We start from the raw sequence: 55,401 nt of genomic DNA on the forward strand, positions 1-55,401 counted from the left end.
CGCCCTCACCCGCATCGTCCGCAGCTTTCTCGACTCCGGGCAGGCACCCAGCGAAGGCGGCGAACGACCCCACATCAACGTCTTCGTCGACGCCGACGACCTCGCCGCCACCACCGACCAACACCATCACCATGAACGCGGCCACCGGGGGCGTCGCCGCGGACCGGCCTGGATGCCCTGGTTGGGGCCCATCTCACTCGACCTGGCCGCCCAGATCTCGTGCGACGCCGACATCACCCCCATCACCATGAACGCCGACGGCAATCCCATCGACGTCGGACGCACCACCCGCCTCATCCCCCGCAAGCTCCGCCGCGCCCTGAACGCACGCGACTGCGGATGCGCCTTCCCCGGCTGCGGACGACCCGCCGCCTGGACCGAAGGCCACCATATTCAGCACTGGTCCAACGGCGGACCCACCAACCTGTCAAACCTGGTGCTGCTCTGCCGCTTCCACCACACCACCATCCACCGCGGCGACTGGACCGTGGCGATAGGCGATGACGGACATCCTTGGTTCACCCCACCCACCTGGATCGACCCGCGGCGACAACCCGTGCCGGCACACAACCGGCGCAACCAACTCACCTTCGCCGCCTGAAAGGCGAAACCACCAGGCACCGCCCGACCACCCGGAAACGGGATGCGTCGGCGCGGTGCCCTGTGCCATGCAGCCACACCCCTGCTTCACGTGAACCGTGCCCGCCACGGCGGTCAGGAACTCGCGCCCAACAAAAAAGATCTCCCGGCCCTGTCACACTCCCGCCGCCCCGTTCGTCAGTGAGGTGTAGACGCCAACCGAAAGAGAGCAGCAACCATGACGAACACCACCTCCATCTCGCGGATGCCCAACCCCGGCGATTTCGTGCCGGAGCTGAAGGACATCAGCGCCGCCCTGTTCCGTGCCACGGGAAACCAGTCGGTCCCCCGCGCCACGATGAGCCTGGTCCACCTGCGCGCCGGGCAGATCGTCGGCAACACCTACCTGACCATCCTGAACACCGGATTCCTCCGTAAGGCCGGCGAGTCCGAGGAGCGCATCACGGCCGTGTCGTCCTGGCAGGACGCCCCGTACTTCACCGACGCCGAGCGAGCAGCACTGGCCCTCGTGGAGGCGGTCCTCCAGCCCGCCCCGCAGGGCAAGGAGCGCGTCAGTGACGAGCTGTATGCGGAGGCGGCCAGGCACTACGACGAGAAGGCACTGGCCACCCTCACCATCGCGATCGGCCAGATCAACTTCTTCATCGCCTTGGCCCTGATCGGCAAGCCTCAGCCGGTCGCCTCGCTGGCGGACGAGCAGTGGGACTGACCTGACCCCCGCTCACCCCGCTGACGAAACTACATCCGATCAGGAGACGCGCTCTGGTCGCGTGACCGTTCCCGGAACGCGCCGACGAACATCCATCCGGCGTAGAGGAACAGCCCGCCGACCACAACCGTGATCATCAGCGCGCGCTGCTTGCCGGTGATGAGGCTGTTGACGTAGCCCATGTAGGGCACGCTGTACCAGACCTTGCCTCGAACCTGCTCGGGAACAACCGGATTGGTGTCCGGTGATGGGTTCGCGTCACCCTGGGTGACGAAGGTGGTTTCGCCCTGCGAGTTCTTGCGCACCATGGTGATGCGATGGGTGACCACCTCGGGCTTCCCCGATTCCTTCTGGAAGGTGATCGCGTCGCCTGCCGTCAGTGCGGTCGGGTCATGAGGCTTCACCACGATCAGGGTTCCGGGCGGATAGGTGGGCACCATCGAGCCCGTGAGCACGGTGTAGGGCGTCGACCCGGTGAGCCGCGGGATGACGATCGTCAGCGCGAGGATCGCCACCAGCACAAGGAGCAGCAGCCACGAGACGATGCTCTTGACCCAACCCCACGCGCTGGTGTCCGGACCGGCGTCCTGCACCGCATGGCTCATCGGGATTCGGCCGCGAACGTGAACGTCGCGGTGGTGCTCGCGCTCGGAGCCGCGGCGGCCCCCACCGTGCCCCGCAGGCACAGCACCTCACTCGCACCCGGCTGCACCGTGCGCCACTCCGGCGCGGCCGGAGCCTGCGCACCGATCATCGCGCCGGCGTAGAGCTGCGTCGCGCCCGCAGGGGCACCCTGCGCGGGACACGCGGACTCGGAGCCCACCGTCGAGACCGCAAGCTCCAGCGGCACAGCGGCATTGGACTGTGCGGCATTCTGCAGCCGGTACTTCATCAGCACGTTGCCCGAGTTGTAAATGGTCACCGGCGCCTGGGCGTACGCGCCCGGCATCAAGTTCGCCCCCGCCAGGGCGGAGAACGGGTAGTTCGTGGTACCACCCTGTCCCACAGACAGATCCAGGATGCCCGAATGGATCGAGCCGGCGTCCACGGCCACGGACTTACTCCACAGCGCGCCGGTCTGCTGGGCCGACATCAGCGCCACTCCGACGACCGCGGCGCCACCGATCGCCAACCAACGAGTCTTGTTCGACATGGTGCCTACACCTGCTTCAGAGTGACGTTGAAGTTGGACAGATCGATCTGGGCGGTCTGTGCCGTGACTCCCGGGGTTCCCTGCGCGAAGTCGAAGGTCACCTTGACGTCGACGACCTTTCCGTTTTGCGCGGGCGTGATCACGGCACCCCCGGCGCCCGACGGGAGCGGTGCCCCGTTGACGGTCGCGGTGACGGCGGTCGTCATCGCGGCCTTGAGCGCCGGGTCGCCGGTGATGGTGGCGCCGTCGACGGCGAGGTTCGCCCGAAGGTTGGTGCCCTGTGCGGTGACCGTGAAACTAGCTGTATAGGTGACGACGTCACCCGGCACCGCTCGGAAACCGGTGATGGAGACGGCGCCGTTCTGGTCTTTCCAGTTCGGCGTGCCGCTCTGAGTGAGGGCGAGCGCACCGGCACCCACCCCACCGCCGCCGATGCTGGCCCCCGAGTTCCACGCCGCCAGAGTGCCTGCACCGCCGGCCAGCAGGACGGTCGCGGCCCCAGCCGCGATCGCGCCCTTCATCTTGTTGTTCATCTGATGATCAGCTTTCGTCGGAACCCCGTCGGGGGTTGGATAATTCGGCGCCGAAGCGGGCTGCTACTTGACGAGTTCCGCGATTGCGGCCGGCACGTCGCCGGTCTTCGGGTCGACCTTCGTCTTCGTCCAGCCCGACGAACCGTCGACCACGTACAGCGCATCGGCGTCGATGATCCACAGCCGATCGGTCCCGTCCTGCCACTTCACCATCGCGTTCGCACCCGCCGGGGTGCTGAACACCTCGGCGCCCGAGGCATCGGTCACCACCGCGTTCGAACCGGACACTCCGGCCTTGTACGTTCCCGACGGCGACGGATTGCTCAGATTCAGACCGCCGAGCTTCGGCGAGGACTCCTGTACCACAGCGGCTTCCGCCGCGGCGGGGGGTTCGGTCGTCGTGGTCGGCGCGGTCGTCGTAGTCGTCGGCACGGTCGTCGTAGTCGTCGGCACGGTCGTCGTAGTCGTCGGCACGGTCGTCGTAGTCGTGGTCGGCGGCACAGTCGTCGTAGTCGTCGGTGCAGTCGTCGTGGTCGGTGCAGTCGTCGACGGTGCGGTCGTCGTGGTCGGTGCAGTCGTCGACGGTGCGGTCGTCGCGGTCGTCGGCGCGGCGGTCGTCGTCGACGGCGCCGTCGTCGTTGTCTCGGGCGCAGCCGCTCGGGCCATCATCGCCTCGGCCCCACCGGGAGCCATCAGCGCCTGAGGTCCGCTGGAGAGATTGCCGTCACACTTGATGTTCCAGAGCGTGTAGGCCCAGATCTTCTCGCCGACCCAGCCGGTACCGACCTGCCCGTTCCGCACGGCCTTCACCTCGATATGGGACGAGGAGGCCGTCTCGTACACGTTGTTGTACGCGTTCACATCGATGTAGACCTGGTCACCCTTGTTCGGCGGAATCGTGGGATTCCAGCTGCCGCCCCACGCGTCATACAACTTGATGTCGTAGGTGTATCCCGGGCCGAGATGCTCCCACTTCATTCGGACGTAGCTGCTGTTGCTCTCGCAGCCCAACCACTTCGGAGCGGGCAGGAAGTCGACCGCCGACCCGAACGAGCTCGTGGCGGCCGACGTCTTGGCCCATGCGGCACTGGTGCCTGCGACCTGAGTCATGCCGAGCACCGCCAGCGACGCGGCACCAAGGGCCATCAGCGACCGAGCCGGCACCGCGAAACGCTGTGTCGGAGAGACGGTTCCGGCCTGCGTCTCCGGACTCGGCTGTGACACCTGATCCTGCTCCGGCACCATCTGGTCCTGCTCGGCCGAAGCGCCACCGGTGCCGGCATCCCCGTCGTCATCGCCCTTGCGACCCGAGGTGGGGCGGAAGGCGATGACCATCAGGCCGCCAACAAAAGCGCCACCGAGGAAGATCGCGATCGGCGAAGACAGCCACGCCACCACGTATCCCAGTCCGGGAAGGCTGAAGAACACCCGGTCGGCCTCGGTGACCGTGTACGGGGAGATGTCCGCGTCCTGGTTCGCATCGCCCTTGAGAATCAGCACAGAGCTGTCGCCGTCGGAGGACACGATCTCGTGCACGCGGTGGGTGATCCGCGTGCCCTGCTCGTTCTCGACACTGACGATGTCGCCGACGCTCAGCTCGGAGGCAGCCACGGGCTTCGAGAGCGCGAGGGCCCCGGTGGAGATCTCGGGAGACATCGAACCGGAGCGGAAGATCAGCGGCTTGATGCCGAAGAAGAACGACGCCGCGGCGGCCAGCACGCAGATCAGGCCCGCGATGGCGCCCACGTTAAGGGCGATGTCACGCCCGGAGCGAGAACTCGTGGAATCCACTGGATTCTGGTGGTCGGTCATGGCGCGCTCAGGCCGTCGTCGCGTTGAAGTTGAAGGAGGTGTTGACCGTCTGGTTCTGCGCGGCCGTCGGCGCCGCCGAGTCCAACACCACCTGGAAGCAGAGGGTCTCGCTCACGCCGTTGGCCAGTGAACGACCCGTACCGATCAGGTTGGCCGAGCCGCCCGACACCAGGGCGACGTTGTTCGCGATCACCGTGCCACCGCTGCACGCCGTACCGTTCGACGTACCGGTGGACACCGTCACCTTCAGGTACTGCGCCAATGCTGAGGACGTCGACGACGCCGCCATCGTGTACGAGAACGGACCCGAACCGTTGTTCTTCACCGGCAGCGTCGCCGCGACACTGTTGCCCGGCATCATCCCGGTCTTGGTCAGGGTCGTGAACCCGACGGTCGACCCGGAATCCCCGTTGAGCTGCAGATCGATCGATCCAGTGCTGAACACACCCGAGGTCGCCGTCGCCGTGTCACTCCAGGCCGCCAGCGTCCCGATCGCACCGAGACCCAACACGATCCCCAGCGACGCAAGCGCCCGCGGCTTTCTCCCCGACATCACAGAACGCGCCCGGGCGCCCAGCCCCGACACCGAACTCGAATCCTCATGACGAGACATTGATATGCCTTTCCTGCTCAGTCCAACGGGCGCCGCGGCGCCGAAAGTCGATGTGTGCGTAGCGATGCCGACGCGGGAAGCGGTTGATCACCCGACCCGCGATCCCCGCATCGGCATCGGCCGCCGGCCCGGGAGCGGGCCGGGCCGACGACCGACGCCTGCGGGTGCTCGCCGGATGGCGGCCAGGCGAGGTGGAGCTAGTTCTGCTGCAGCTTGACGGCGAAGTTGGACAGGTTGACGCTCTGTCCCTGCGCGGTGGTGCCGCTGGTCGCGTTGTCGAAGGTGAACTTCACCTTCACGTTGACCGTGCTGCCGTCGTTGGCCTCGGTGATTGCCCCACCGGCCAGCGGTGTGGCACCAATGGTCGCGGTGGTCTCCTGACCCAGAGCCGCGAGGAGCTCGGCGCCGCCGGTGATCGTGGCGGGGTCGGCCGTCAGGGTCGCGTGCAGGTTCTTACCCTTCGCACCGACGTTGAAGCTGGCGTTGTAGACAACGACATCACCGGGCACGGCCTTGAACTGGGAGATGTCGGCGATGGCGGTGCCGTTGCCCTCGGTCCATCCCGTGGAGCCCGTCTGCGTCAGCGACAAGGTGCCGGAGTTGACGGCGCCGCCACCAACGGTCTGCGAGGAGTTCCAGGCGGCCATGGTGCCCGCGCCACCGGCGAGGAGGAGTGCGGCCGCGCCGGCGGCGATGGCGCCCTTGGTCTGCTTGTTCATGTAAGAGCTCAGCTTTCGTCGGACCCCCGTCGGGGGTCAGGGAGAGTCGGTGATCGGATCTGGTTACGTGCGCCCGGTCGGGTGGGCTCGGTTTCGGACATCCGTGCTCGTTCAGAGGGTCTCGACATCGCGGCCGGTTCGCAGGTGAGGCGGTGCCTGACTCCGGTAACCGGTTTGCGATTGCATGTGTTTATCACAACGCTGTATCGAATTTCCGGCGTTTCGGGTCGATCGCCCAAATGATCTTGAACGGTTGTCCAGATGCCATTCCATTTTCCGATAGAGCGGGACAGATCCATCGCCTACCAGTCACTATCCGTTACACATGCCCCTGAATCGACTGTCCCTCATTCGGCGGATACCGCGCCTCAAATCGAATACGTAACGTAATTACACTTCGCATGGAATGGTGAATGCCGGTCGAGCCCTCGAGCGTCGAGGCCGGCTGTTAACGTCATCCGCAGCCCGCCCGATAACGCGATGGGCACGGTGCCGAGAACCCCCGGTGCGAGGAGCAGATTGACCGAGAATTCGTCGAACGCAGACCATCTCCCCGTGGCCGAAGTGGGCCCGCGACGCGTCGGCATAGTCGAGGACCACGAATCCGTCGTGATGGGCCTCGAGGCGATGCTGGCCGACCAACCGGATCTCGTGATCGTGGCGTCGGCCCCCACCGTGCCCGAACTGCTCACGCTCGGAGTCGATCTGGATCTGGTGATCCTCGATCTTCGACTCTCCGACGGCTCCTCCCCCAAGTCGAATGTCGAGCAGCTACGGGCCGCCGGACTCGAGACTCTCGTGTTCACGGGGGCGGAGAATCCCTACCTGGTGCGGCTCGCCGCCAAGGCCGGGGTACTCGGCGTGCTGCGCAAGTCCGAGCCAACCGCCACCGTCGTCGCCGCGATCACCGCGGCCGCGAACGGCGAGCAGGTGGTGACCACCGAATGGGCCGCCGCTATCGACGGCGACCCCGGCCTGCACGACGTCGGCCTGAGCCCTCGCCAACGAGATGTGCTCGCGCTCTACGCCTCCGGCGAGAAGGCCGCCCGCGTCGCCAGCCTGACCGGCCTCGCCCCGCACACCGTCAACGACTACCTGGCCAGGATCCGGGCCAAGTACGCCGAGGCAGGCAGGCCCGCCCGCACCAAAACCGATCTCTACAAGCGGGCCGTGGAGGACGGGTGGCTGCCACCACCGCTGCTGCACCCCGGCCGCCCGTGACCACACCGGCGAACAGTCGGCGCCACGAGTCCTCCGATCACATCTCGCGGATGGTCGCGCGGTTGATCAGCGCCGGCTACGCGGCCTACCTGATCCTGCTGTTGCCTGCCGCGATATCCATGGCGCCGCGGATGGACGCCTGGTGGACCCCCGTGGTCGTGGCCGGCGTGTACGGGTCGGGGCTGCTACCCGGCGCGCTGTCGTTCCGGCGCGACACCCGGCCCATGCGGATCGCCTCCGGGGTCGCGGCGACGGCGTTCCTGCTGGCGGTGTTCAGCTGGCCCCTTGCCTGGAACGGCCCGCCCCTACCCAGTGGCGAGCTCCTGTGGTTGGCCACCTTCCCCGGCCTGGCGAGCCTCGCGGTCGTGTCGACATGGCCGACATGGGTGATGTTCGCGCACTTGGTGATCGGGTGCGTCGCCGTCCAGATCGTCAACTTCGCCGCACACGAGGACGCCCCACGGGAACTACTGCTTCCGGAGATCACGTTCGCCATCATGTTCTGCACGCTCTTCATCGGCGCTGCGGTGATGGCGCTACGCACCGGCCGGGTCCTCGATGCCACCACCGATGCCACCCACGCTGCGGCGTCCGCCGCCGCCGCACGTCGCGCCCGCACCGTCGAACGGGAACGCTTCGACGCACTGATCCACGACGGCGTGATGTCCACCCTGCTGGCCGCGTCCCGGCTGGGTGCGACGCCCGCGGTCAGCCGCCTCGCGACCACGACGCTCCGCCAGCTCGACGCCCTGCGCGACGGTCGGGGTGCGCAGGAGCATTTCGGCTGCGAGGAGGCACTCTCCCTCCTCCGCGCGGCGGCGACCGATGTGGACGAGGGAGTCGCGTTGCGCGTCGAAAGGCTCGACGGCGCAGAGACTCTCACCGTCCTGGCCGAGACGACCCGAGCCCTGGCCGCGGCCCTGGCGGAGGCGCTGCGCAACAGCGACCGCCACGCGGGCGAGGCCGCGACCCGCTCGGTGGAGGTCACGGTGGCACGAGAGGGGATCACTGTCCTGGTCGCGGACGACGGGCGGGGCTTCGACCCCGCCGCGGTCCCCGCACACCGACTCGGGGTGTCCGTGAGCATCCACGGGCGAATGCGACAGCTCCACGGCGGGTCCGCCCGGATCGAGACCGCGCCGGGGGCAGGCACCCGGGTCCACCTGGCCTGGAGCTCGTCATGAGCATCGCGGGCGGAACCCGGGACGTCCGCGAGCTGCTCGGGTTGCACACGCGCGGCGCGAAGGCCCTCGTCGCCGCATATGTGCTGACCTTCCTGCTGCTCTCCCTCAGCTCGAGCCCGGGACCCGGCGCGGTGGGGGCGGAGCTGGCGGCCTGGCTCGTCGTCAGCGCGGGCGCGATCACCCTCGTCCGGATCGAGGGAGACCCCTTGCCGTTCCGCCCTGCGGTGGCAATGGCACTCGCAGGCCCGATCGCGCTCAACCTGGTGTTGTCCGTGGTCCCCGTCCCGGTCGACGGGCTGCTGCAGACCTGGCCGCTGGGCGCGGGAACCGCGATCCTGGCGTACATGTGCGTGCGCGGCCGGATCGCGCTCGGCTGGCTCGGCATGACGGCGATGCTCGGCAGCTGCGTGCTGTGGGCGATGCGTACCGGGCAGGGCGCCGGCTACGGCCTCGGCATGTCGGCGATCAACATGGCGCCACTGCTGATGGCCACCTTCGTCGCCTACACCGTCCGACCGGCCGCGAAGGAGATCTTCGAGCTTCGCGAGCAGACCGTCCGGCGCGTCGCCGCCGAGGCCGCCGACTCCGCGGTGCTCGAGGAACGCGACCGGCAGCTGCGGCGCCTCGACGAGCTGGCCAGGCCGCTGCTCGACCGGATCGCCACCGGCGTCGAACTCGATGAGGACGAGCGGATCGCCTGCCGACTACTCGAGGCGCACCTGCGCGACATCCTGCGTGCCCCTGGTCTTTCCGGACCCGTGGTCTCCGCCGCCGCTCGCGCCGCTCGGGGCCGGGGAGTCGAGGTCATCCTGCTCGACGACCGGGCCGTTGACGACGGGGGCGCGGCGCCCGACCGATTCCTCGGCATGGTGGCGGCCGAGCTCGCCGCGGCCACCGACGGGGCGATCACGGTGCGCGTCCTACCCCCCGGCCGCACCACGATGGCGACGGTGCTCGCCAGCAGCACCGACCGGGTTCGGCGCACCGAATTCGACCACGACGGCCACCCCGCGGACGCCGAAGCTTCGCTCGGCTAACCGTGCCCCTGGTTTCATGGGCAGGAAACTGCCGTCTCGGCAGATCGCGTCCCACCCCATAGCCTCGGTCCGCAAGGAGGGCCCGCGACGAGGGGTCGTGCCCTCGGCCAGCCGCGTACGCCCGGGGGTCGTGACATGAGAGCCGCAGTCGACGAACAGCACCACCATGCGCACGCACCCGCGGCGCGACCGGAACCGCGCAGCCTGCGCAGGCCGTCGCTGTCGCCGCGTGAGGTCGAGGTGCTGCTCCAGTGGCTGCGCTGCGATTCCAAGAACACCGTCGCCGCCGACCTGTATCTGTCCGTCGGCACCGTGAACACCCATCTCGCACGCATCCGCGCCAAGTACAACCAGGTCGGCCGCTCGGCCCCGACGAAGGCCGCGCTCGTCGCCCGCGCCGTGCAGGACGAGTTGATCTCGCTCGACGAGCTGTGAATCGGCCCACGGCAGTACCCGCGTTGATGACGGACCGCCGACGCGGATGACGAGACGCGTCAATCGGATCGGCACCGCCGAAGAAAAGATCATCCGCACCTTTGCCCGCGTGATCGGTGCCGGAGCGCTGGTCTTTTGCGTGGTGCTGATTCCCATCCTCATCATCCAGTCCCGTGAACTCGCACCGTGGTACACCCCGGTGGCCGCGGTTGTCGTCTTCGTTCCCCTACTCGCCCTGTGGCCCGCAAGCTTCGCCAAGGACCTCCGTTGGGTTCGCGGTCTCGGCTCGCTCTGCGCCGCGACCTACCTCCTCGCGGCAGCCGGCTGGCTGGTCGCGCTGCAGGGACAGATCTCGCCGACCCGCGAGGTGTGGATGTCCGCGATCCCCGGTCTGGTGGCGATGGCGGCGGCGCTGGGCTGGCGTCCGGCGCCGAGCGTGCTGTTCCTCGTGGTCAGCGCGAGCACTGCAGAGGTGATCCGTCACGTCACCCGCGGCGACTCACAGAGTCCACTGCTGGCGGAGACCTTCTACGTTGTGATGACCAACAGCCTGTTCGTCGTCGCGACCATCGCCGCCGTCCAGTCCGGACGCACCCTCGACCGCACCCTCGCCGCAGCCAAGCGCCAGTCCGCGGCGACCGCCGCCGCCTCCGCGCGGTACGTGGAACGCAAGCGGTTCGACGGGCTCATCCACGACCGCATCATGTCGACGCTGCTCGGCATCTCCCGGCACGGCAACACCGATCATCTCAGCGGGCAGTCGGCCGTCGCACTGGCCGAACTCGATCGGCTACGCGTCAGCGACGTCGCCACCGAGGACCTCGACGTGGACGCCGCGGTTGCGCTGATCCGCACCGCGCTGGTCGAGGTCGACGAGGACGCGTCCGTCGACCTCGAGGTCCGGGACGCGACGCTGACCGTTCCCAGGGAGGTCGCGCGCGCGATGGCCTCCGCCGCTGCCGAGGCGCTGCGGAACAGCCTGCGGCACGCCGACCACCCGGAGGTGGAGGCCGACCGACTGGTGATCATCGACGTGGACACCGAGGGCCTGCGGATGCTTGTCGCCGACAACGGCCGCGGCTTCGATCCGGCCCGGGTCCCGCAGTACCGCTTGGGGATCAGCGTGAGCATCAGTGCGCGCATGACAGCGGCCGGCTGCACCTCGGAGATCCACTCGGTCCCGGACCGCGGTACCCAGGTCACGCTCCGATGGGCGGCGCCGTGAGCGGGGCCCCGCCGCGCGACGTGCGCGACGTGCGCGTGCTGCTCGGCATGGACCGTCCGGCGGCGAAGGTGCTCGCCGCTCTGTTCTGCCTGAGCTTCACCCTGGCGGCCCTCGCCAATCTCGACGGGGTGCAGCATGTCTGGCCGATCGTCCTGGCAGCCGTGCTGGTCACTGCCGCGGCGGTGGTGATCATCGCCGTCCCCGGGGACCCGCTGCCGATGGCCTACACGCTCGCACTCACCGCTCTCGGACCGGTCGCGTGCGCACTGGTCCTGTGGCAGCTGCCCGTGCCGGGCTGGACTCTGGACTCCGCCTGGCAGATTCGCGCGGTGACCGCTGTGCTGGTCTACATGTCGGTGCGCGGCCGTGCGCCGTACGCCTTTGCCGGCGCCGCGCTGATGGTCCTCACCAGCGGGGCCTGGTCCGACGCGACCGGCCAGGGATGGGGCACCGGAATCCGTTTGGCTTCAATCAATCTCGCACCCGTCCTGATGTCGGTGTTCTTCGCGTTCAGCATCCGACCCGTTGGCCCCGCGGTGTTCAGGCTGCGCGAGCAGGAGTCCGAGCGGGCCGCGGACGAGGCGATGACCCAGGCCGTGCTGCGCGAACGCGACTCCCAGCTCACCCGGTTGGACCTGCTGGCCCGGCCGCTCCTCGAGAGGTCCGCGACCGGGGACGAGTTCGGCGACGGATGCCGCGAGGAATGCGGACTGTTGGAGGAGCGCTTGCGCGACACCCTCCGTGCTCCCGTGCTCGCGTCCGACGAGGGGGTCAGCCGCGCCGTGGAATCGGCCAGGAGGCGCGGGGCCAGGGTGATCCTCCTCGACGACGGCGGACTCCGCGACGGACCGGACGCCCTGGTGTCGCAACTGCACTCCGCGCTGATCGATGCCCTGCACGAGATCACCGCCGGGACGTTGACCGCCCGTGTCCTGCCCGCGGGGCGGGCGACCGCGGCCACCATCCTGTCCGAGAACGGCGCGCGGGTCGGCCGCGTCGAGCTCGGTCACGACGGCCGGGTGCGGACCGAGGTACGCCACGGCGGGATGCGCGAGATCGTTCCTCAGCGGTGATGCGGCGCGTCCGCTGCACCGCACCGCGGCACGATCAGGTGATCGTCAGTCCGCCGTCGACCGGGATGGTCTGCCCGGTGACATAGGCGGCCGCGTCCGAGGCGAGCCAGACGAGGGTGGCGGCGAGTTCCTCCGGGTCGCCGATCCGGCCGAGGACCAACCGCGGCGCCATGCTGTCGAGGTAGCCGTCCTGGTAGGAGTCGGTCATCTCGGACTTGAAGAAACCGGGCGCGATCGCGTTCACCCGGATACCCCTTCTGGTGCCCCACTGCTGGGCCAGGTCGCGGGTCAGTCCGATCAGCCCGGCCTTGCTGGCGGCGTAGGCGGCCTGCGGCAACCCCGCGGTGGTCAGGCCGAGGACGCTGGAGATGTTGACGATCGCCGAACCCGGCGCCATCACCCGGCCACAGGCCTGCGCGGCCCAGTAGGCACCGTTGAGGTTGATGTCGATCACCTGCCGGAACTGTTCCGGCGTCTCCCGCGTCGCGGGATGCGCCGTGCCGATCCCGGCGTTGTTGACCAGCACGTCCACCCGGCCGAAGCGCTCCATGGCGGCATCGATCATGTGCTGGGCCTGGTCCGGATCGGCGATGTCGGTCGACACGCACAGCGCCTCTCGGCCGGTGTTGCGCACGAGTTCGGCTGTCCGCTCGAGCTTGTCGACGCGACGGGCCGCGAGCACGATGTCGGCGCCCGCCTCCGCACAGGCGACCGCGAAGGCGACCCCCAGACCCGACGAGGCGCCGGTCACGACGACGACCTTGTTGTCCAGTCGGAACCTGTCCAGGATCCCCATCGTGTTCTCCTTCCGAAGGCTTCTAAGCGTCCGCTTAGTTTAGGGCATAGGGGCAGGGCCCCCGTGCGCGGTTGACGAGTCCAGACACTCGTCAACCGCGCACGGCAGCGCAGCTGCAACTGGTCTTACCACTTGACCACTGACCACATCAGGCCTAGCGTCGGTCACATGACCTTCGAGCCGATCGTGCGGCAGTCCGCCTCAGGCGCCGTGTTCGAACAGATCACCGCCCGCGTCCTCGGCGGCGAGCTCGCCGCCGGCGATTCGCTCCCGAGCGAGCGCCACCTGGCGGAAGCGCTCGGGGTCTCCCGTCCCGCCGTCCGGGAGGCGCTGCAGAAGCTGGCGCACTCCGGCCTCGTCGAAGTGCGGCAGGGGGATTCGACATCGGTCAAGGACTTCCGGCGCCACGGCGGCCCCGAGCTGCTGCCGAGGCTCCTCATCCGTGGCGGGCAGCCCGACTGGGCCGTGGTGCGCAGCGTCCTCGAGGCCCGCTCCATGATCGGCTCCCAGGTCGCCCGGTTGGCGGCCGCCCGGTCAGGGACCGAACTCGCCACACAGCTGCGGGACGCGGTTCACGCGCTCGGCACGGACGACGACCCCGTCGCCCTGCAACGGCATGCCCTGGCCTTCTGGGAATGCGTCGTCGACGGCGCCGACTCCATCGCCTTCCGCCTGATCTTCAACAGCCTGCGTCAGGCCTACGAACCCACGATGGCCGCCCTCGGCGAGGTGATGAAGGCCGAAGTGGGCCGAACGGACGCGTACATCCGCCTCGCCGACGCCATCGCCGAGCGGGACGAGGACGCCGCGGAACGCCTGGCCGTCGAGCTCCTGGAGCTGGGCACCACCGCGATCAGCACCATCATCGACAGCCTGGAGGGAACGAGATGAGCACGGATACACGGCCCGTGCGCGGCAGGAAGCCCGTCGATCTGCGGACCGCCGCAACGGAATTCTGGCGACATCCCTCCCCCTGGATGATCTCGGCGGTCCTGGTGACCGCGCTGATCGGCCGCCTCGTCGTCGGCGACTGGCAGCTGAGCGACGCCGTGCTGCCGGTCGTCATGCTGGCCGCGTTCCCGTTCGTCGAGTGGACCATCCACGTCTGCATCCTGCACTGGCGACCGAAGACCGTCGCGGGCATGACGCTCGATTCCCTGCTCGCCCGGAGTCACCGCGAACACCACGCGGACCCGCGCGACGTGCCGCTGATCTTCATTCCCTGGCAGACCCTGGTCTGGCTGATCCCGACCCTGGCCGTGCTCGCGGCGCTCGCCTTCCCCCGGCCGGGCCTCGCCCTGACCTTCCTCACCGTCATCGGCGCGATCGGACTCGTGTACGAGTGGACGCACTACCTGATCCACAGCGACTACCGTCCGAAATCCCGTATCTACCACGCGATCTGGCTCAACCATCGCCAGCACCACTACAAGAACGAGCACTACTGGTTCACCGTCACCACCGCCGGCACCGCCGACCGGGTCCTGCACACGTACCCGGATGCCAAGCAGGTGCCGACCTCGCCGACGGCGAAGAACTTGCACGCGGGCGCCGCGCGCGGCGCCTGAGCCTGAGCCTAGGACTCATCTCCTGACGAGCGGCCGGCCGCGTCGAGTGCCGCGAGGTAGCCGAACACGATCGCGGGACCGATGGTCGCGCCGGGACCGGCATAGGTGTGGCCCATGACGGGCGAGCTGGTGTTGCCCGCGGCGTAGAGCCCCTCGATGATCGACCCATCCTCGCGCAGCGCCCGGCCTGCGCTGTCGGTGTTGACGCCACCCTTGGTTCCCAGGTCTCCCGGCACCATCTTCGCGGCATAGAAGGGCGCCTTGGTCAGCTCGCCGAGGCTGGGGTTGGGCTTGTTGGTGATGTCGCCGTAGTAGTGGTCGTATTTGCTTTCCCCGCGGTGGAAGTCGGGGTCGGTGCCCGTGCGTGCGTGGGCGTTGAACCGCTCGATCGTCCCCGTGAGGGAGTCCTCGGGCACACCGATCTCGAGCGCCAGCTCTGCGATCGTCCCCGCGGTGACGATCGCTCCCGATCGCAGCCAGGATCGCGGCAGCGGCCTACGGGCGGGGACACCCGCGAACAGATACCGATTCCGGTAGGTCTGGTCGAAGATCAGCCACGCCGGGAGGTTTTCGGCCGGGCCGTCGCCCTGCCCATACGGGCCGCCGAACATCGCATGGGTCGCTTCGACATACGGGAGGGACTCGTTCATGAAGCGCTGTCCCCGGTCGTTGACCATCAGGCTGCGGGGCAGTGACCGCTCGGCGAGGGCGAACCACGGGCCCTTCGGCAACGGGATCGACGGGGCCCACCAGGCGTCGTCCATGTACGAGATCGCCGCACCCGACTGCAGCGCGGCATTGATCCCGTCGCCGGTGTTGGTGGGGGCGCCAAGAGTCCATTCGGCGCTGCTGGGCGCGCGGTGGTACCTCTCCCGCATCGCACCGTTGTTGTCGAACCCGCCGCACGCGAGCACCACCCCACGGCGAGCGAGCAGGCGCGATCGGGTTCCGTCGCTCTCGATGACCACACCGGCCACCCGAGCTCCGTCGGTGATCAGGTCCGTCATCGCCGTGTTGAGCCGCACGGGCACGCCCGCGGCGCGCACACCGATCATCAACTGCGACATCAGTGCCGGGCCAAGACCGAGCAGCTTCTGTCGACGCACCTTGGCCAGCATCGACCGAGCACCCACCTTCAGCATGCGCTGAGGGCCACGCCAGCTCCGCAGCCCGGTGCTGAGCCACCGGTAGTCGGACTGCTGGACCACGACATTGAGTGGCGCCTTCATATAGGGCGGATGCAGCGTGGCCAGATCCTCATCCGCCAGGGCGCGCGCATCGAACGGTGCCGGTTCACACGAACGCCCGGTGGCCCGGCCGCCGGGTGCTTCCGGGAAATAGTCGGAGTAGTCCTGCACCCATTCGAGCTTCAGCGCCGAGTTGTCGATCAGGAAGTCGAGGGCCTCGGGCCCGCGATCCACATACGCGGCAATACGATCCGCGTCGGCGTCCTCCCCGACAATGCTGGTGAGGTAGTCGCTCGCCGCCTCGCGATCGTCCGCGGGCGCTTGGCTGCGCAACACCGAGTTGCCCGGGATCCACACCCCGCCACCCGACCGCGCGGACGAGCCGCCCCAGAATTCCGACTTCTCGACGATCACCGTGGTGAGACCGTGCCTCGCGGCGGTGATGGCCGCAGCCATCCCCGCCGCGCCCGACCCCACCACGACCAGATCGACGATGCTGTCCGCGCTGTCTCGCGCCGCGACGGTCGACTCTGTCATTTCGAAACCTCCGTATGTCCGTTCACTGGAATCAGATTGCGAATCATCAGCTTTCGACCCCTTCACCCTCGGCGCCGTCCGCGGCTGCCCATCGGGGGTGGAGGACCGCGGTGAGCGCCCCCTCGACGCAGACGGGAAGCGACGCCCCACGGTTCTGCGGGCTGCGTATCCACTGGCGGTAGCCGAACTCCGCGGCGGCGAGCATCAGGTGCACGAGAAGGCCAGGGCGACTGTCGATCTTGGGATCACAACCCATACGCCGTGCGACGAGCTCGACGAGCCGAGCCCGGTGCTCGGGTGCGATCAGCGTGACGCGGTCCATCAGGTGGGGCGCGGTCCGAAAGGCTGCACGCCACGGATCGATCTCCGCCGCGGTGAGGGTGGTCGAGCGGGCCAGGATCGCCCGCGCGAGCGCCTCGTCGGCCGGCTCGGATTCCGGGCGCTGTTCCACGAGCGCCACGATGCCGGCTCCACCTTCGTGCACCGGCTCCAGCAGCAGGTCCTCCTTGCTGCGCACGTGGCGGAAGTATGTGCTCGGCGACACCCCCGCGGCCGTCGCGATCTGCTCGGTCGTCACGGCATCGAAGCCATCCCTGGCGAACAACTCGAACGCGGCACGCTGCAGGTCCGCACGAACCTGGAGGCGCTGCCTCTCACGTAGCGACATCGTCAATGCCTTCCACTCACGAAGAAACCCGGATACCGAACCCACCAGCGATGTCGTCTGCGATGTCATCGCTAATTGACAGCATCTCTAAACATGACAGTGTCTGTCAAGAGCGAAGATGGACTCATGCCCGGACTCGAACGGGTTGATCGGAATATGCCTCCCGGATCGGGAGGCACGCGTCAGGGCAGCAGCCCCCGGCGCCTTGCCTCGAACACTGCCTCGTGGCGGCTGCTCACCTCGAGCTTGGCCATCAGGTTGCGCATGTAGGTCTTCACCGTCTCCACGCTGAGCGAGAGCCGATCGGCGATCTCGGCGTTGCGGCAGCCGAGCGCGACGTGTGAGAGCACGTCGAACTCGCGCGCGGACAGCGTCACCGACGGATCCGGACCGCAGCCGGTCAGCGACCGCAGCGTCTCCTCGACCGCGCGCAGCTGCGCGGCGACCGCCTCGTCCTCGACCTCTCCGGCGAGGCCGCGCAGCGCGAGATAACTCTCGATGATCCGCTCGGACTCCGCCGCACCGCGCGGCGTCGCTGGCCCCGCACCGGCCGAGGCGAGCAGCGCGACACGGCGGTCCACCTCGTCGCGGATCTCGATCTCCCTCGCCAACCGGGACGCGGACCGCATCACCTCGCCCGCCATCACGTCGCCGATCGGCTGTCTCGACCGCAGCCCACCGTAGATCGCCGCCCGCGTCGAGCCGCGCACCACCACCGGGACCGCGAGCAGGGACTCGATGCCCTCCCTGGCGACCTGGACGTCGTAGTCGTGGGTGATGTGGCTGGAGTTGAAGTAGTCCGCGGCGGCCTCGGGACGCTGCTCGGCCATGGCGCGACCGCCGAGCCCGCAACGGGCGTCGATCACCAGGCCACGGAGCACCGCGCTGCGGGTCCCGGCGAACCCCGACAGCCGCATCCGGCCGTTCTCGACGGCACCGGCGAACAGGACGGGGAAGGCGGTGCGCCCGCGCAGGAGTCGCAGCTCGCCGCGCAGCGCGTCCTCGTCGCTCGGTCTCATCACGTCGTTCATCAGCACATACCCACTTCGTAGGGTAGCGGCCGCCGCAGAGTGGGCCATAGCGTCGTCGACAACCGTCTGTAAGCCCCGTCACTCGAGGTAGCCGCATGCCCACCACCCCGACCGCCCACCACTCCGAGCTCAGCCCGCTGCGCTTCCTGGAACGCTCGGCGGCCGTCTTTCCCGAGCGCACCGCGATCATCCACGGCCACCGGCACTACACCTACCGGGAGTTCGCGGCCGAGGTCGAGCAGCTCGCGCACGCGCTGCGCGGGCGGATCGAGCCCGGCGACCGGGTCGCCTACCTCTCGCCGAACACCCCGGAACTGTTGATGGCACATTTCGCGGTGCCGTTGGCCGGGGGCGTGCTGATCGCGCTGAACTCGAGGCTGGCGGGTCCCGAGCTCGAGTACATCCTCGAGCACTCGGGCACCCGCATCCTGTTCGTCGACTCGGAGTTCCTCGGATCGGTCACGACCGTCCGCGACCGGGTCCCGTCGGTGCACGAGATCGTCGAGATCCCCGACTCGACCATCACCCTCGCCGACCCGGTGACCGGCGTCGCGACCGCCGCCTACGACGAGTTCCTGCGCAGCGTCGACGCGGCGCAGGCGCAGCCGCTGGTGTGGGGCATCGACGACGAGCAGCGGACCATCGCGATCAACTACACCTCGGGAACCACCGGAAAGCCCAAGGGCGTCATGTACTCCCACCGCGGGGCGTACCTGAACTCCTTCGGCGAGACCTTCCACAACGGTTTCACGGGAAACACCAGGTACCTGTGGACGCTGCCGATGTTCCACTGCAACGGCTGGTGCACGCCCTGGGCCGTCACCGCCGCGGGCGGCACCCACGTGTGCCTGCGCGCGGTCCGGGCCGACGCCATCTGGGACGCCATCGACACGCTCGGCATCACCAACCTGTGCGGCGCGCCGACGGTGTGCTCGACCATCGCGGACGCGCCACAGGCGCATCCCCTCTCGACGCCGCTGCGGATCACCACCGCGGGGGCTCCCCCGTCCCCGACGGTCATCGGGCAGCTCGAGTCGCTCGGCGCGACGGTCGTGCACGTCTACGGCCTCACCGAGGTGTACGGGCCGTACACCATCTGCGAGTACCAGGAGTCCTGGGACGAGTGCTCGGCCGAGGAGCGCGCGGTGCTGATCTCGCGGCAGGGCGTCGGCATGCTGCAGGCCGAGACGGCGCGCATCATCGATCCGCAGATGCGCGACGTGCCCGCCGACGGCGAGACGATGGGCGAGATCGTGCTGCGAGGCAACAACGTGATGCTCGGCTACTACCGGGATCCCGAGGCCACCGCGGAGGCCTTCGCGGGCGGCTGGTTCCACACCGGGGACCTCGGCGTCATGCACCCGGACGGCTACATCCAGCTCAAGGACCGGGCGAAGGACATCATCATCTCCGGCGGCGAGAACATCTCGACCGTCGAGGTGGAGCAGGCCATCGTCTCGCACCCGGCCGTCGCCGATGTCGCGGTCGTGGGCGTGCCCGACGAGAAGTGGGGCGAGCGGCCGAAGGCATTCGTGCTGCTCAGACCAGGCGCCGAGGCGACGGTGGACCAGCTGGTCGCGCACACCCGTGGCCTGCTCGCCGGCTACAAGGTGCCAAGGGACATCGCCTTCGCCACGGACCTGCCGCGCACCCCCACCGGCAAGATCCTCAAGTACCAGCTGCGGTCCGGCGCCGAGGCCGCTCCCCGCGGGTAGCAGAATGACCCCCCGAGACAAGACGACCGACACGCGTTTGGAGATGACAGTGGAGCTAGTCGGAGTGATCGGTGGCGGCACGATGGGTGCCGGCATCGCAGAGGTGTGCGCCAAGGCCGGGAGCTCGGTTCTCGTCCTGGAGACCAAGCAGGAGTTCGCGGACGCCGCCAAGGCCAGGATCGCGACCTCGATCGGCCGCGGCGTCGCCAAGGGCAAGATCACCCAGGAAGAGGCGGACGCCGCCATCGCGCGGGTGCGCGTGACCCTCGACATCGAGGAGTTCGCGGACCGCGACCTGGTCATCGAGGCCGCCCCGGAGATCGAGTCGCTGAAGTACGAGATCTTCGGCAAGCTCGACAAGATCGTCAAGCCGTCCGGCATCCTGGCGACCAACACCTCCTCGATCCCCGTCATCAAGGTCGCGGGCGCCACCCAGCGCCCCGAGCAGGTCGTCGGCGTGCACTTCTTCAACCCGGTGCCGGTGATGCCGCTGGTGGAGATCATCTCCACCCTGGTGACCTCCCCCGACGCCGCCAAGGCCGTCACCGACTACGCCAAGAACACCCTGCGCAAGACCACCGTGCAGGCGGGCGACCGCTCGGGCTTCATCGTCAACGCGCTGCTCATCCCGTACCTCACGTCGGCGATCCGGATGCTCGAGTCCGGCTACGCCACCGCCGAGGACATCGACGCGGCCATGAAGGGCGGCTGCGGCTACCCGATGGGCCCGCTCACGCTGCTCGACACCGTCGGCCTCGACGTCACGCTGGCCGCGGCGGAATCGCTGTACGCCGAGTTCGCCGAGCCGCACTACGCCCCGCCTGCTCTGCTGCGCCGGATGGTCGAGGCCGGTCGCCTCGGCAAGAAGTCGGGCCGCGGCTTCTACGACTACAGCTAGGCGCTTCGCGCCCGTGCGCGGTTGACGAGTCCCTGGACTCATCAACCGCGCACAGGCGGCGGAGCCGCCTTGTAGCGTTCAGCGCATGGACGCGCTGGGTGCGACGGTCCGCCTGCGCTCGACCAAGGGCCGCTGGGTGGTACTCGCGACGGTCCTCGGCTCCTCGCTTGCCATGCTCGACGCGACCGTCGTCAATATCGCGCTGCCCCGGATCGGCGAGGACCTCGACACCGATGTCGCGGGCCTGCAGTGGGTGCTGAGCGGATACACCCTCACCCTGGCCTCGTTGATCCTGTTGGCGGGCGCGCTCGGCGACCGCCTCGGCAGGCGCAAGGTGTTCATCTGGGGCACCGTCTGGTTCGCCGCCTCCTCGCTGCTGTGCGGGCTGGCGCCGAGCATCGAGCTGTTGGTGCTGGCCCGGATCCTGCAGGGTGTCGGGGCCGCCCTGCTGACCCCCGGCAGCCTCGCACTGCTGTCCGCCGCCATCGACCCCGACGATCGCGGCGCCGCGATCGGGCTGTGGTCCGGCCTCGGCGGGGTCGCAGGCGCGATCGGTCCGCTGCTCGGTGGCTGGATCGTCGAGGTGTCGAGCTGGCGGATGGTGTTCCTGATCAACCTCCCGCTCGCGGTCGCGGTGGTGTGGGTGGCCGCGCGTCACGTCCCGGAGAGCCGCGACCCCCACGCCCACGGCCGGCTCGACCTGCTCGGCGCGGCGCTCGCCGCACTGGCCCTCGGCGCGCTGACCTACGGCCTGATCGGCGGGCGGTGGGCGCCCGTCGTCCTCGGGCTGCTGCTGTTCGCGGCGTTCGTCGTCGTCGAGCGGCGCTCCGACAATCCGCTGGTCCCGCCTTTCCTGTTCCGCTCGCGGGTGTTCGTTGCCGCGAACCTGGTGACCCTGGCGGTGTATGCCGCGCTCGGCGGGGTGTTCTTCCTCCTGGTGCTGCAACTACAGCTCGCGGCCGGCTACTCGCCGCTGGCCGCCGGTCTCGCCACGCTGCCCATCACCGCCCTGATGCTGGTGCTCTCGTCGCGGGCGGGCCGCTTCGCCCAGCACCACGGGCCGCGCGTGCTGATGACGGTCGGGCCACTGCTCGCCGCGACGGGCCTGCTGCTGATGCTGCGGATCGGCCCCGGCGCCTCGTACCTGACCGACGTGCTGCCCGGCGTCATCGTCTTCGGGCTCGGGCTGTCGGCGCTGGTGGCGCCGCTGACCGCCGCGGTGCTCACCTCGGTGTCGACCGACCGGGCCGGGATCGCGTCGGGGGTGAACAACGCAGTCGCGCGCAGCAGCCAGCTGCTCGCCGTCGCCGCGCTGCCGGGCCTGGCCGGGATCGCAGGCGCGGACTTCGCCGATCCGGACGTCTTCTCGCACGGATTCGACGTGGCGATGCTGATCTGCGCTGGTCTGCTGGTGCTCGGCGCGGTCATCGCCGCGGCGATGATCCCGGCTGGGGTCGCCGAGGTGGTCGACGAGGAGTCCGTGGCCTGCCGACCGCACTGTGACATCTCGGCTCCCGCGGTACAGCCGGAGTCGGCGACCGGGCCATGAACGATTCGCGACGCCTGGTGCGACGAATCCATCTGACACCGGCCCGATTCGGGTCGGGTTGCCTCTTCCCAAACGTCGCGGGTGCTGGAACCGTTGTCCGTGGGGCGTCACGCCCGCACCGACCGAGAGGAGCAGCAATGCCCACCCGTTCGAGCTACAAGCAGGGAACCCCGAGCTGGGTAGACCTGTCCACCACCGACCCCGAGGCCGCGAAGGCGTTCTACGCCGGGCTCTTCGGCTGGGAGTTCGAGGACATGCCGACCGCCGACGGTGGCATCTACTCGATGGCGAAGCTCCGCGGCGAGTACGTCGCCGCGGCCTCCGCGATGCCGCCCGATGTCCCCGAGGACCTGCCGCCGGTCTGGAACACCTACCTCGCGGTCGACGACGTCGACGCGGCCACCGCGCGGGCGACCGCCGCAGGCGGCACGGTACTGGCAGGCCCCTTCGACATCGACCCGTCGGGCCGGATGGCCTATGTCGTCGACCCGGTCGGCGCCGCGGTCGGCCTGTGGCAGGCAGGCACCCACATCGGCGCTGGACTGGTCAACGAGGCGGGTACGTTGATCTGGAACGAGCTGATCACCGCCGCACCGGAAAAGGCCCTCCCGTTCTACGAGGCCGTGCTCGGCCTCACCGGGACGACCACCGACATGGAGGGCGGGCAGTACACGGTCCTCCAGGTCGGTGAGGATCAGGTCGGCGGCTGCGCCAAGCCCCGAATGCCGGGCGTCCCCGCCCACTGGCACGTGTACTTCGACACCGAGAACACCGACGACACCGTCGCGGCGATCAAGGCGGCCGGCGGCAAGGTGGTGGCCGAGCCGTTCGACGTGCCCGAGGTCGGCCGGATGGCCGTGGTCGCGGACCCGCAGGGCGCGGTGTTCAGCGTGATCCAGCCACCGGCCGGGCAGTGAGAACCGGAGGAGCGTGACATGGCGCTGGGATGGCTGGAGCTGCAACGCCGCTCCCACGTCGAGTTCGGGACCCGGATCGAGGCGGTCACCGACTGGTCCGCCCCCACCCCCGACACCGACTGGGACACCGAGCAATTGGTACGCCACGTGATCACCGAGCAGCAGTGGGTGCTGCCGCTGGTCGGCGGACTCACCGTCGAGAAGGCGCAGGCGCACGTGCACCCGCTCGGCGACGATCTCGTCGCGGAGTGGCGGCGCTACTCGGGACTCGCGACCGCGGCGTGGGCCGTGGCGCCGCCCGCCACCCTGGTGCACCTCTCGTACGGCACCGTGCCGCTCGAGCGTTACCTGCGGGAGCAGGTCTTCGACGTGACCGTGCACAGCTGGGACCTGGCCCGGGCGGCAGGCCTCGACGAGACCCTCGACCCCGAACTGGTCGCTGCGGTCTGGGAGGAGGCCGAGGCGCAGCGCGAGATGCTGAGCGCCAGTGGGCTGTTCGCACCTCCCGTCTCCGTGCCCGACGACGCCCCGCTGCAGGTGCGCCTGCTGGCACTGACGGGACGCGACGCCCGTTCCGCGCCCACAGCCGGACCGACCGGAGGATGATGATGACCGTGCCCACTGACCCGAACGCCCCCGACATCAAGCCCCGCAGCCGCGACGTCACCGACGGCCTCGAGAAGACCGCCGCGCGCGGCATGCTGCGGGCGGTCGGCATGGGCGACGCCGACTGGGGCAAGTCGCAGATCGGGGTGGCGTCCTCCTGGAACGAGATCACCCCGTGCAACCTCTCGCTCGACCGACTCGCCAAGGCCTGCAAGGACGGCGTGTTCGCGGGCGGCGGCTATCCCCTCGAGTTCGGCACCATCTCGGTCTCGGACGGCATCTCGATGGGGCACGAGGGGATGCACTTCTCGCTGGTCTCCCGCGAGGTCATCGCCGACAGCGTGGAGACGGTGATGCAGGCTGAGCGGCTCGACGGCTCGGTCCTGCTCGCCGGCTGCGACAAGTCGCTGCCCGGGATGCTGATGGCCGCGGCCCGCCTCGACCTGGCCAGCGTGTTCCTCTACGCAGGCTCGATCCTGCCCGGCATCGCGAAGCTGTCCGACGGCAGCGAGCGCGAGGTGACGATCATCGACGCGTTCGAGGCGGTCGGCGCATGCTCGCGAGGCCTGATGAGCCGCGAGGACGTGGACGCGATCGAGCGGGCCATCTGTCCCGGCGAGGGTGCCTGCGGCGGGATGTACACGGCCAACACGATGGCCAGCGCGGCCGAGGCGATGGGCATGTCGCTACCCGGCAGCGCGGCACCCCCCGCCACCGACCGGCGTCGCGACGGCTATGCCCGGCGCAGCGGCGAGGCCGTGGTCGAGCTGCTCCGACGCGGGATCACCACCTCGGACATCATCACGAAGGAATCGCTGGAGAACGCGATCGCGGTGGTGATGGCCTTCGGCGGGTCCACCAACGCGGTGCTGCACCTGCTCGCGATCGCACACGAGGCGAACGTCGACCTGAGCCTGGACGATTTCGCCCGCGTCGGCGCCCGCGTCCCGCACCTGGCCGACGTGAAACCCTTTGGCAAGCACGTGATGACGGACATCGATCGCATCGGCGGCGTGCCGGTGATGATGAAGGCCCTGCTCGACGCGGGTCTGCTGAACGGCGACTGCCTGACCGTCACCGGGCGCACCGTGGCGGAGAACCTCGCCGACATCACCCCGCCGGACCCCGACGGCAAGGTGATTCGGGCGATGAGCTCGCCGATCCACCCGACCGGCGGCATCACGATCCTGAGCGGGTCGCTGGCCCCTGGCGGCGCGGTGGTCAAGTCGGCCGGTTTCGAGTCCGACGTGTTCACCGGCACGGCAAGGGTTTTCGATCGCGAACGGGCCGCACTCGACGCCCTCGAGGACGGCACCATCACCGCGGGCGACGCCGTCGTGATCAGGTACGAGGGCCCCAAGGGTGGGCCCGGCATGCGCGAGATGCTCGCGATCACCGCGGCCATCAAGGGCGCGGGCCTTGGCAAGGACGTACTGCTGCTCACCGACGGCCGCTTCTCCGGCGGCACCACCGGCCTGTGCGTCGGGCACGTGGCACCCGAGGCCGTCGACGGCGGCCCGATCGCGTTCGTGCGCAACGGCGACAAGATCCGGCTCGACGTGGCGTCCGGCAGGCTGGACGTGATGGTCGAGGAGACCGAGCTGACGCGGCGGGCGGAGGGCTGGTCGCCGCTGCCGCCCCGCTACACAAGGGGCGTGCTGGCCAAGTACTCGAAGCTGGTCGGCTCGGCGTCACGCGGAGCCGTGTGTGGCTGAGGACACGGCCGGCGGCCGCCCCATCCCGCCCGAATACGCACTGATCCAGGCCGAGGTGGAGCGGAACCTGCTCGGCGGCGACGTCAAGTACACGCGCGGGCAGGCGACCGCGGCGGCCGGTGTGCCCCTCGAACGCGCGCAACGACTCTGGGTGGCGATGGGCTTCGCGGTGGACTCGAACCCGGACACGCCGATGTTCACCGATGTGGATGTGGACGCGCTGCGCACCATCACCTCGCTCGTCGACATGGGGATCATCGACCAGGAGCTGGAGGTGCCGGTGACCCGCGCGCTTGGCCAGTCCTTCGCGCGGCTGGCGGAGTGGCAGCTCGGGCTGCTCAACAGCCACATCCTCGACCGGGTCAAGCAGGCGGGCGGATCCGATCAGGCCGACGTGCTCGCCGTCGCGGCGCAGGCGACCCTGGTCGCCGAGCAGATGCTGCCTGCGCTGGAGAAGCTGCAGTCGTACGTGTGGCGCAGGCACCTCGCCTCCAACGCCGCGCGGTTCCTCGACAGCGCGGGCGACGGCACCGACAGCCGAACCCTGGTGATCGGATTCGCGGACATGGTCGGCTACACCAGCCTGACCCGGCGCATCGACATCGACGAACTGACCCGCCTGCTCGAGGACTTCGAGTCGACCGCGATGACCGTCATCAATCAGGGCCGCGGCTGGGTGATCAAGAACCTCGGCGACGAGGTGATGTTCGCGGTCGAGGACCCGGCCGACGCCGCGCGGATCGCGCTCGCGCTGCAGGATGCCGCCCTCGCCACCGTGGACCTGCCCGCCCTGCGGGTGGGCCTGGCCATGGGCCCGGTCCTGTTGAGGTTCGGCGATGTGTACGGGTCGGTGGTGAACATCGCTGCGCGCCTGACGAGTTCGGCCCGGCCCGGCGCCGTGCTCGTCGACGCCACGCTCGCCACCGCGTTGGAGGGCGACGACGACCTCCAGCTCAGGTCCCTGCGGTCGCTGCGCGTGCGGGGGTTCAGCCGCCTCAAGGCGTACGCGCTGCGGCGGGCTCGCGACACCTGAACCGGACCGACGCCGAGCGTCAAATCTGTATTCACCGGCCCGTCACCTCAGACCTGCACACTGCGGCCCATGCCAGCAGTACGACCCCCGGTTTCACCCCTCCGCGGCCGGTATATCTGTCTCGAACCCCTTTCTCCCGCAGACCTTCCCGAGCTCTGCACGGCGATCGCGGACCCCCGGGTGTTCGCGGGCGGCTTCGGCGGCGGCAGCGCGGGCTATCGGGCCGACCGGGACGACTTCCTGGCCTGGGCGAGGGAGTACCTGCAGTTCGACCGCTGCAACGTCTACGGCGTCCGGATCCGCGGTGGCGCGCACGACGGCGCCCTCGTCGGCACCACGTCCCTCGGCGACTTCGACGAGGCCACCGAATCCGCGCACATCGGCTGGACCGCCTACGACCCCCGGGTCTGGGGCAGCGCGGTCAATCCCGAGGCGAAGCTCCTGCTGTTCGGGCTCGCCTTCGAGAGCGGCTTCGGCCGAGTCAAGATCCAGGCAGATGCCGCGAACGTCCGCTCGCGCTCGGCCATCGAGCGGCTCGGCGCCGTGCTCGAGGGCGTGCACAGGCGGGACAAGCGGAGGGCGGATGGCGCCTGGCGCGACACCGCCATCTACTCGGTGCTCCACGCGGAATGGCCGGCCGTGCGGTCCGGACTGCACGCGCGGCTCGATGCGCTCGGCGGCGAACCCATCGGATACCGGACCGTCGACGAGGCGCTCACCGCCTGACCGACTCGGACCGTAGCCAACCGCCGCGGTCACTGCCCGCGCAGTCGCTCCCCCTCTGCCTCTAGGAGATCCTCGTAGGCCGCCGCCAGCTCGCGCAGCGCGCCTGCGCAGTCCCCGGTGAATGCGGGTCCGTGCATGAGCCCGAGTGTCCGGGGCGCGAGGTCGGCCAGCCCCCGGATGGTCGGGCCGAGGGCGGGGGTCAGCGCCGTCGCGTGGCCCATCTCCTCCCCCGCCAGCGCGGGGCCGACGATCTCGCTGTCGGTGACGGCGGGGTGCGGACCGAACGCCGTGAACAGGTCTCCGCACAGCAGGGTCGACGTCGTCTCCTCGTACACCAGGCAGGCGTCCCACCCGTGCGGCACGTGCGGGGTGTCGATGTGACGCACGCGCCGAGCGCCCACCTCGATCACCTCGCCGTCCTGCAACGGTCGGGGCCGCCGGTCCGCCAGGTCGTCGACCTGGACGAAACAGCTCAGTCCGCCATGGGCCACCTCCGCGTGGGGCGCCGCCGCGAGCCACGAGTTCATCGACCCGCACTCGTCGGCCTCGACGTGGCCGAACGCGATCCACCGCAACCGGTCGAGTGGGAGCACCCGGCCGACCGCCGCGGAGGTGAACGGGAACAGCGCGCGCTGGCCCATGTGGAACAGCAGGGGTTCGTCGCCGTCGATCAGGTACTGGTTCATGACCAGGTTGGCATCGCTGACGTAGGTCGAGAATCGGTAGACATCCGGTGCGATCTCGGTCGTCTCAGTGTCCATGTCCGGCTCCGCTCGCCTCACGGCCCCCTGGATCAGCGTGCGCGTCCGCGAGGGCGAGCACAAGGCCCGCCGCGGCTACCGGAACGCCGACTCGCCCGTCAGGGCCTGACCGATCACCAGTTGGTGCATCTCGGAGGTGCCCTCGTAGGTGAGCACCGACTCCAGGTTGTTCGCGTGCCGCAGCACCGGGTACTCGAGGGTGATGCCGTTGGCGCCGAGGATGGTCCGGCATTCGCGGGCGATCGCGATGGCCTCGCGGACGCTGTTGAGCTTGCCGAGGCTCACCTGCTCCGCCCGCAACCCATCGCGGTCCTTGAGCCGCCCCAGGTGCAGCGCCAGCAGCTGTCCCTTCCCGAGCTCGAGCGCCATGTCGGCGAGCTTCGCCTGGGTCAGCTGGAAGGCGGCCAGGGGCTTGTCGAAGACCTCGCGGCCGGCTGCGTAGTCGATCGCGGTCTCCAGGCAGTCGCGAGCGGCGCCGAGCGCACCGAAGACGATGCCGAACCGTGCCTCGCCGAGGCAGCTCAACGGTCCCGACAACCCACGCGCCTCGGGCAGCATCGCCGATTCGGGCAGCCGCACGTCCTCGAGTACGAGCTCCGCGGTGACCGAGGCCCGCAGCGACAGCTTGTGTTTGATCTCGGGCGCGGAAAAGCCGGGACTGTCGGCGGGGACCAGGAACCCGCGGATGCCGTCGTCGGTGCGTGCCCACACCACGGCGACGTCGGCGACCGATCCGTTCGTGATCCACATCTTGGTGCCGCTGAGCACCCAGTCGCCGCGGTCCCGCCGGGCGGAAGTACGCATTCCGGCAGGGTTGGAGCCGAAGTCGGGTTCGGTCAGCCCGAAACAGCCGAGGGCCTCGCCCGCGGCCATCTGGGGCAACCACTGCTGCTTCTGCTCCTCCGAGCCGTAGCGGTGGATGGCGAACATCGCCAGCGACCCCTGCACGGACACCAGGCTCCGGATCCCCGAGTCGACCGCCTCGAGCTCCAGGCAGGCCAGCCCATAGGAAGTCGCACTCATCCCGGCACAGCCGTAGCCCTCGAGGTGCATGCCGAGCAGCCCCATCCCGCCGAGCTCGGCCGCGAGCTCACGCGCGGGCAACGTGCCCGCCTCGAACCATCCCGCGATGTGCGGCCGGATCCGTTCCGCGGCGAACCGGCGGGTGGTGTCCCGGATCGCCAGCTCCTCCTCGTCGAGCAGCGTATCGAGCGAGAACAGCTGGGAGACGCTCTTGGGCACGGGCATCGAGTTACCTCCGCTGCGATCAGGCGCCCGTCGGCGCTGGTTCGATCAGGCGCCGTCGGCGCCGAGCGCAGCCAGCGTGCTCTGCGCCTCGGCGAGCTGCCTGCTCAGTTCCTCGACCCGCTTGGCGGCGGCATCACGGGCCGCGCTGAGCACGGACGCGACCGCCTGTTCGGCGGCGGGATCACCGAGCTCACGCACCGCGCGCTCCACGGCATCGGCCGACACGGGGGCCGCGCGGCCAGGGCGACGCTCACCGTGGGTCACGGTCACCGTCCACTCGTTGCCTGCCTCGGCGTGCAGGGTGACGCTCACGCTCGCCGGATCCTTCGGCCTGCGTGCACGTTTCGCCTGCGCGGCGGCCGGTCCGTCCGCGGGAGCCGACTCCGGCTTCGGCACCAGCGTCATCGATGCGGGGGTCTTCGGTGCGGTCACGGGTGCCTTCGGTCGGGTCGGTGTGGTTGCGGGTGCCACGGGCTCGGCCGGGGTCGTCTCGACGACGGCCTTCGCCGGGACTGCGGCCTTCGCGGGTGCAGCCTTCGCCGGCGCGGCCTTGGCGGGAGCGGCGTTCGCCGGCGCGGCCTTGGCGGGAGCGGCGTTCGCCGGCGCGGCCTTGGCGGGAGCAGCCTTGGCCGGTACAGCCTTGGCGCCCTTCGCCTTTGCCTGCACGGGCGGGATCCGGGTGAACCGGAGCTCGTCGGCCTCGAACGGCAACTCGTCGTTGACGCCCTTCGGCCGCAGTATCAGCGTCGTGCCCTGCACGGAGAGCACCCGCGCGGAACAGCCCGCGGCCAGGTTCAGGCTCGGGGTGGGTTCGATCAGATAGACGGTGGCGCGCTTGCCCGCGGCGAGTGCCTCGGTCAGCTCGATCAGGTTCTGTGCGGTGAGGCCGTCGCCGCTTCGCTTACGTGGTGGCATTCCGGGTTAGATCGGGCGATAGCCTGCGCCAACGCCACCCTGGGCGTTGATGTCGGCCATGATCACATCGATATTTGTGCCGAGTTCCGGTCCGATGCATGCGAATCCCACGTAGGCGTTGACCATGCCGACCAGGGTAGTGCCCCGCACAACCGGGCTTCCGGAGTCACCCTCGATAACGCACATCTGGGTCCATGTCTCGTGGGTCTGGACCAGGTCGCCCCAGGTGACACCGCAGGTGTTGCCGGTGCGAAGGCCTTCCTTGCACACGATGTCCGGGAAGTTGGCCGGTGCGCCGATGCCGGTGATGGTGACGCCACCGACCCGGTTGACCGGGGTCACCGCGGCCGGGTTGAACTCGATCACCGCGTAGTCCCACTGGGTGCTCTTGCTGACCATGTGACCGACGATGCCGGCTTCCTCGTTGTGCGAGGACACGATTGCCATGCCCGGCTCACCGCAGTGGCCTGCCGTGATACCGACCAGTCGACCCGCCCCGTCGTGCCCGATGGTGGTCAACGTGCACAACGCCTCACCGCCGACGATGATCCCGGATCCACCTCCAAGCACCGCTGGACCGGCGGCCGCCGCGGGACCGACACCGACGAGGGCAACCATGGCCGCCGCCATGGCAAATAGCACTGCGAGTCTTTTCAACATCGTCTGTCCCCTCCGGACGTCTGTCGTCGTCATGTCTCGGCCCCATCTCACCATTGAAGATCGACTGGTTTGTCGGCTGGGCCTCACGATCGAACCGTGGGGTGCCTTCGATCATAGATCCGCGACAGCGTCGGCACCCAGCCTTTAGAGGGGGGAGGATTCAGCGGGGGAGGGTTGTCCCGCCGATACTCGGGCCGCCAGGAAGTCGTCGACGATCCGCGCGCAGGCCTCCGGACCGAGCGGCCGCAGCGTCGCGAGTTTGGTGAACACCAACGGCCCGAGGAGCTGCGCCAGGGCCAATTCGTAATCGGTGTCCCCGAGCAGTGCCCTCGCCTCCGCACTCGCGAAGATCCGGTCGAACGGGGTCCGGTACTGCTCGGCGATCTGGCTGCGCAACGACCGCAGCTCCGGGCGATCGATGCCGCCCGCGCCCTCCCTGGCGGCACGTTCGTCGAGGCCGGGCCCCATCCCCAGCCAGCACAGCGCGGTCAGCTGCATCGGCGCGGCCTCGATCAGCCTCGCCTGGTCGGTGAGCAGTGCGATGAGCTGCCCCCGGAGGTCACCGTCCTCCGGCACCGTCGCGGCCGGTGGGATCAGCCGCCCGAACGCGGCCGCGACCAGTTCGGTCCCGCTGTCGAAATGCCGGTACAGCGTCGCGCGGGCCACCCTCGCCGCCCTGGTCACCGCGTCGATGGTGACGGCCTCGGTGCCACCCTTGGCCAACAACGCGGTTGCCGCGTCGAGCAGTCGCGCCCGCGAGCGGACCTTGCGCGGGTCCTCGCGGGAATCGGTTTCGGCCGCCTCGGCGGGCTCGTCGACCATGTCACCTCCATTGACTGCGGGTATGCGGGGTTGTGGAACCGTCGGTCTTCAAACGATACTGACAGTCTTGTTTTCTCCCCCGGAGGTGCTGATGAACCGTCCGACCGAGTCCGCCGAAGCCAGGATGTCCTTACGAGAAGTATGGACGCTGACGGTGGTGTGCTCGGCGGTGGCGATGGTCATCGCCGCGGCCGCCGGACTGAACTCGGCGCTGCCCGCCCTCGCGCTGGACACCGGCGCCACCCAGAGCGAACTGACCTGGATCGTCGACGGCTACACCCTGACGCTGGCCGCGCTGCTGCTGCCCGCCGGGGCGCTCGGCGACAGGTACGGCCGTCGCGGGGTGCTGCTGGTCGGGCTGCTGATCTTCGCGGCGGCCTCCGCGCTGCCGATCTGGCTCGACTCCCCGCAATGGCTGATCGGCTCGCGGGCGATCGCAGGCATCGGCGCAGCACTGGTGATGCCCGCGACCCTGTCGCTGCTGACCGCGAGCTTCCCGCCCGAGCAGCGTTCCCGCGGCGTCGCGATCTGGGCGGGCGTCGCGGCGTCGGGGGGGATCGCCGGACTGTTGGTGTCCGGCCTGCTGCTCGAGAAATGGCAGTGGCAGTCGATCTTCGTCGGCTTCGCCGCGGCCGCGGTCGCCCTGTTCGCGATCGCCTGGACGGTGCCGTCGTCGCGGGAAGAGGACTCGCCGCAGTTCGACCTCCTCGGCGCGGTGCTCGCCGTCGCGGCCGTCGGACTGGTCGTGCTCGGCCTGCTCGAGGGTCCGGCCCGCGGCTGGCTCGACCCCCTGGTGCTGCTCGCCGTGGTCGGCGGAATGCTCGCGGCGGTCGCGTTCGCGGTCGTCGAGATGCGGCGCGCGCATCCGCTGCTCGACGTCCGACTGTTCGGCGTGCGCGGGTTCGGTGCGGGTGCGGCCTCGCTGACGCTGCAGTTCCTGGCCTCCTTCGGATTGTTCTTCCTGGTCATCCAGTACATGCAGCTCGTGCTCGGCTACAGCCCGCTGCAGGCCGGAATCGCCTTGGCCCCCATGGTCGTCCCGATGGTCGCGGTCTCCGCGATCACGCCGTGGCTGATCCCGAGGGTGGGCCAGCGCGTGCTGGCCCTGTGCGGACTGGGGCTGGCAGGGGTTGGCCTGATCCTGCTCGGCGGACTGGATATCGACGGCGGGTACGGCCAGGCGGTGGTGGCGTTGCTGATGTTCAGCACCGGCCTCGGTCTGTGCTCGGCGCCGGCCACCACCTCGATCATGGAGAACACCCCCGACGACAAGCAGGGCGTCGCGTCCGCGGTCAACGACACCGCGCGCGAGGTCGGCGCGGCGATCGGCATCGCGGTGGCGGGCAGCCTGCTCGCCGCCACCTACACCCGCGAGATCGCGCCCGCCGTCGCCGCGGTGCCGGAGGTCGCCAAGGATCCGGTCGGGGCGTCGCTCGCGTCGGCGCTCGAGGTCGCGAAACATGCAGGCCCGCAAGGCGAGCAGCTCGCCGAGTTCGCTCGCGACGCCTTCATGGCGGGGATGTCGCACTCGTCGTATGTGCTGGCCGCGGTGATGCTGGTGTCGGCCGTGCTCGTCGGCATCTGGGCGCCGGGGCGCGAGCGGCCCGCCGGAACCGATGCCGAGGTAGCCGCCCCCAGCCTGGTCGCGGCGACCGAACCCGAGTGATCAAGGGGGCAGTGCTGGAACCACTTTCGGGGCGGGTGGGCGTCAGGCGCCGGTGACGGTGAGGACCAGCAGTGCGAGGTTCAGGGCGACGATGACGGCCGTGGCCGCCCAGGCCGCGACGGTGGTCCCTCGCCGGTTGAGATGCTCGCCCATCAGCCCGCGCTCGGATGTCATCCGCACCAACGGCACGAGCGCGAACGGGATGCAGAAGCTCAGCACCACCTGACTGATCACCAGCGACAGCGTCGGATCGGCGCCCATCGCGAGCACGACCAGCGCCGGGATGAGCACCAGGGTCCGGCGCAGCAGCATCGGGATCCGGAAGTGCAGCAGGCCCGACATGATCTCGGCACCCGCGGCGCAGCCGACCGAGGTGGACGCGAGGCCCGAGGCGAGCAGACCGATCGCGAAGATCACCGCGACCGCGGGGCCGAGGGCGCTGGATATGGCCGCGTGCGCTCCCGCGATCGTGTCGGTGCCCTCGATCCCGCGCAGCGCGGACGCGGCCAGCAACAGCATCGCGATGTTGACCGAGCCTGCGACGATCAGTGCGCCCACGACGTCGATCTTGGTGGCCTTGAGCAACCGGGGCAGCCTGCCCGGCTCGATGTCCCGTCCGTGCCGATCGCGCGCGAGCGCCGAGTGCAGGTAGATCGCGTGCGGCATCACGGTGGCGCCGAGCATGCTCGCCGCCAGCAGCACGGTCTCGGTGCCCTCGAAGCGCGGCACCAGCCCGGCCAGCGCCTCGCCGCCCGACACGTCGGTGAACGCCAGCCCGCTGACGAAGCCGAGCGTGATGATCGCGAGCATGCTGATCACGACGAACTCGAAGGTCCGCTGGCCGCGACTCTGGGTGGCGAGGATCGCCATCGACACGACGCCGGTGATGAGGCCGCCGAGCGGCAGCGGCACCCCGAACAGCAGGTTGAGGGCGATGGCGCCGCCGATCACCTCGGCGAGGTCGGTGGCGACCGCGGCCAGTTCGGCCTGGACCCAGAATGCCTTGCGCTGGGCAGGGCGGAGTCGGTCGCCGAGCAGCTCCGGGAGCGAGCGCCCTGTGACCAAGCCCAGTTTCGCGGAGAGGTACTGCACCAGTACGGCCATCGCGTTGGCCAGCACCAGTACCCACACCAGCAGGTAGCCGTACTTGGCGCCCGCGGTCAGGTTCGAGGCGACATTGCCCGGATCGACGTACGCGATCGCGGCGACGAATGCCGGCCCGGCCAGCGCGATGAGGCGGCCCTTGGCAGAGCCGGTGGCCCTTGGCGCGCTCTCCGGCGTCGTGACGCCGAGCTCCTCCACTGACAACGCCGTCCCCCTGTCTATCCGCGCATCCACCACTCTAGTTCGCTAGACCATATCAGGAAGTTTGGCCAGCCAAACTCTGATCTAACTGGACAGCTGTCCGGTGACAGTTGTCACACCACGGGGGTAGATGTACAGTCGCAGTACCTGTTACCCGGTGTCACATAAATGGAGGACTGCCAATGACAACCGCGATGCCGCTGCAGCGCCCCGCGATCTCCGACCGCGAAGAGACGGCGAAGCGGTTGCTGGCGTCCTCGGCCCGCAAGTCCTACGACCCGATGATCGAGGTCGACTGGGAGGCTCCTGTACCGGACGACAAGTACGGCCTCACCCCCGAGTGGAGCACCCTCTACGGCACCGCGCTGTGGGAGGAGATGACCCTCGAGCAGCAGGTCGAGCTCACCAAGCACGAGTGCGCCAGCGTCGCAGGCGTCGGGTTGTGGTTCGAGATCCTGCTCATGCAGATGCTGCTGCGCGACGTGTACGGCCGCGACAAGCACTCCCGGCACGTCCAGTTCGCCCTCACCGAGGTCGCCGACGAATGCAGGCATTCGGTGATGTTCGGCCGCGCGGGCGAGCGGCTCGGCATGCCGAGCTACGGCCCGCACCCCGTCATCCACAAGCTGGGCCGGATCTGGGGCGGTTTCTTCAAGGGGGCCAACGCGTACGCCAGCGTGATGGCCGCCGAGGAGATCCTGGACATGATGCAGCGCGACTTCATGAAGGACGAGCGCGTGCAGCCGATCACCCGCACGGTCAGCAAGATCCATGTCCTCGAGGAGGCCCGGCACATCCGCTTCGCCCGCGAGGAGGTCGGTCGCCGCCTGCAGGGCGCGAGCCGGGCGCGGCTGGCGGTGGAGCGGGTGAACACCGCGGTCGTCGTCTACTTCGTGATGAAGTCGATGATCAACAAGGACGTCTACGCGAACGCCGGTCTCGATCCGGAGCGCGCCATCGCCGAGGCCAAGGCGAATCCGCACTACAAGGACAAGGTCCGCACGTCGGGCACCAAGCTCATGCAGTTCCTCGACAGTTCCGGCCTCGTCGGCGGCCCGTCCAAGCGCCTCTACAAGAGGGTGAACCTGCTCTGATCGCCGGTCGGGCCGCCCCCGACCGTCATCCGCCCCGCAGCCCAGCTCCCGCACCTAGGAACGACTCTCATGGCATACGTGATCACCCAGGCGTGCTGCAACGACGCCTCCTGCGTTGCGACCTGTCCGGTGAACTGCATTCACCCGACGCCGGACGAGGCGCAGTTCAGGACCACCGAGATGCTGTACATCGAGCCGGACACCTGCATCGACTGCGGGGCCTGCGTGGACGCCTGCCCGGTCGCCGCGATCTTCCCCGCGGACCAGCTGTCCCAGGCGGATGCGCGATACGCGGAGATCAACGCGAACTACTACGAAAAATACCCGCTCCAGGAGGGCTGGAGGCCCCTCAAGGCGACCGAGGCCAAGCGCGTGGACCTGGGCACCCTGCGCGTCGCCATCGTCGGTGCCGGGCCTGCCGCGTCGTATGCCGCCGAGCAACTCCTGGTGCACTCGGACGTCGAGGTCGAGGTGTTCGAGAAGCTGCCGACCCCGTGGGGGCTGATCCGCGCGGGTGTCGCGCCCGACCACCCCGGCACCAAGGTCATCACCGACGCGTTCGAGTGGACGGCGGCCAAGGACGGCTTCCAGTTCCACCTCAACGTCGAGGTGGGCAAGCACCTCAGCCACGACGAGCTGCTGGCCAACCACCATGCGGTGATCTACGCGGTGGGCGCCTCCAGCGACCGCAGACTCGACATCCCGGGCGAGGACCTGCCCGGCAGCCACGCCGCCACCGAGTTCGTGGCCTGGTACAACGGCCACCCGGACTACGCCGATCGCGAGTTCGACCTGTCCGGCGAGCGCGCGGTCATCGTCGGCAACGGCAACGTCGCGATCGACGTGGCCCGCGTGCTCACCATGGACATCGCCGAGCTCGCCACGACCGATATCGCCGATCACGCGCTGGAGGCCCTGCGCCACAGCAATATCCGCGAGGTGGTGCTGCTCGGGCGTCGCGGGCCCGCCCAGGCCGCGTATTCCACCCCCGAGTTCCTCGCCCTCGGTGAGCTCGAGAACGTCGACGTGGTGATCGACCCTGCCGAGCTCGAGCTCGACGAGCTCAGCGCCCGTCTGCTCGAGAGCGGCGAGTACGAACCGTCCGCCGAGTTCAAGGTGCAGCTCGCCCGCGAGTTCGCCGAACGCGCGAGCACCCCCGGCCGCAAGCGGATCGTCTTCCGCTATCTGGCCTCGCCGACGGCGCTGCTCGGCACCGACCGCGTCGAGGCCGTCACCGTCGCGCGCAACGAGCTGGTCGCCGGGACCGACGGTTCGCCGAGCGCCCGGCCGACCGCGGACTCCGAGACGCTGGGGGCATCCCTGGTCCTGCGCTCGATCGGCTACCGCGGGCGGCCACTCGCGGGCGTCCCGTTCGACGAGCGTCGCGGGACGATCCCCAACGACAACGGCCGGGTGCTCGAGTCCGCGGGCGGTGCGCCGGTCGACGGCGTCTACGTCACCGGCTGGATCAAGCGTGGACCGTCGGGGGTGATCGGGACCAACAAGGCCTGCGCCAAGGAGACCGTCCGCGGGCTGCTCGAGGACTTCCAGTCCGGCAGCCTCAGCAGGCCAGTCGGCAGCCGCAAGGACCTGACCAAGCTGGTTACGCAGCGCCAGCCCGCCCGGATCGACTACCGCGGCTGGCAGGCGATCGATGCCGCCGAGCGTGCAGGTGGCGCCGCATCCGGTCGGCCGCGCGTCAAGATCACCGATGTCGACGAGATGCTCGGTGTGGCCAGGGTCCGCCGCCGCCTCCCGCTGATCCGGCGCTGACCCGGAGGGGCGCGCACGCGCCCCTCAGTACCGGGGCTCGCCCGCCGGTACCCGGCCGCCGAGGCCGACCCTCCGCAACAGGTGCGCGGTCACCGGGGTCAACACGATCGCGACCGCCACCGCGATCGACGCGCCGAACACCAGACCCGCCGCCACGTCGTGCGGGTAGTGCACCCCGCTGACGACGCGCAGCATCGCGACCACGACCGCCGACGCGGCCGCGAGCACGCACAGCCATATCCGGCGCGCGGCGTAGCTCGCGAGCACCACCGCGGTCGCCAGCGCGGCGGCGATGCCCGAGTGGTTGCTCGGGAACGACCAGTCCCCCATCGGCGGGCACTCGGCGAGGGCGTGCACCCCGGGGACCGCCGTGCACGGCCGCTCCTCGGTGACGACCGACTTCACCGCGAGCGTCGCGAGCGCCGACGCCGCCGCGCCCGCGCCGCCCGCGAGCCCGACCGCGAGGGTGTTGGCATCGCCGCGACCCCACCACAGCGCCGCCGCGAGCATGGCCGCGAGCGCGAACAGCAGCGCCTCCGCCGCCAGCTCGGTCAGGGTGCCCATCTCGCTCGGCCACGTGCTGGTGACGGCGTCGACCTGTCGGTACAGCGAGGTCGAGGCGCCGAACACCGGGTTGGTGGCGACCTCGGACGGGCCGAACACCGCGAGGATCCCCGCGGCGAGGATCAGGGCGGCAACGGCGAGCGGCCAGTGCCGCGGTGGGGAGGGAAGGCGATCACGCATCCGCGGGAATTTACCCAGAGAAACTGGCAGGAAACTGAGAGTGAACAACTCCGCCGCCCGTGGGTCCTTCTGGCCCCTATCCGGGCCGAAAGGACTCACGGGCGCCGAAGGCGCCTATCCCCAGCGGGACTGACCGCCGTCGAGCGGGATGGTGGCGCCGGTGAGATAGCGGGCGTCCTCGCCTACCAGGAACACCACGGCCCGGCCGATGTCGGCCTCCGGCTCGCCGACGCGGCCGAGCGGGATGCCTGCGACGAACTCGGCGGCCTCCTCCGGGTTCTTGTTCATCCACCACTTCAGCGCGGGCGTGAGCGCATGCGGGGCAACGTTGTTCACCCGGATGCCGTCGCGGCCCCATTCGGACGCGGCGGCGCGGGTCAGCACCCGCATGCCCTCCTTGATGGAGCCGTACACGCCGTAACCGCCCGCGTCCCACCGAACCGCCGCCGAGGTCACCAGGTTGATGATCGAGCCACCGCCGCGCGCGACCATGTGCGGATGACAGGCCTGCATCAGCCGCAGCGTCGCGAGCGGTCCGGAGGCGAACGCCCGCTCGAACTCCCCGTCCTTGACGTCGAGCAGCTTGCCGGGCATGGCGTCGTTGGCGTTGTTGACCAGGATGTCGACGCCGCCGAGTTCGGTGACGGTCCTGTCCACCGCCGCCGCGATGTCGTCGCTGTCGGAGACGTCGCAGCGCACGGGGATCGCGGTGCCGCCGAACTCACGGATCGCCGCGACCGTGGTGTCGAGCTTGGATTCGGTCCGTCCGGCCACCGCGATGGCCACGCCCTCCTTGGCGAGGGCGAACGAGATGCCCTGACCGATCCCCTGACCCGCACCCGTGATCAGCGCGACCTTTCCGTCGAGAGTCCCCATGTGCAGTGCTCCGATCCTTGAGAATGCGTGTGGCTCAGCCGAGCTCGGGATGGGTTGCAATGTAGCGCGCCGGGTACTCGCCGCCACCGTGAACGGCGATGTCGGCGCCGTTCACATAGGAGGACAGCGGACCACCGAGGAACAGGCAGGCGCCTGCGATGTCCGCAGGCACCGCCATCCGGCCGATCGGCAGCGTCCGGGTGACCGCCGCTCCCCCGTCCGCGCCGTACACCGACGCGGCGGCCTCCGTGCGGATCAGCCCGGTGGTGATGTGGTTGACCCGGACCTTCGGCGCCCACTCGAGCGCCAGGGCCCTGGTCAGCACCAGCAGGCCGCCCTTGGCGGCCGAGTACGCGGCGGTGCCGGGCTGCGGGTCGTGCGCGGAGACCGAGCCGATGTTGATGATCGACCCGCCGTCCTCCTGCGCCTGCATCAGCCGGTTCGCGGCCTGCGCAACGTAGAAGGGCGCCAACAGGTTCAGCGCGACGATCTTCTCCACGAACCGGGGCGAGACCTCGGCTGCGCCCGCATCGGGCGAGCCGCCGGCATTGTTGACCAGCACGTCCAGCCGGCCCATCGCCCGATGCGCGTCCTCGACCATCGCCCGGACCGCATCCGGGTCGCGCACATCGACGGACCGGAACTCGGCCCGGCGACCGTCCGCCTCCGGTAGCGCGTCCGGTTCCGTGCGGGCGCACACCAGCACCCGCGCGCCAGCGGCCAGGAAGGTCTCGGCGACCACGCGCCCGATGCCCTTGGTCCCGCCGGTCACCAGGACGGCACGGCCGGCGAAGTCGGCGGGATTGGCGACACCCATCGCGGTCAGCCCGCGAATCGGGCGCGGGCGCCCGCGATCGCCACCGTGTCCGCGCCGACCTCGAACTCGACCGCGTCCCCGTCTCGCCAGCCCCGCACGGGCAGGACCTGCCCGGGGAACACCGGTGCGGAGAACCGCCCCGACAGCTCGACCAGGTCGGCGGGGTGCGCGCCGAGCGCGCGCGCCAGCGGCAGCGTGCTCGCGGCCAGGGTGCACAGCCCCTGCAGGATCGGACGCGGCTGGCCGATGCGCTCGGCGGCGGCCGGGTCGATGTGGATGTGATGGAGATCGCCGGTCAGCCGGTAGAGCGCGGCCTGGTTCTCGAAGGTCGCCAGCTCCGTCGACAGATTCGGCTCGCCCTCCGGTGCCGGGGGCTTGGACGGGCCCCGCTCGCCACCGAAGCCGCCGTACCCGGGCGCGAACAGCGACCAGGTCGCCACGAAGTACTCGCACTCGACGCGCACCTCGAACACCGCCGCGGCGCCCTTGTCCCAGACCTCGCCAACGGAGGCCGTCAGGGTCAGCTCACCGCTGCGCGGCAGCGGCATGAGCACCTTCAAGTCCTGCGACCCGTGCAGCGCGGTCTTGGTGTCGAAGGCGCCGCGGGAGCCCAGCTCGTCGGGGGCCCACTGTGCAAGGGTCAGCGCGAAGGTCGGCAGCACGCGCAGCCGGTCCTCGAACACCAGGTCCAGCTCGCTCGCGGCGGCACCGACCGCGAGCGCGTAGACGATCGCGTCCCGCTCGGTGTAGCTGACGGTCCTGGTGCCCAGGTCCGCGCCGCGCCAGCGGCCCGCGTTCGAGGTGTTGGTCTCGGTGGTGCTCATCAGGCTGCTCCCAGTATCAGTCCGCTGGTCGGCACGGCTGTTCCAGCCGTCACCAGCACGTTGTCCACTCTCGTCGCACCGTACTGATGGATGTGGTGCCGGGCGACCATCGCGACCCACTGGGCGGGAACCACCCTCGCCGCGGTCATGCCCCCACCTCGATGCCCGATGCGAGAAGTGCGCCCAGACGAGCAAGGTCCGAGCTCGCGCCGCCGAGGGTGGCCGCGATCTGTTTGCCCCACAACAGGTGCCGGTGCACCGGGTAATCGGTGTCCACCCCCATGCCGCCGTGTACGTGGGTGGTCCGGTGCACCACGCGCTGACCGCCGTCGGTCGCCCACCACTTCGCGACCAGCACCGAGGTACCGGGTTCCGCGCCCGCGGCGAGCAGCACCGCCGCCTGCCACAGAGTGACCCGCATGGCCTCGAGGTCGATATAGCAGTCCGCTAGCTGGTGGCTCACGGCCTGAAAGGTCGCCAGCGGGCGCCCGAACTGCTTGCGCTCGTTGAGGTAGGCGACGGCCTGGGACACCGCGCCGGAGCCGACACCGAGCTGGATCGCGGCCAGCGCGAGCTCGGTGCGGTCCAGCAGCCAGGAGACCGCGGATCCGTCGGCCGGGCCGAGCAACTCCGCCGTGGCACCCGAGAACTCGATGTTGGCGCAGATCTCGTGGGTGGTGGACTGCGTCCGCACGACGCTCACGCCGTCGCCGGAGAGGTCGACGAGGAACAGGGCGGCGCCCGACCCGGTCGTCGCCGACACGACCGCCCGGTGCGCGAGGTGCGCCACCGGCACGGCGGCCTTCGCGCCGTCCAGACGCCACACACCGTCGGCGGACGACGCGGCGGTGGTCTCGGGGTCACCCGCGACGTAGGGCCCGAACTCCTCGAGACCGACGGTGAGGAAGGTGCTGCCCTCGGCGACGCCCGGCACGAGCGCGCTGCGCTGATCCGCGGTCCCGAACTCGGAAACAGCCAGCGCCGCAATGGCGGTCGGCCAGATCGGCACGGGCGCGACGTGGCGACCCTGCTGTTCGAGCAGGACGTACAGCTCGGCGACGCCCAGTCCCCCACCGCCGAGATCCTCGGGCAGGGCGATGCCGAGCAGTCCGGTGACCGCCAGCTCACGCCAGAGGTCGCGGTCCACGCGGTCCTCGGTGGCCTCCACCTCCTTGACCCGGTCGATGCCCGCCTTGCTCGTGAAAACCTCATCGGCGAGGGCGCGGATCGCCTCTTGCTCTTCGCTGAAGTCGAAGTCCATCAGTGCTCCTCGCTCATCTGACCCTCTTCTCCCGGACCAGGCCCAAACCGATGGTGCCGACCATGTCGCGCAGCACCTCGTTGACTCCGCCGCCGAAGGTGTTCACCACGCCCTGGCGGGAGATCTGTTCGATCTGGCCGGCCAGGATCGCGCCCGGCGACTCCGGCCGGATCCGGCCCGCGGCGCCGAGGATGCCGAGCAGGGTGCGGTACACGTCGACGTGCGTCTCGGTGCCGTACGCCTTGGTCGCCCCGGCGTCGGCGCCGGAGAGGGCGTCCCGAGCGACCGCCGAGGTCATCTTCCAGTTCAGCAGCCGCATCGCCTCGAGCTTGGCGTGGGTGCGCGCGAAATCCTGCTGTACCCAGGGAATCTCGATGGTCCCGTTCGCGCGCGACCACTCCAGCACCTGGTTCCACAGCCCGTAGGTCCGGCCACCGAGGGCCGCCAGACCGATCCGTTCGTGGTTGAGCTGCGCGGTGATCAGCTGCCAGCCGCCGTTGACCTCGCCGACGACTTCCTGGTCCGTGACGCGGATACCGGTGTAGTAGGTGGAGGTGACCATGAGACCGCCCACCGTGTTGATCGGCGACCAGGAGAAGCCCGGGTCGTCGGTCGGGACGATCAGGATGGAGATGCCCCTGTGCTTGGGCGCCTCGGGATCGGTACGGCAGGCCAGCCACACGTAGTCGGCGGTGTTCGCGCCGGAGGTGAAGATCTTGTTGCCGTCGATCACCCAGCCGTCGGCGTCGCGGACCGCACGGGTCGTCAGCGAGGCGAGGTCGGTGCCGGCCTCGGGTTCGGTGTACCCGATCGCGAAGACGATGTCCCCGGCGAGGATACCGGGGAGGAACCTCTCCTTCTGCTCCTGCGTGCCGTACTTCATCAGGGTCGGGCCGACGGTGTTCACCGTGACGAACGGGAAGGGCAGACCGGCCCGCTGGACCTCGTCGAAGAACACGAACTGCTCCTCGATGGAGCGGCCCTGGCCGCCGTACTCGACCGGCCAGCCGATGCCGAGCCAGCCGTCGCGGCCGAGCAGCCTGACGATCTCGCGGAAGTATTCGCCGCCGACGCCCTGCTCACCGGCGGTGCGGCGCTTCTGCTCCGGCAGCAGCGTGGCGAAATACGCGCGCAGCTCGCGGCGCAGCTCGGTCTGCGCGGCCGACTCCCTCAGGTCCATCGATGCTCTCCCTATCTCGCGGCACTCGAGCAGGTCACGTGCGCTCGCGCCAACGGGACGCTACTGAGCGGCGCGGATCCGGTCCGGTTCAGTCTCACTCAGCGGCAGATCCTGCGGGCGGACTTCGTCGCCTGGGATGAACACCGCGACCAGCAGCGCGACAAGCGCCGCGGCCGATCCGATCCCGAACACCAGCGCGTACGCGCCCGCCGTCGGGAACTGCACGCCCGCGACCTGCATAATCGACGCCGTGGTGACCGCCGCGACGACCGCGCTGCATGCGGAGGTACCGATGGAACGCGCCAGCGAGTTGAGGCTGTTCGCGGCCGCGGTCTCGGATACAGGAACGGCGCGCATGATCATCGCCGGGACCGCCCCGTAGGCGAAGGCGGCGCCGATCGCGGTCACCGCGATGCACGCGACGATCACGCCCAGCTGGTGCGGCACCAGCGCGCGCGTGAGATTGGCGACCAGCAGGATGACGGCGCCGAGCATGAACGTCGTCCGCGGCCCCCTGCGCCGTGAGATGTGCGCGGACACCGGCGAGAAGGCGATCATCATCAGGCCGCCGGGCAGCAGCGCGATCCCGCTGAGCGTCAGCGACATCCCGTATCCGTACCCCGTCGCGGCAGGCGCCTGGAAGATCTGCGCGCTCACCATGAACGAGGTGAACATGGCGAAGCCGATCAGGATCGAGGCGATGTTCGTCAGCAGCACCTGCCGTCGGGCGGAGACACGCAGGTCCACCAGCGGGCGCTTGACGCCGGTCGAGGCCAGCCGCAGCTCGTAGACGCCCCAGAGCAGGAACAATGCGGTCGACCCCGCGAACAGCCCGAGGACCACCGCGCTGGACCAGCCCCAGTTGTTGCCCTGCGTCACCGCGAGCAGCAGGCAGACCAGCGCCGCGGACAGCCCCACAGCCCCCACCAGGTCGAACCTCCCGCCGGTCCGCACCGGCGACTCGGGTACCAGCGCCCAGACGGTGACGATCTCGATGATCCCGAGCACGGCCGCGCCACCGAAGAGCCAATGCCAGCTCAGGTGCTCCGCGACCACGCCGGTCAGCGGCAGCCCGATGGCGCCGCCCGCGCCGAGGGTCGAGCTCATCAACGCGATGCCCGAGCCGACCCGATCCTCGGGCAGCTCGTCGCGCATGATGCTGATGCCAAGCGGGATGACGCCCATCGCGGTGCCCTGCAGCGCCCGGGCGACGAGCACCACCGCGAACTCGTCGGAGACCGCACCGAGGGCACTGCCCAGCACCATCACTGCCAGCGCGATCAGCAGCATCCGGCGCTTGCCGAACATGTCGCCGAGCCTGCCCAGCACGGGAGCGCAGACCGCGCCCGCGATCAGGGTCGCGGTCACCAGCCAGGCCGCGTTCGAGGCGGAGGTGTTCAGCAGCCGCGGGAACTCGGGCAGCAGCGGCATCACGATCGTCTGCATCAGCGAGACCGCGATGCCGCAGGAGGCCAGGGCGATGACCACGAGTCGGGCGGAAGTCGGCCTCCCGACAATCGGTTGTGCGGCCAACATTCCTCCAGACAGAGTTCTCGACCCCGATCATGCGCCCGCGCAGCCGGATCCCGGAGCACTTTTCCCGCTCAGCGGGCGCGGGCGCGGCCCGCACCCGCAGCAGGCGTCGCATACTCGGGGCATGAGCACTCAAAACCACGCCGACCGGCTCGATCTCGCCGATCTGGCCGGACGATACGCGTCGGCGGTGGACGGCCGTGACACCGCCGCCCTGGCCGCGCTGTTCACCACGGACGCCGAGTTCGTGCAGCCCGCCGCGCTCGTCCGGCGCGGTCAGAGCCCCACCGTCGCGGGTCCCGAGCAGATCGCCGCGACGGTGCTCGGGGCAGTCGGGCACCTGCACTCGACGCATCACGCGGTCGGGCAGCAGATGCTCTCCGTGGACGGCGACGCCGCGGACGGCCTGGTCTATTGCCAGGCGCACCACATCTACCGGGTCGAGGACGGATTCCGCGACAACAGCCTCGCCATCCGCTACCGGGACAGCTACCGGCGCGTGGACGGTCGATGGCTGGTCGCGCGCCGCGAGCTGACGGTCGACTTCGCGGAGGACCGACCGGTGACGGTGCCCGGCGCCTGACCGCCCTTCCCGGGACCGATCAGGGGACGCCGAGGAGGCGCAGTCCGGCCGCCGTGGCCGCGGCGGCGAGCACGGCCACGAGGAAGGGCGCCTTGCGCCAGGCGAGCACCCCGCCGACCAGCACGCCCAGCGGTCGTGCGATGCCGGCCGCGCCCTGGTCCTGGGTCAGCGCCGTGGTGGCGGCGACCGCGACCAGCAACACCACTGCCGCCGTGCCCATCAGCTTCTCCACCCGATCCGGCACGACCACCCGGGTCCGCAGCGCGGGGCCCGCGAATCGGAAGGCGAACGTTCCCGCCGCCAACACGAGTATCGAAATCATCAGTACCGCAGACACGTTCACCGAACCGCCACCTTTCGCACGCCGCCGGCGCAGAGCCCCACGAGCGCAAGCAACACCGGGATGCCCGCGGGCAGGAAGGGTGTCGCGGCGAGCGCCACGCCCGCGCCGACCAGTGCCGCCCGGGCGGTGGCCAGATCCCGCAGCGCCGGAATCACCAGCGCCAGTAACACCGTGGGGAACATCGCGTCGAGCCCGAGAACGTCCGTGTCGCCGATGACGCTGCCCGCGGTCGCGCCGATCAGCGCCCCGGCGGGCCAGCAGACCAGGATCCCGATTCCGCACAGCCAGTAGGCGGCGCGCCTGCGGACCGCGTCGTCCTGACCGAGCGCGAAGACCGCGCTCTCGTCGTTGAGGACGTGGCTGCCCAGCATCCGTCGCCAGCCGCCGCCGGTCACGTCGCCGACCGCCAGGCCGAACGGCAGGTGCCGCGCGTTGACGAGCAGGCCCGCGGCGAGCGCAGCGAGCGGGCTGCCGCCTGCCGCGACGATGCCGACGAACAGGAACTCCGAGGCGCCCGCAAGGACGAGCCCCGCCATCAGCACGGGCAGCCACGGCGCGAACCCGAGACCGACCGCGATGGCGCCGTAGGACACGCCGACGATCCCGTCGGCGAGGCACACCAGGGCGATGTCTGCCCGGAGCCCGCGATCAAGTGTTCGCCATGTCGAACGCATGACTTTTATAATGAACAGGTGGCAGGTGTTCGTCAAGTCGAACAATACGACCGATACAGTGAACACATGGCACCGGAGGGGAAGGCCCCGCTGGACGCGATCGCGTCGGCGCTGCGGCAGGAACGCGAACGGGCCGGGCTCTCGCTCACCGAGGTCGCCCGGCGCGCAGGCGTGGCCAAGTCGACACTGTCCCAGCTCGAGGCGGGCACCGGCAATCCCAGCGTGGAGACGCTCTGGGCGCTGTGCACCGCGCTCGACATCCAGATCTCGCGACTGCTGGATCCGCCGCGACCGCGGGTCCAGGTGATCCGCGCCGACGAGGGCCCGGCGCTGCACTCGGATCGGGCCGACTACCAGGCGACGCTGGTCGCCTCCTGCCCGCCGAACGCGCGCCGCGACGTCTACCGGATCGCGGCCGAACCCGGTCCCGCCCGTGAGTCGCAGCCGCACCCGCCCGGTGTCATCGAGCACGTCGTGCTCAGCGCGGGCCGGGCCCTGGTGGGGGTGACCCCGGATCCCGTCGAACTCGGCCCCGGCGACTACATCGCGTACCCAGGCGATGTCGCGCACGTGTTCCAGGCACTCGAACCCGGCACCCGCGCTGTGATGATCTCCGAGCACACCTGAGCTCCACCACCCCAGCGCTCGACCGGAACCGAATCTCGTCGGCGTGCGTCCAACTGGTCATGACGCCGACTCACCTGAACCCGACCGCCCCCGCTTCCGGACTGGGCGAGAGGTGGATGTTCCGGTTCGATTTCTTCGCCCAGCACGGACTGCCCGGGTTATGGAAGAACAGCCCCGAGTGGGTCGCCGCGTTCAAGGCACTGCCCTTCGGTCGACGCATGATCCTCCAGTTCAACTGGCTGGCAGCATTTTTCGGCTTCGTCTACCTGTTCGCCAAGGGCCTGTGGCGAAAGGCCGTGGCATTCATCGCGCTCGGCGTCGCTTACGGCGTCGTCGCGACGTTCGCCGACACCCCCGTGTGGCTGGACCGGGGCGCCGCAATCGGCCTCACCGTCTTCTGCGCGACGCGGGCGAACGTGTACGTCTACGAGAAGAAGGTCCTCGGCAAGCACACCTGGTCGCTGTAGCAGGGCCTACTGGGTCGGTGCATCCTTGAGGCATGACCGAGCGCAAGCCGTGGGACGTCCCGTTCGAGTCGTGGGTCGAGCGTCAGATCCGGGTCGCCCAGGAACGCGGCGACTTCGACGACCTGCCCGGCGCGGGCAAGCCGATCCCGCACCTCGCCGACGACGACGAGCTGTGGTGGGTGAAGAACAAGCTGCGGGCCGAGGGCCTGTCCACCGAGGCACTGCTGCCGCCGTCGCTGCAGCTGCGGCGCGAGGTCGCGCGACTGCCCGAGACGGTCGCGGACCTGCCGACGGAGGCCGACGTGCGGGAGGCTGTCGCGGAACTGAACCGTCGCATCGCCGACTACCTGCGCGCCCCGAGCGCGCCGCGGGTGCCGGTGCACCGGGTGGACGCAGAGGCGGCGGTGGCCGGGTGGCGGACCGGCCGCCGCCCCCGAACCCGGTGACGGCTGCCGTCCCCGCGGCTCCGTACGACCGGTCAGGCCAGGCCCAGCCGCTTCGAGCACTCGGCCATCTCGTCGAGCACCGCCTCGAAGGTGGTCGCGTGGCGGGACGCGGACAGCAGGATCCGATCGGACCCGAGCGAGGTCGCCCATTCGATCTTCGACCCGTCCACCCTCGTCAGCAGGTGGCCGAGCACCAGCGCGACCTCGGACGGGTCACGCCCCGCCTCGACGGCGGACGAGCGCATCAGCGCCACCGCCGCGTCGAGGTCCTCGCCGCCGAGCCCGAGCGGCTGAAAACCGTTGCCCAACCGCCCCGCTCGCCGCGCCGCCGCCTTGCTGTGGCCGCCGATGTACAGCGGCACGCCGGACGGGCGCGCCGGCTTCGGGAACGAATACGCCCGCTCGAACCGATAGTGCTCGCCCGCGTGGTCGACGCCCTCGGACCCACCGGCCCACAGCGCGCGCATCACCGCGATGGCCTCGTCGGCGACCTTCCCACGGCGGTCGAACCGGCCGCCGCAGGCCTCGATCTCCTCCCGCATCCAGCCGACGCCGAGACAGATCCGCAGGCGCCCGCCGGAGAGCCGGTCAAGGGTCGCGAGCCGCTTCGCCAGCACCACCGGGTTGTGGTTCGGCAGCACCAGCACCCCGGTCGCGAGGCCGAGTGTGGTGGTGGCCCCCGCCACGAAGGACAGCAGCTCCAGCGGGTCCGGGATGTCGCAGTCGTCGGGCAGGTGGGACTTGCCCGTCGGCGAGTACGGGTACGCGCTGTCGGTGTCCCCGATGACCACGGAATGCTCCACCGCCGAGATCTCGTCGAACCCGAGAGACTCGGCGGCCCTGGCGAACTCGAGGATCTTGTCGGGCTCTCCGGTGACACCGAGCTCGACCGGGATCACGACTCCCAGCTTCATGGAACATCCTTTCGACAGAGGCGGCTGCGCCGCCCGTGCGCGGTTGGCGAGTCCACACACTCGTCAACCACGCACAGGCAGCTGCCTATACATAGCGCTGGCGCCCGTACGAGGCGAACTCCGCCTCCAGTGCGACCTTGTCATCCTCGGACATCAGCCGGTACTCCGGTTCGCCGCGTCCCTCCCAGCGGAACACCGGGTCGACACACCGCCAGAGCTCGGACTGCAGCTCGCGTTTGAGCACCTTGTTCGACCCGGTCACCGGCAGGTTCCTCGATACCCGGACGAAACGCGGGGCCGCCTTGGTGCCCAGGTCGTCCTGGGCCGCGAGGAAGGCGGCGAACTCGACCGGATCGAAGTCCGAGGCGTCGGCCACCTCGATTGCCGCCATCACCTGGTCGCCCGAGCGCGGATCCGGCACCGCGTACACCCCGGTCGCGATGACCTTCGGGTGCCTGCGCACGATCCGCTCGATCATCAGCGCCGAGGTGTTCTCGCCGTCGACGCGGATCCAGTCGCCCTTGCGCCCGGCGAAGTAGATGAACCCGGCTTCGTCCACGTAGCCGAGATCGCCTGTCCAGTACCAACCGTGCCTGATCCGGTCCGCCACGGCCTGTTCGTTCTTGTAGTACCCCTCGAACCGCTTGGCGCCGCCCTTGTCGACCATCTCCCCGATCGCCTCGTCCGGGTTCAGCACCCGGCCGTGCTCGTCGAGGCGGGCCCGCTCGCACTCCACCAGGCTGTCCGGATTCACCACCGCGATTTCCGCGTGCGCCGGACGCCCGAGCGCGCCGTCGGGCGCGGCCGGGTCGAGGCGAACCGAGCCCGCGCCCTCGCTCGACCCGTAGCCCTCGAACAGTTCGGCGCCGAACCGGCGAACGAACTCCGCCCTGTCCTCCGTGGAGGCCTCCGTGCCGAAGCCGCGGACCAGCGTGTTGTCGTGGTCGTCCGGCCGCTCCGGCGTGGCCATCAGGTACGCCAGCGCCTTGCCCACGTAGGTGAAGTAGGTGGCGCCGAAGAACCGCACGTCCGGCAGGAACCTGGACGCGGAGAACTTACGCGTCAGGCAGACCGTCGCGCCGTTGGCCAGGGCAGGCGCCCAGAGAGCCATCAGGGCGTTGCCGTGGAACAACGGCATGCAGCAGTAGTCCACGTCCTCGCGGACGTGACCGTACTTAGTGGTGTTCGCGTGCGCGAGGCGCGCGAGCCTGCCCTGGCTGCATCGCACGGCCTTGGACATGCCGGTGGTGCCGGAGGTGAACAGCAACAGGAACAGCGTCGACTCGGAGACCTCCGGATCTGCGGCGGGGTCCGCGACCTGATGCGCCGCAACGCGTTCCGCGTACGCGGGGTCGTCGACGAGGAGGAACCGGTCCTCGGTCAGCCCTAGATCGAGCCCGCGCAGCTGTGCCATGCCCGCCGCGTCGGTGACGATGAGCTGGCAGTCGACATAGCGAACCTCGGCCTCGAGCTCGGCGCCGCGCCGCGTCGGGTTGATCCCGACAATCGCGGCCCCGCTCAGCGCGGCGCCGCCGAGCCAGAAAAGGAACTCCGGGGTGTTCTCGAGCAGCACGCCGATGTGGAACGGACCGTCGACGCGCAGCGCGGCGGCCAGGGCGCCGCGGGCCGCGCTCTCGCGGACGGTCTCGTCCCAGGTCCAGTCCCGCTCGCGGGTGCGCACGCCCAGGTGCTCGTCATCGACGCGGTCCAGCAGCATCTCGGCGATCGTGGCGCGTTCCAACTCGACTCCTGTAACTGGGTGTCCCGGTGTTCACAGCTTCGGCGGCTTCGACACTAGCCACCCCGCCGCTGCTCGGCCTCCGAAGTCTCGGTCAGCGGTGCGACCACCGGTTTCCCTTCTCCCGGTGACCGGGAAGGTCATGACCCACGGACTGGCCCTGCGGTAGAACTCGTGAGCGCAAACGTGACGGGGCGACAGGAAGGGGACGGCGGTGACGGCGCTCGATGAACTCCTCGACAAACAGGCCATCTACGAGGTGGTGATGCGCTACTGCCGCGGCATCGACCGACTCGACTTCGACCTGGTACGCGGCGCCTATCACCCGGACGGCATCGATCACCACACGGGATTCGACGGCGGCGTCGAGGAGTACATCGCCTGGGTACGCCCCAAGCTGGAGCTTCTCGGCGGCACCATGCACCACATCGGGAACCACCTCGTCGAGTTGCACGGCGACCTCGCGATCAGCGAGTCATATTCCACGGCAACACATTGGGGCCACCCCACCGGGGGCGACTTCACCAGCGGCGCGCGCTATGTCGACCTGATGGAGCGCCGCGCGGGCCGGTGGGCGATCGCGGAACGCTGGGCGGTGCGCGAGTGGACCCGTTCCGACGAGGGTCGGATGATCACCCCAGAGGCCGACGGACCGCGCGGCCGTCGCGACGGCGCCGACCTGCTGGTCGAGCTGCGGTCGCGACTGACCGCGCGGTAGCGCGCTCGGGAGCCCCGTGGGTCAGCTTCCGGTCGGGGAGTCCGCGCTGCCCGAGGAGCTGCCGCTGCTGCCCGAGCCGCCGCCGACGACGACCCGCTCACCGCCGAAGGGGGTGAGGAACGTCAGGCCGTCGCCATCGGCGCAGAGCACCTCGATCCGGTACGTCCCGTCTCTGAGCGCCTGCGACCGATACGTGCCCGCGCCCGGCGTTCCGGTCAGTGAGACCGGATTGCCTTCCAACAGATCCCCCATGGGGTTCTTCACCTGAACCAAGCACATCAGCAGGCTCGGCGAGCCGACACCGGTGACGTCCACGATGACGCGCTGACCCTCGGTGTGTACGGCGGCGCTACCGGCGACCGCGGCGGAACCGAGCGCGGGGTTCGCGAGCAGGGCGATGGCGGCGAGTCCGGTGACGGCGCCGGCACGGGCGATGCTCTTACGGGATGTCCTCACTGCATGACCTTTCATATCGGTTTGTCCGGGATCTCCGACCTGGACAAACGGGGTTAGTCGAACTGCGGCTGCCATCATGCATGGGCCCTCGGGGCCACATCCGGACTTCCCGCATTTTCATCACCTGCGGTGATCCATCGAATTAATGTGCCTACCTCGATCATTCGGCGGCGAGCGCCCGACGCTGGCAGGAGCCTCTGCGGGAGCCGTAGTATCGGCAGGGTGTCGCAGATCAGCGGTACCGACGATCTGACCTCGGCGATCGCCGCGCTGCACGCGCGGGTCGCGGGCGAGGTGGACGACAGCACCCGGCGCCGGGCCGAGTACAGCACCGACGCCTCCAACTACCGTGTCGTGCCCGATGTGGTGGTGTTCCCGCGCTCCGACGAGGACGTGGCGGCGGTCCTGGAGGTCGGCCGCACCCACAACCTTCCGGTGACCGCCCGTGGGGCCGGAACCTCCGTGGCGGGCAACGCGATCGGGTCCGGATTGGTCCTCGACTTCAGCAGACACCTCGACCGCATCGTGGCGCTCGATCCTGACCTCCGGACCGCCGTCGTTCAGCCCGGCGTGGTGCTGAGCACCCTCCAGCGGGCGGCCGCGGCGCACGGGTTGCGGTTCGGCCCGGATCCGTCCACACAGGACCGCTGCACCCTCGGCGGGATGATCGGCAACAACGCCTGCGGACCCAGGGCCGTCGCCTGGGGCCGCACCGCCGACAACGTCCATGCCCTGCGGATCCTCGACGGCACCGGGGTCGAGCGGCGCCTGGCCGACGACCTCTCGGCCGCGCCCGGACTCGACCGTCTGGTGACCGACAACCTCGCGCTGATCCGCACCGAACTGGGCCGCTTCGAACGGCAGGGGTCGGGGTACGGGCTCGAGCACCTGCTCCCCGAGCGCGGGCACCACGTGGCCCGTGCCCTCGTCGGCTCCGAGGGCACCTGCGGCCTGATCCTCGATGCGACGGTGGGGCTGGTGCCGGTCCCGGCCGCCACCGCGCTCGCGGTCCTCGGCTACCCCGACATGCCTGCCGCGGCGGACGGTGCCGCCATGGTGCTGACCGGTCGCCCCCTGGCGATCGAGGGCATCGATGCCCGGTTGGTCGACGTGGTTCGCAGGCACAAGGGTGCCGGCGCGGTCCCGGACCTGCCTCGCGGCGCCGGCTGGCTGTTCGTCGAGGTCGACGGCTCGACGCCGGCCGAGGCACTGGCGAGGGCCGCCGAGATCTGTCGCGACGCGGGAGCACTGGACAGCCGCGTAGTGCCGACCGGCCCGGAATCGGCCGCGCTGTGGCGGATCCGAGCGGACGGCGTCGGTTTGGCCGGCCGCACCGTCGACGGGCAGCCCGCCTGGCCGGGCTGGGAGGACGCCGCGGTCCCCCGGCAGCGCCTCGGCGCCTACCTGCGCGATTTCGCGGAGCTGACCGGCAGGCACGGGGTGGACGGCCTGCTGTACGGGCATTTCGGCGACGGCTGCGTACACGTTCGACTCGACCTGCCCATCGCCGATGCCCCACAACGCTTCCGGGCATTCCTGGTCGATGCCGCCGCGCTGGTCGCGGGGCACGGCGGATCGCTGTCCGGCGAGCACGGCGACGGTCGTGCCCGCTCCGAACTGCTCCCGCTGATGTACACCGAGTCGGCCCTGGCCGCGTTCGCCGGCTTCAAGGCGGTCTTCGACCCGAGCAATGTCCTGAACCCGGGCGTGCTGGTGGACCCGGCGCCCGTGGACGCCGGTCTGCGGGTGGCGCAGGCGCCGCCGGTCCCCTTCGCGGGTGGCCTGTCGCTGACCGCGGACCGCGGCGACCTGAGCATGGCGGCGCACCGCTGCGTCGGCATCGGCAAGTGCCGCGCGGACACCTCGGGCGCGGGCGGCTTCATGTGCCCGTCGTACCTCGCGACCGGCGACGAGAAGGACAGCACCCGCGGCCGTGCCCGGGTACTCCAGGAGACCATCAACGGGTCACTGGTGACGGGCGGCTTCGGCTCGCCGGAACTGGAGGAATCGCTCGACCTGTGCCTGTCCTGCAAGGCGTGCGGCTCGGACTGCCCGGCCGGGGTTGACATGGCCGCCTACAAGTCCGAGGTGCTGTATCGGCGGTATCGACGGCGGCCGCGTCCGCGGACCCACTACGCGCTCGGGATGCTGCCGCGGTGGTCGCGGATCGGCGGACGGCTGCCGTCGATCGTCAATGCGGCGAGCGCAATCGGGCCGCTGCGCCGCACGGGACTGCGAGTGGCCGGACTCGACCCGCGACGCGGGGTCCCCCGCTTCGCCGACCAGACCTTCCGCCGATGGTGGCGGCGCAGGCCCGCCCCCGCGGGGCCCGGCCGCGAGGTGTTGCTGTGGATCGACACCTTCACCGATTCCTTCTCCCCCGCGGTGGGCCGTGCGGCGGTCGCCCTGCTCGAGGACGTCGGCTATCAGGTCCTGATCACGCGACGGTCGGCCTGCTGTGGACTCACATGGATCAGCACCGGTCAATTGGACGGCGCGCGAAGGCAATTGCTCGGTACCCTGGATCAGTTGCAGCCCCACCTCGAGGCTGGCCGCCCCATCATCGGCCTCGAGCCGTCCTGCACCGCGGTGCTGCGGTCCGACCTGCCCGAGCTGCTCCCGGACGATCCCCGGTCTGCCCTCGTCGCCGCGTCCACCCGCACGTTGGCCGAATTCCTGACCACCGCAACCGATGCCGACGGCAGGCCGTGGTCGCCACCTCGGCTCGACGGGGTCCGGGTCGTCGTGCAGCCACACTGCCACCAGCACGCGGTGATGGGCTTCGCCCCCGATCGGGCGCTGCTGGCGCGGGCGGGCGCCGAGGTCCGGGAGATCGCCGGGTGCTGCGGTCTGGCCGGGAACTTCGGGATGGAACGCGGCCACTACGACGTCTCGACCGCGGTGGCCGAGAACGGGATCCTGCCCGCGCTCAGGGAAGAGGGACCCGATGCCGTGCTGCTGGCGGACGGCTTCTCCTGCCGGACCCAGGCCGATCAGCTCGCCGGACGCGAGGGCGTCCACCTGGCGCAACTGCTTGAGGCGGCTGCGCCGCCCGTGAGTCCTTCTGGTCCGCCAGAGGGCTAGAAGGACTCACGGGTGGCGCGGCGGCCTACCGGGGGCGTGGCACCGCGGCGTCGATGAACAGTCCCTCCACCGAGACGCACACCTCGCCGTCCGCGGTGGTGATGCTGCCGACGGTGTTGATCTTGCGACCCTCCACGGACATCTGCTTCCCGGTGACGGTGAGCGGCTCGAACAGCGGGGTCGGGCGGTGGTACCGCACGTTCAGCTGCGCGGTCATGCCCGCCTGGCCGCCCCATGCGTTCGCGACGCCGAGCACGTGGTCCAGGATCAGCGCCGAGACGCCGCCGTGCACACACCCCGGCGGCCCCTGGTAGGGCATGGTCAGGTTGACCTCGCCCCGCACCGAGCCATCACTCAGACCCTCGAGCACGATCGGCGGCGCGATGGCGTTCTCTGGGCCGGTGACGGGGTCGTGCCGGGTCACGCCCTCGCCGTTCCACATGTCGATCAGACGTTCCGCCACGGCGGGAGCGTGCTCCTCGAGGTGATCGGCGATGCTGTTCAGCTCCTCGGCAACCCGGTCGAGGTTCGCGTTCGCGCGGTCGGTGCGCAGCATCGCGTCGACGACCCGGCGGGCCGCGGCGGTGGCCCGGTCCACCGGAGCGTCCTGCGG

57 protein-coding genes (1 of these 57 only partly in view) are annotated in these 55,401 nt (G+C 69.9%); 27 read left to right on the plus strand and 30 right to left on the minus strand.

Annotated features, from left to right (window positions below; translation table 11 throughout):
- Together C8K38_RS21365 and C8K38_RS21370 are read left to right on the plus strand one after the other, a co-directional pair.
- Window positions 1-601: HNH endonuclease signature motif containing protein (locus C8K38_RS21365; RefSeq protein ID WP_146179119.1), on the plus strand; the 601-nt coding region annotated here is incomplete at its 5' end.
- Window positions 602-817: 216 nt separating this feature from the next.
- Complete coding sequence (locus C8K38_RS21370; protein WP_099459060.1) at window positions 818-1,309, plus strand: carboxymuconolactone decarboxylase family protein; 492 nt, start codon at window positions 818-820, stop codon at window positions 1,307-1,309.
- Between the two features lie 29 nt (window positions 1,310-1,338).
- On the opposite strand, the gene C8K38_RS21375 is transcribed toward C8K38_RS21370, so the two are convergent.
- The 6 genes from C8K38_RS21375 to C8K38_RS21405 all read right to left on the minus strand — a co-directional run bounded on the left by C8K38_RS21375 (window position 1,339) and on the right by C8K38_RS21405 (window position 6,139).
- Entirely contained in the window at window positions 1,339-1,914 is a 576-nt protein-coding gene (locus C8K38_RS21375) for a signal peptidase I (protein ID WP_097213419.1), read from the minus strand.
- Window positions 1,911-2,462: a hypothetical protein gene (locus C8K38_RS21380; RefSeq protein WP_097213420.1), complete on the minus strand. Its 552-nt coding sequence runs from the start codon at window positions 2,460-2,462 to the stop codon at window positions 1,911-1,913. The genes C8K38_RS21375 and C8K38_RS21380 overlap by 4 nt, the downstream gene beginning before the upstream one ends.
- 5 nt (window positions 2,463-2,467) lie before the next feature.
- Window positions 2,468-2,995, minus strand: a complete 528-nt coding sequence (locus C8K38_RS21385) for an alternate-type signal peptide domain-containing protein (protein WP_097213421.1) — start codon at window positions 2,993-2,995, stop codon at window positions 2,468-2,470.
- 63 nt (window positions 2,996-3,058) lie between these two features.
- Window positions 3,059-4,741 carry a signal peptidase I gene (locus tag C8K38_RS27290; protein WP_257017699.1) on the minus strand — a complete coding sequence of 561 codons (1,683 nt, stop codon included), beginning with the start codon at window positions 4,739-4,741 and terminating at the stop codon, window positions 3,059-3,061.
- Between the two features lie 73 nt (window positions 4,742-4,814).
- Window positions 4,815-5,420, minus strand: a complete 606-nt coding sequence (locus tag C8K38_RS21400) for a SipW-dependent-type signal peptide-containing protein (protein WP_097213422.1) — start codon at window positions 5,418-5,420, stop codon at window positions 4,815-4,817.
- A 197-nt stretch (window positions 5,421-5,617) separates the two neighbouring features.
- A complete protein-coding gene (locus C8K38_RS21405; RefSeq protein WP_097213423.1) occupies window positions 5,618-6,139 on the minus strand; it encodes an alternate-type signal peptide domain-containing protein in 522 nt (173 codons plus the stop codon).
- Window positions 6,140-6,751: 612 nt separating this feature from the next.
- Between C8K38_RS21405 and C8K38_RS21410 the strand changes: the two genes are divergently transcribed.
- The 6 genes from C8K38_RS21410 to C8K38_RS21435 all read left to right on the plus strand — a co-directional run bounded on the left by C8K38_RS21410 (window position 6,752) and on the right by C8K38_RS21435 (window position 12,314).
- Window positions 6,752-7,360, plus strand: a complete 609-nt coding sequence (locus C8K38_RS21410; protein WP_245222121.1) for a response regulator transcription factor — start codon at window positions 6,752-6,754, stop codon at window positions 7,358-7,360.
- Window positions 7,321-8,544 carry a sensor histidine kinase gene (locus C8K38_RS21415; RefSeq protein ID WP_257017700.1) on the plus strand — a complete coding sequence of 408 codons (1,224 nt, stop codon included), beginning with the start codon at window positions 7,321-7,323 and terminating at the stop codon, window positions 8,542-8,544. The genes C8K38_RS21410 and C8K38_RS21415 overlap by 40 nt, the downstream gene beginning before the upstream one ends.
- The gene (locus C8K38_RS21420) at window positions 8,541-9,581 is read left to right on the plus strand and encodes a hypothetical protein (RefSeq protein WP_097213425.1); all 1,041 of its coding nucleotides are present in this window, start codon (window positions 8,541-8,543) and stop codon (window positions 9,579-9,581) included. Before C8K38_RS21415 ends, C8K38_RS21420 begins: the two co-directional genes overlap by 4 nt.
- Window positions 9,582-9,716: 135 nt before the next feature.
- Window positions 9,717-10,016, plus strand: coding sequence for a LuxR C-terminal-related transcriptional regulator (locus C8K38_RS21425; RefSeq protein WP_097213426.1), 300 nt, complete (start codon window positions 9,717-9,719; stop codon window positions 10,014-10,016).
- A 46-nt stretch (window positions 10,017-10,062) separates the two neighbouring features.
- Window positions 10,063-11,241, plus strand: a complete 1,179-nt coding sequence (locus C8K38_RS21430) for a sensor histidine kinase (protein WP_097213427.1) — start codon at window positions 10,063-10,065, stop codon at window positions 11,239-11,241.
- Complete coding sequence (locus tag C8K38_RS21435; protein WP_143548506.1) at window positions 11,238-12,314, plus strand: hypothetical protein; 1,077 nt, start codon at window positions 11,238-11,240, stop codon at window positions 12,312-12,314. Before C8K38_RS21430 ends, C8K38_RS21435 begins: the two co-directional genes overlap by 4 nt.
- A gap of 34 nt (window positions 12,315-12,348) precedes the next feature.
- Here C8K38_RS21435 and C8K38_RS21440 read toward each other — a convergent pair whose 3' ends face one another.
- The gene (locus tag C8K38_RS21440) at window positions 12,349-13,110 is read right to left on the minus strand and encodes an SDR family NAD(P)-dependent oxidoreductase (protein WP_097213429.1); all 762 of its coding nucleotides are present in this window, start codon (window positions 13,108-13,110) and stop codon (window positions 12,349-12,351) included.
- 168 nt (window positions 13,111-13,278) lie between these two features.
- On the opposite strand from C8K38_RS21440, the gene C8K38_RS21445 reads away from it, so the two are divergent.
- Both C8K38_RS21445 and C8K38_RS21450 read left to right on the plus strand, forming a co-directional pair.
- Window positions 13,279-14,001, plus strand: a complete 723-nt coding sequence (locus C8K38_RS21445; protein ID WP_097213430.1) for a FadR/GntR family transcriptional regulator — start codon at window positions 13,279-13,281, stop codon at window positions 13,999-14,001.
- On the plus strand, window positions 13,998-14,678 hold the full coding sequence (locus tag C8K38_RS21450; RefSeq protein ID WP_097213431.1) for a sterol desaturase family protein: 681 nt from the start codon (window positions 13,998-14,000) through the stop codon (window positions 14,676-14,678). The genes C8K38_RS21445 and C8K38_RS21450 overlap by 4 nt, the downstream gene beginning before the upstream one ends.
- An 8-nt stretch (window positions 14,679-14,686) precedes the next feature.
- Here C8K38_RS21450 and kstD read toward each other — a convergent pair whose 3' ends face one another.
- From kstD to C8K38_RS21465, 3 genes are all read right to left on the minus strand, one after another.
- Window positions 14,687-16,402, minus strand: coding sequence for a 3-oxosteroid 1-dehydrogenase (gene kstD / locus C8K38_RS21455; protein WP_097213432.1), 1,716 nt, complete (start codon window positions 16,400-16,402; stop codon window positions 14,687-14,689).
- Window positions 16,403-16,448: 46 nt separating this feature from the next.
- On the minus strand, window positions 16,449-17,069 hold the full coding sequence (locus tag C8K38_RS21460) for a TetR/AcrR family transcriptional regulator (RefSeq protein WP_097213433.1): 621 nt from the start codon (window positions 17,067-17,069) through the stop codon (window positions 16,449-16,451).
- A 182-nt stretch (window positions 17,070-17,251) separates the two neighbouring features.
- Entirely contained in the window at window positions 17,252-18,100 is an 849-nt protein-coding gene (locus C8K38_RS21465; RefSeq protein ID WP_097213529.1) for a response regulator transcription factor, read from the minus strand.
- Between the two features lie 95 nt (window positions 18,101-18,195).
- Between C8K38_RS21465 and C8K38_RS21470 the strand changes: the two genes are divergently transcribed.
- From C8K38_RS21470 to C8K38_RS21505, 8 genes are all read left to right on the plus strand, one after another.
- Window positions 18,196-19,815, plus strand: a complete 1,620-nt coding sequence (locus tag C8K38_RS21470) for a long-chain-fatty-acid--CoA ligase (protein ID WP_097213434.1) — start codon at window positions 18,196-18,198, stop codon at window positions 19,813-19,815.
- Window positions 19,816-19,864: 49 nt separating this feature from the next.
- Window positions 19,865-20,713, plus strand: coding sequence for a 3-hydroxybutyryl-CoA dehydrogenase (locus C8K38_RS21475; RefSeq protein ID WP_097213530.1), 849 nt, complete (start codon window positions 19,865-19,867; stop codon window positions 20,711-20,713).
- Window positions 20,714-20,798: 85 nt separating this feature from the next.
- Window positions 20,799-22,262 (plus strand): MFS transporter, encoded by a 1,464-nt coding sequence (locus tag C8K38_RS21480; protein WP_097213435.1) that lies wholly within the window; start codon window positions 20,799-20,801, stop codon window positions 22,260-22,262.
- 137 nt (window positions 22,263-22,399) lie between these two features.
- On the plus strand, window positions 22,400-23,179 hold the full coding sequence (locus C8K38_RS21485) for a VOC family protein (RefSeq protein WP_097213436.1): 780 nt from the start codon (window positions 22,400-22,402) through the stop codon (window positions 23,177-23,179).
- 18 nt (window positions 23,180-23,197) lie between these two features.
- Window positions 23,198-23,785 (plus strand): TIGR03086 family metal-binding protein, encoded by a 588-nt coding sequence (locus C8K38_RS21490; protein WP_097213437.1) that lies wholly within the window; start codon window positions 23,198-23,200, stop codon window positions 23,783-23,785.
- Between the two features lie 2 nt (window positions 23,786-23,787).
- Window positions 23,788-25,500: a dihydroxy-acid dehydratase gene (ilvD, locus tag C8K38_RS21495; protein ID WP_179800672.1), complete on the plus strand. Its 1,713-nt coding sequence runs from the start codon at window positions 23,788-23,790 to the stop codon at window positions 25,498-25,500.
- The gene (locus C8K38_RS21500; protein ID WP_257017703.1) at window positions 25,493-26,533 is read left to right on the plus strand and encodes an adenylate/guanylate cyclase domain-containing protein; all 1,041 of its coding nucleotides are present in this window, start codon (window positions 25,493-25,495) and stop codon (window positions 26,531-26,533) included. The genes ilvD and C8K38_RS21500 overlap by 8 nt, the downstream gene beginning before the upstream one ends.
- A gap of 69 nt (window positions 26,534-26,602) precedes the next feature.
- Window positions 26,603-27,259 (plus strand): GNAT family N-acetyltransferase, encoded by a 657-nt coding sequence (locus tag C8K38_RS21505; RefSeq protein WP_097213439.1) that lies wholly within the window; start codon window positions 26,603-26,605, stop codon window positions 27,257-27,259.
- 29 nt (window positions 27,260-27,288) lie between these two features.
- On the opposite strand, the gene C8K38_RS21510 is transcribed toward C8K38_RS21505, so the two are convergent.
- From C8K38_RS21510 to C8K38_RS21530, 5 genes are all read right to left on the minus strand, one after another.
- Window positions 27,289-28,020 carry an MBL fold metallo-hydrolase gene (locus C8K38_RS21510; protein WP_097213440.1) on the minus strand — a complete coding sequence of 244 codons (732 nt, stop codon included), beginning with the start codon at window positions 28,018-28,020 and terminating at the stop codon, window positions 27,289-27,291.
- Between the two features lie 75 nt (window positions 28,021-28,095).
- Entirely contained in the window at window positions 28,096-29,268 is a 1,173-nt protein-coding gene (locus C8K38_RS21515; RefSeq protein ID WP_097213441.1) for an acyl-CoA dehydrogenase family protein, read from the minus strand.
- A gap of 45 nt (window positions 29,269-29,313) precedes the next feature.
- Window positions 29,314-30,183: a translation initiation factor gene (locus C8K38_RS21520; RefSeq protein ID WP_097213442.1), complete on the minus strand. Its 870-nt coding sequence runs from the start codon at window positions 30,181-30,183 to the stop codon at window positions 29,314-29,316.
- A gap of 6 nt (window positions 30,184-30,189) precedes the next feature.
- Window positions 30,190-30,843 carry a peptidase S1 family protein gene (locus tag C8K38_RS21525; RefSeq protein ID WP_097213443.1) on the minus strand — a complete coding sequence of 218 codons (654 nt, stop codon included), beginning with the start codon at window positions 30,841-30,843 and terminating at the stop codon, window positions 30,190-30,192.
- A gap of 144 nt (window positions 30,844-30,987) precedes the next feature.
- Window positions 30,988-31,665, minus strand: a complete 678-nt coding sequence (locus C8K38_RS21530; RefSeq protein ID WP_097213444.1) for a TetR/AcrR family transcriptional regulator — start codon at window positions 31,663-31,665, stop codon at window positions 30,988-30,990.
- Window positions 31,666-31,756: 91 nt separating this feature from the next.
- On the opposite strand from C8K38_RS21530, the gene C8K38_RS21535 reads away from it, so the two are divergent.
- Window positions 31,757-33,331, plus strand: a complete 1,575-nt coding sequence (locus tag C8K38_RS21535; RefSeq protein ID WP_097213532.1) for an MFS transporter — start codon at window positions 31,757-31,759, stop codon at window positions 33,329-33,331.
- A 42-nt stretch (window positions 33,332-33,373) separates the two neighbouring features.
- Here C8K38_RS21535 and C8K38_RS21540 read toward each other — a convergent pair whose 3' ends face one another.
- On the minus strand, window positions 33,374-34,639 hold the full coding sequence (locus C8K38_RS21540; RefSeq protein ID WP_373560287.1) for an Nramp family divalent metal transporter: 1,266 nt from the start codon (window positions 34,637-34,639) through the stop codon (window positions 33,374-33,376).
- A 179-nt stretch (window positions 34,640-34,818) separates the two neighbouring features.
- On the opposite strand from C8K38_RS21540, the gene C8K38_RS21545 reads away from it, so the two are divergent.
- Complete coding sequence (locus tag C8K38_RS21545; protein ID WP_097213446.1) at window positions 34,819-35,730, plus strand: AurF N-oxygenase family protein; 912 nt, start codon at window positions 34,819-34,821, stop codon at window positions 35,728-35,730.
- A gap of 69 nt (window positions 35,731-35,799) precedes the next feature.
- Window positions 35,800-37,503, plus strand: a complete 1,704-nt coding sequence (locus C8K38_RS21550; RefSeq protein WP_097213447.1) for an FAD-dependent oxidoreductase — start codon at window positions 35,800-35,802, stop codon at window positions 37,501-37,503.
- A 24-nt stretch (window positions 37,504-37,527) separates the two neighbouring features.
- Here C8K38_RS21550 and C8K38_RS21555 read toward each other — a convergent pair whose 3' ends face one another.
- The 8 genes from C8K38_RS21555 to C8K38_RS21585 all read right to left on the minus strand — a co-directional run bounded on the left by C8K38_RS21555 (window position 37,528) and on the right by C8K38_RS21585 (window position 44,693).
- The gene (locus tag C8K38_RS21555; RefSeq protein WP_097213448.1) at window positions 37,528-38,247 is read right to left on the minus strand and encodes a phosphatase PAP2 family protein; all 720 of its coding nucleotides are present in this window, start codon (window positions 38,245-38,247) and stop codon (window positions 37,528-37,530) included.
- Between the two features lie 114 nt (window positions 38,248-38,361).
- Window positions 38,362-39,123: an SDR family NAD(P)-dependent oxidoreductase gene (locus tag C8K38_RS21560; RefSeq protein ID WP_097213449.1), complete on the minus strand. Its 762-nt coding sequence runs from the start codon at window positions 39,121-39,123 to the stop codon at window positions 38,362-38,364.
- A gap of 34 nt (window positions 39,124-39,157) precedes the next feature.
- Window positions 39,158-39,940: an SDR family oxidoreductase gene (locus tag C8K38_RS21565; RefSeq protein WP_097213450.1), complete on the minus strand. Its 783-nt coding sequence runs from the start codon at window positions 39,938-39,940 to the stop codon at window positions 39,158-39,160.
- Between the two features lie 5 nt (window positions 39,941-39,945).
- Window positions 39,946-40,764 carry a MaoC/PaaZ C-terminal domain-containing protein gene (locus tag C8K38_RS21570; RefSeq protein ID WP_097213451.1) on the minus strand — a complete coding sequence of 273 codons (819 nt, stop codon included), beginning with the start codon at window positions 40,762-40,764 and terminating at the stop codon, window positions 39,946-39,948.
- Window positions 40,764-40,913 carry a hypothetical protein gene (locus C8K38_RS27295; protein ID WP_179800670.1) on the minus strand — a complete coding sequence of 50 codons (150 nt, stop codon included), beginning with the start codon at window positions 40,911-40,913 and terminating at the stop codon, window positions 40,764-40,766. Before C8K38_RS27295 ends, C8K38_RS21570 begins: the two co-directional genes overlap by 1 nt.
- Complete coding sequence (locus C8K38_RS21575) at window positions 40,910-42,025, minus strand: acyl-CoA dehydrogenase family protein (protein ID WP_097213452.1); 1,116 nt, start codon at window positions 42,023-42,025, stop codon at window positions 40,910-40,912. Before C8K38_RS21575 ends, C8K38_RS27295 begins: the two co-directional genes overlap by 4 nt.
- Before the next feature lie 13 nt (window positions 42,026-42,038).
- Window positions 42,039-43,205 carry an acyl-CoA dehydrogenase family protein gene (locus C8K38_RS21580; RefSeq protein ID WP_097213453.1) on the minus strand — a complete coding sequence of 389 codons (1,167 nt, stop codon included), beginning with the start codon at window positions 43,203-43,205 and terminating at the stop codon, window positions 42,039-42,041.
- A gap of 60 nt (window positions 43,206-43,265) precedes the next feature.
- A complete protein-coding gene (locus C8K38_RS21585) occupies window positions 43,266-44,693 on the minus strand; it encodes an MFS transporter (protein ID WP_257017704.1) in 1,428 nt (475 codons plus the stop codon).
- A 169-nt stretch (window positions 44,694-44,862) separates the two neighbouring features.
- Here C8K38_RS21585 and C8K38_RS21590 point away from each other — a divergent pair, with 169 nt between their 5' ends.
- Window positions 44,863-45,321 (plus strand): nuclear transport factor 2 family protein, encoded by a 459-nt coding sequence (locus tag C8K38_RS21590; RefSeq protein ID WP_097213455.1) that lies wholly within the window; start codon window positions 44,863-44,865, stop codon window positions 45,319-45,321.
- Window positions 45,322-45,340: 19 nt separating this feature from the next.
- Here the strand turns inward: C8K38_RS21590 and C8K38_RS21595 are convergent, their stop codons facing one another.
- Entirely contained in the window at window positions 45,341-45,664 is a 324-nt protein-coding gene (locus C8K38_RS21595; protein ID WP_179800673.1) for an AzlD domain-containing protein, read from the minus strand.
- Window positions 45,661-46,338, minus strand: a complete 678-nt coding sequence (locus C8K38_RS21600; protein WP_097213456.1) for an AzlC family ABC transporter permease — start codon at window positions 46,336-46,338, stop codon at window positions 45,661-45,663. The genes C8K38_RS21595 and C8K38_RS21600 overlap by 4 nt, the downstream gene beginning before the upstream one ends.
- 66 nt (window positions 46,339-46,404) lie before the next feature.
- Between C8K38_RS21600 and C8K38_RS21605 the strand changes: the two genes are divergently transcribed.
- From C8K38_RS21605 to C8K38_RS21615, 3 genes are read left to right on the plus strand one after another with little or no spacing between them, the layout of a single operon-like run.
- Window positions 46,405-46,965: a helix-turn-helix domain-containing protein gene (locus tag C8K38_RS21605; protein WP_097213457.1), complete on the plus strand. Its 561-nt coding sequence runs from the start codon at window positions 46,405-46,407 to the stop codon at window positions 46,963-46,965.
- 59 nt (window positions 46,966-47,024) lie between these two features.
- Window positions 47,025-47,432 carry a DUF2628 domain-containing protein gene (locus C8K38_RS21610; RefSeq protein WP_097213458.1) on the plus strand — a complete coding sequence of 136 codons (408 nt, stop codon included), beginning with the start codon at window positions 47,025-47,027 and terminating at the stop codon, window positions 47,430-47,432.
- Window positions 47,433-47,464: 32 nt separating this feature from the next.
- The gene (locus C8K38_RS21615; RefSeq protein WP_097213459.1) at window positions 47,465-47,878 is read left to right on the plus strand and encodes a J-domain-containing protein; all 414 of its coding nucleotides are present in this window, start codon (window positions 47,465-47,467) and stop codon (window positions 47,876-47,878) included.
- A gap of 32 nt (window positions 47,879-47,910) precedes the next feature.
- On the opposite strand, the gene C8K38_RS21620 is transcribed toward C8K38_RS21615, so the two are convergent.
- Together C8K38_RS21620 and C8K38_RS21625 are read right to left on the minus strand one after the other, a co-directional pair.
- Window positions 47,911-48,792, minus strand: coding sequence for an LLM class F420-dependent oxidoreductase (locus C8K38_RS21620; protein WP_097213460.1), 882 nt, complete (start codon window positions 48,790-48,792; stop codon window positions 47,911-47,913).
- Window positions 48,793-48,877: 85 nt separating this feature from the next.
- Complete coding sequence (locus tag C8K38_RS21625; protein ID WP_218840991.1) at window positions 48,878-50,509, minus strand: AMP-binding protein; 1,632 nt, start codon at window positions 50,507-50,509, stop codon at window positions 48,878-48,880.
- Between the two features lie 235 nt (window positions 50,510-50,744).
- On the opposite strand from C8K38_RS21625, the gene C8K38_RS21630 reads away from it, so the two are divergent.
- Complete coding sequence (locus tag C8K38_RS21630; protein ID WP_257017706.1) at window positions 50,745-51,248, plus strand: nuclear transport factor 2 family protein; 504 nt, start codon at window positions 50,745-50,747, stop codon at window positions 51,246-51,248.
- 21 nt (window positions 51,249-51,269) lie between these two features.
- Here C8K38_RS21630 and C8K38_RS21635 read toward each other — a convergent pair whose 3' ends face one another.
- Window positions 51,270-51,704, minus strand: a complete 435-nt coding sequence (locus C8K38_RS21635; protein ID WP_097213462.1) for a hypothetical protein — start codon at window positions 51,702-51,704, stop codon at window positions 51,270-51,272.
- A gap of 231 nt (window positions 51,705-51,935) precedes the next feature.
- Here C8K38_RS21635 and C8K38_RS21640 point away from each other — a divergent pair, with 231 nt between their 5' ends.
- Window positions 51,936-54,788, plus strand: coding sequence for an FAD-binding and (Fe-S)-binding domain-containing protein (locus C8K38_RS21640; RefSeq protein WP_097213535.1), 2,853 nt, complete (start codon window positions 51,936-51,938; stop codon window positions 54,786-54,788).
- Window positions 54,789-54,813: 25 nt separating this feature from the next.
- Here the strand turns inward: C8K38_RS21640 and C8K38_RS21645 are convergent, their stop codons facing one another.
- Window positions 54,814-55,401 carry the 3' portion of a PaaI family thioesterase gene (locus tag C8K38_RS21645; RefSeq protein WP_097213463.1) on the minus strand. 63 nt of this gene lie beyond the right edge of the window, so only the last 588 of its 651 coding nucleotides appear in the window; the start codon falls outside the window, past its right edge — the gene reads right to left on this strand; it ends in the stop codon at window positions 54,814-54,816.

The organism is Rhodococcus sp. OK611, from assembly GCF_003050885.1.
Classification (GTDB): Bacteria; Actinomycetota; Actinomycetes; order Mycobacteriales; family Mycobacteriaceae; genus Rhodococcus_G; species Rhodococcus_G oryzae.

Bases quoted from the DNA above. Each gene is read 5' to 3' on its own strand.
- C8K38_RS21575 (WP_097213452.1), bottom strand. From the start codon at position 42,025: ATGGACTTCGACTTCAGCGAAGAGCAAGAGGCGATCCGCGCCCTCGCC.
- C8K38_RS21550 (WP_097213447.1), top strand. From the start codon at position 35,800: ATGGCATACGTGATCACCCAGGCGTGCTGCAACGACGCCTCCTGCGTT.
- C8K38_RS21430 (WP_097213427.1), top strand. From the start codon at position 10,063: ATGACGAGACGCGTCAATCGGATCGGCACCGCCGAAGAAAAGATCATC.
- C8K38_RS21445 (WP_097213430.1), top strand. From the start codon at position 13,279: ATGACCTTCGAGCCGATCGTGCGGCAGTCCGCCTCAGGCGCCGTGTTC.
- C8K38_RS21385 (WP_097213421.1), bottom strand. From the start codon at position 2,995: ATGAACAACAAGATGAAGGGCGCGATCGCGGCTGGGGCCGCGACCGTC.
- C8K38_RS21410 (WP_245222121.1), top strand. From the start codon at position 6,752: ATGGGCCTCGAGGCGATGCTGGCCGACCAACCGGATCTCGTGATCGTG.
- C8K38_RS21450 (WP_097213431.1), top strand. From the start codon at position 13,998: ATGAGCACGGATACACGGCCCGTGCGCGGCAGGAAGCCCGTCGATCTG.
- C8K38_RS21570 (WP_097213451.1), bottom strand. From the start codon at position 40,764: ATGAGCACCACCGAGACCAACACCTCGAACGCGGGCCGCTGGCGCGGC.
- C8K38_RS21465 (WP_097213529.1), bottom strand. From the start codon at position 18,100: ATGAACGACGTGATGAGACCGAGCGACGAGGACGCGCTGCGCGGCGAG.
- C8K38_RS21605 (WP_097213457.1), top strand. From the start codon at position 46,405: ATGGCACCGGAGGGGAAGGCCCCGCTGGACGCGATCGCGTCGGCGCTG.
- C8K38_RS21530 (WP_097213444.1), bottom strand. From the start codon at position 31,665: ATGGTCGACGAGCCCGCCGAGGCGGCCGAAACCGATTCCCGCGAGGAC.
- C8K38_RS21535 (WP_097213532.1), top strand. From the start codon at position 31,757: ATGAACCGTCCGACCGAGTCCGCCGAAGCCAGGATGTCCTTACGAGAA.
- C8K38_RS21380 (WP_097213420.1), bottom strand. From the start codon at position 2,462: ATGTCGAACAAGACTCGTTGGTTGGCGATCGGTGGCGCCGCGGTCGTC.
- C8K38_RS21600 (WP_097213456.1), bottom strand. From the start codon at position 46,338: ATGCGTTCGACATGGCGAACACTTGATCGCGGGCTCCGGGCAGACATC.
- C8K38_RS21620 (WP_097213460.1), bottom strand. From the start codon at position 48,792: ATGAAGCTGGGAGTCGTGATCCCGGTCGAGCTCGGTGTCACCGGAGAG.
- C8K38_RS21485 (WP_097213436.1), top strand. From the start codon at position 22,400: ATGCCCACCCGTTCGAGCTACAAGCAGGGAACCCCGAGCTGGGTAGAC.
- C8K38_RS21510 (WP_097213440.1), bottom strand. From the start codon at position 28,020: ATGGACACTGAGACGACCGAGATCGCACCGGATGTCTACCGATTCTCG.
- C8K38_RS21405 (WP_097213423.1), bottom strand. From the start codon at position 6,139: ATGAACAAGCAGACCAAGGGCGCCATCGCCGCCGGCGCGGCCGCACTC.
- C8K38_RS21425 (WP_097213426.1), top strand. From the start codon at position 9,717: ATGAGAGCCGCAGTCGACGAACAGCACCACCATGCGCACGCACCCGCG.
- C8K38_RS21400 (WP_097213422.1), bottom strand. From the start codon at position 5,420: ATGTCTCGTCATGAGGATTCGAGTTCGGTGTCGGGGCTGGGCGCCCGG.
- C8K38_RS21565 (WP_097213450.1), bottom strand. From the start codon at position 39,940: ATGGGTGTCGCCAATCCCGCCGACTTCGCCGGCCGTGCCGTCCTGGTG.
- C8K38_RS21515 (WP_097213441.1), bottom strand. From the start codon at position 29,268: ATGCCCGTGCCCAAGAGCGTCTCCCAGCTGTTCTCGCTCGATACGCTG.
- C8K38_RS21560 (WP_097213449.1), bottom strand. From the start codon at position 39,123: ATGGGGACTCTCGACGGAAAGGTCGCGCTGATCACGGGTGCGGGTCAG.
- C8K38_RS21580 (WP_097213453.1), bottom strand. From the start codon at position 43,205: ATGGACCTGAGGGAGTCGGCCGCGCAGACCGAGCTGCGCCGCGAGCTG.
- C8K38_RS21420 (WP_097213425.1), top strand. From the start codon at position 8,541: ATGAGCATCGCGGGCGGAACCCGGGACGTCCGCGAGCTGCTCGGGTTG.
- ilvD (WP_179800672.1), top strand. From the start codon at position 23,788: ATGACCGTGCCCACTGACCCGAACGCCCCCGACATCAAGCCCCGCAGC.
- kstD (WP_097213432.1), bottom strand. From the start codon at position 16,402: ATGACAGAGTCGACCGTCGCGGCGCGAGACAGCGCGGACAGCATCGTC.
- C8K38_RS21555 (WP_097213448.1), bottom strand. From the start codon at position 38,247: ATGCGTGATCGCCTTCCCTCCCCACCGCGGCACTGGCCGCTCGCCGTT.
- C8K38_RS21590 (WP_097213455.1), top strand. From the start codon at position 44,863: ATGAGCACTCAAAACCACGCCGACCGGCTCGATCTCGCCGATCTGGCC.
- C8K38_RS27295 (WP_179800670.1), bottom strand. From the start codon at position 40,913: ATGACCGCGGCGAGGGTGGTTCCCGCCCAGTGGGTCGCGATGGTCGCC.
- C8K38_RS21470 (WP_097213434.1), top strand. From the start codon at position 18,196: ATGCCCACCACCCCGACCGCCCACCACTCCGAGCTCAGCCCGCTGCGC.
- C8K38_RS21375 (WP_097213419.1), bottom strand. From the start codon at position 1,914: ATGAGCCATGCGGTGCAGGACGCCGGTCCGGACACCAGCGCGTGGGGT.
- C8K38_RS21460 (WP_097213433.1), bottom strand. From the start codon at position 17,069: ATGTCGCTACGTGAGAGGCAGCGCCTCCAGGTTCGTGCGGACCTGCAG.
- C8K38_RS21370 (WP_099459060.1), top strand. From the start codon at position 818: ATGACGAACACCACCTCCATCTCGCGGATGCCCAACCCCGGCGATTTC.
- C8K38_RS21440 (WP_097213429.1), bottom strand. From the start codon at position 13,110: ATGGGGATCCTGGACAGGTTCCGACTGGACAACAAGGTCGTCGTCGTG.
- C8K38_RS21610 (WP_097213458.1), top strand. From the start codon at position 47,025: ATGACGCCGACTCACCTGAACCCGACCGCCCCCGCTTCCGGACTGGGC.
- C8K38_RS21625 (WP_218840991.1), bottom strand. From the start codon at position 50,509: ATGCTGCTGGACCGCGTCGATGACGAGCACCTGGGCGTGCGCACCCGC.
- C8K38_RS21525 (WP_097213443.1), bottom strand. From the start codon at position 30,843: ATGTTGAAAAGACTCGCAGTGCTATTTGCCATGGCGGCGGCCATGGTT.
- C8K38_RS21490 (WP_097213437.1), top strand. From the start codon at position 23,198: ATGGCGCTGGGATGGCTGGAGCTGCAACGCCGCTCCCACGTCGAGTTC.
- C8K38_RS21545 (WP_097213446.1), top strand. From the start codon at position 34,819: ATGACAACCGCGATGCCGCTGCAGCGCCCCGCGATCTCCGACCGCGAA.
- C8K38_RS21480 (WP_097213435.1), top strand. From the start codon at position 20,799: ATGGACGCGCTGGGTGCGACGGTCCGCCTGCGCTCGACCAAGGGCCGC.
- C8K38_RS21615 (WP_097213459.1), top strand. From the start codon at position 47,465: ATGACCGAGCGCAAGCCGTGGGACGTCCCGTTCGAGTCGTGGGTCGAG.
- C8K38_RS21520 (WP_097213442.1), bottom strand. From the start codon at position 30,183: ATGCCACCACGTAAGCGAAGCGGCGACGGCCTCACCGCACAGAACCTG.
- C8K38_RS21505 (WP_097213439.1), top strand. From the start codon at position 26,603: ATGCCAGCAGTACGACCCCCGGTTTCACCCCTCCGCGGCCGGTATATC.